The sequence below is a fragment of the Pseudonocardia acidicola genome (genome assembly GCF_012911935.1).
Taxonomy (GTDB): domain Bacteria; phylum Actinomycetota; class Actinomycetes; order Mycobacteriales; family Pseudonocardiaceae; genus Pseudonocardia; species Pseudonocardia acidicola.
This window is the reverse complement of sequence record NZ_JAAXLA010000033.1, coordinates 1-55,127: the sequence shown is the minus strand read 5'-3', so window position 1 is coordinate 55,127 and position 55,127 is coordinate 1. Positions and strand designations below refer to the sequence as shown.

At 72.4% G+C, this 55,127-nt stretch carries 58 protein-coding genes and 1 tRNA gene (1 of these 59 running past the window's edge); 39 read left to right on the top strand and 20 right to left on the bottom strand.

The window, feature by feature from the left end:
• Positions 1-36: the end of a MarR family transcriptional regulator gene (locus HF526_RS35485; protein WP_169382714.1), read on the top strand. 516 nt of this gene lie to the left of the window's left edge; only the last 36 of its 552 coding nucleotides appear in the window; its start codon lies beyond the left edge, outside the window; it ends in the stop codon at positions 34-36.
• Between the two features lie 47 nt (positions 37-83).
• Here the strand turns inward: HF526_RS35485 and HF526_RS18300 are convergent, their stop codons facing one another.
• A complete protein-coding gene (locus HF526_RS18300) occupies positions 84-587 on the bottom strand; it encodes an inorganic diphosphatase (RefSeq protein ID WP_169382712.1) in 504 nt (167 codons plus the stop codon).
• Positions 588-758: 171 nt separating this feature from the next.
• Between HF526_RS18300 and dacB the strand changes: the two genes are divergently transcribed.
• From dacB to hpt, 4 genes are all read left to right on the top strand, one after another.
• On the top strand, positions 759-2,186 hold the full coding sequence (gene dacB, locus HF526_RS18295; RefSeq protein ID WP_169382710.1) for a D-alanyl-D-alanine carboxypeptidase/D-alanyl-D-alanine endopeptidase: 1,428 nt from the start codon (positions 759-761) through the stop codon (positions 2,184-2,186).
• A gap of 91 nt (positions 2,187-2,277) precedes the next feature.
• Positions 2,278-3,336, top strand: a complete 1,059-nt coding sequence (locus HF526_RS18290) for a zinc-dependent metalloprotease (RefSeq protein ID WP_169382753.1) — start codon at positions 2,278-2,280, stop codon at positions 3,334-3,336.
• A gap of 30 nt (positions 3,337-3,366) precedes the next feature.
• Positions 3,367-4,374: a tRNA lysidine(34) synthetase TilS gene (gene tilS, locus HF526_RS18285; protein WP_338051561.1), complete on the top strand. Its 1,008-nt coding sequence runs from the start codon at positions 3,367-3,369 to the stop codon at positions 4,372-4,374.
• A gap of 73 nt (positions 4,375-4,447) precedes the next feature.
• The gene (hpt, locus tag HF526_RS18280) at positions 4,448-5,011 is read left to right on the top strand and encodes a hypoxanthine phosphoribosyltransferase (protein WP_169382708.1); all 564 of its coding nucleotides are present in this window, start codon (positions 4,448-4,450) and stop codon (positions 5,009-5,011) included.
• 72 nt (positions 5,012-5,083) lie between these two features.
• Here hpt and HF526_RS18275 read toward each other — a convergent pair whose 3' ends face one another.
• The gene (locus tag HF526_RS18275; protein ID WP_169382707.1) at positions 5,084-6,022 is read right to left on the bottom strand and encodes a serine protease; all 939 of its coding nucleotides are present in this window, start codon (positions 6,020-6,022) and stop codon (positions 5,084-5,086) included.
• 342 nt (positions 6,023-6,364) lie between these two features.
• Here HF526_RS18275 and ftsH point away from each other — a divergent pair, with 342 nt between their 5' ends.
• The 11 genes from ftsH to HF526_RS18220 all read left to right on the top strand — a co-directional run bounded on the left by ftsH (position 6,365) and on the right by HF526_RS18220 (position 16,527).
• The gene (gene ftsH / locus HF526_RS18270) at positions 6,365-8,779 is read left to right on the top strand and encodes an ATP-dependent zinc metalloprotease FtsH (protein WP_169382705.1); all 2,415 of its coding nucleotides are present in this window, start codon (positions 6,365-6,367) and stop codon (positions 8,777-8,779) included.
• A 20-nt stretch (positions 8,780-8,799) separates the two neighbouring features.
• Positions 8,800-9,402, top strand: a complete 603-nt coding sequence (folE, locus tag HF526_RS18265; RefSeq protein WP_211177439.1) for a GTP cyclohydrolase I FolE — start codon at positions 8,800-8,802, stop codon at positions 9,400-9,402.
• A 1-nt stretch (position 9,403) separates the two neighbouring features.
• The gene (gene folP / locus HF526_RS18260; RefSeq protein ID WP_169382703.1) at positions 9,404-10,291 is read left to right on the top strand and encodes a dihydropteroate synthase; all 888 of its coding nucleotides are present in this window, start codon (positions 9,404-9,406) and stop codon (positions 10,289-10,291) included.
• Positions 10,288-10,695, top strand: a complete 408-nt coding sequence (gene folB / locus HF526_RS18255; protein WP_169382701.1) for a dihydroneopterin aldolase — start codon at positions 10,288-10,290, stop codon at positions 10,693-10,695. Before folP ends, folB begins: the two co-directional genes overlap by 4 nt.
• A gap of 79 nt (positions 10,696-10,774) precedes the next feature.
• Positions 10,775-11,290, top strand: a complete 516-nt coding sequence (gene folK / locus HF526_RS18250) for a 2-amino-4-hydroxy-6-hydroxymethyldihydropteridine diphosphokinase (RefSeq protein WP_169382700.1) — start codon at positions 10,775-10,777, stop codon at positions 11,288-11,290.
• Entirely contained in the window at positions 11,287-11,760 is a 474-nt protein-coding gene (locus HF526_RS18245; protein ID WP_169382698.1) for a DUF3180 domain-containing protein, read from the top strand. The genes folK and HF526_RS18245 overlap by 4 nt, the downstream gene beginning before the upstream one ends.
• A gap of 56 nt (positions 11,761-11,816) precedes the next feature.
• Positions 11,817-13,271 (top strand): PrsW family intramembrane metalloprotease, encoded by a 1,455-nt coding sequence (locus HF526_RS36445; protein WP_169382697.1) that lies wholly within the window; start codon positions 11,817-11,819, stop codon positions 13,269-13,271.
• Between the two features lie 143 nt (positions 13,272-13,414).
• Positions 13,415-14,308, top strand: a complete 894-nt coding sequence (locus HF526_RS18235; RefSeq protein WP_169382695.1) for a Rossmann-like and DUF2520 domain-containing protein — start codon at positions 13,415-13,417, stop codon at positions 14,306-14,308.
• The gene (panC, locus tag HF526_RS18230; protein WP_169382694.1) at positions 14,305-15,183 is read left to right on the top strand and encodes a pantoate--beta-alanine ligase; all 879 of its coding nucleotides are present in this window, start codon (positions 14,305-14,307) and stop codon (positions 15,181-15,183) included. The genes HF526_RS18235 and panC overlap by 4 nt, the downstream gene beginning before the upstream one ends.
• Before the next feature lie 15 nt (positions 15,184-15,198).
• Positions 15,199-15,648, top strand: a complete 450-nt coding sequence (panD, locus tag HF526_RS18225) for an aspartate 1-decarboxylase (RefSeq protein WP_169382692.1) — start codon at positions 15,199-15,201, stop codon at positions 15,646-15,648.
• Positions 15,649-15,663: 15 nt separating this feature from the next.
• Complete coding sequence (locus tag HF526_RS18220; protein WP_169382690.1) at positions 15,664-16,527, top strand: type III pantothenate kinase; 864 nt, start codon at positions 15,664-15,666, stop codon at positions 16,525-16,527.
• Here HF526_RS18220 and HF526_RS35470 read toward each other — a convergent pair.
• Together HF526_RS35470 and HF526_RS18215 are read right to left on the bottom strand one after the other, a co-directional pair.
• Positions 16,434-16,631, bottom strand: a complete 198-nt coding sequence (locus tag HF526_RS35470; RefSeq protein WP_239028831.1) for a hypothetical protein — start codon at positions 16,629-16,631, stop codon at positions 16,434-16,436. The two genes, HF526_RS18220 and HF526_RS35470, sit on opposite strands and share 94 nt — an antisense overlap.
• Positions 16,607-17,212 (bottom strand): class I SAM-dependent methyltransferase, encoded by a 606-nt coding sequence (locus HF526_RS18215; protein ID WP_239028830.1) that lies wholly within the window; start codon positions 17,210-17,212, stop codon positions 16,607-16,609. Before HF526_RS18215 ends, HF526_RS35470 begins: the two co-directional genes overlap by 25 nt.
• Positions 17,213-17,303: 91 nt before the next feature.
• Between HF526_RS18215 and lysS the strand changes: the two genes are divergently transcribed.
• The 5 genes from lysS to HF526_RS18190 all read left to right on the top strand — a co-directional run bounded on the left by lysS (position 17,304) and on the right by HF526_RS18190 (position 24,169).
• Positions 17,304-18,803, top strand: a complete 1,500-nt coding sequence (gene lysS / locus HF526_RS18210) for a lysine--tRNA ligase (RefSeq protein ID WP_338051559.1) — start codon at positions 17,304-17,306, stop codon at positions 18,801-18,803.
• A 148-nt stretch (positions 18,804-18,951) separates the two neighbouring features.
• Positions 18,952-19,299 (top strand): Lsr2 dimerization domain-containing protein, encoded by a 348-nt coding sequence (locus HF526_RS18205; protein ID WP_169382688.1) that lies wholly within the window; start codon positions 18,952-18,954, stop codon positions 19,297-19,299.
• A 180-nt stretch (positions 19,300-19,479) separates the two neighbouring features.
• Positions 19,480-20,292, top strand: a complete 813-nt coding sequence (locus HF526_RS18200; RefSeq protein ID WP_169382687.1) for a siderophore-interacting protein — start codon at positions 19,480-19,482, stop codon at positions 20,290-20,292.
• A gap of 225 nt (positions 20,293-20,517) precedes the next feature.
• On the top strand, positions 20,518-23,064 hold the full coding sequence (locus HF526_RS18195) for an ATP-dependent Clp protease ATP-binding subunit (RefSeq protein WP_169382686.1): 2,547 nt from the start codon (positions 20,518-20,520) through the stop codon (positions 23,062-23,064).
• A gap of 103 nt (positions 23,065-23,167) precedes the next feature.
• Positions 23,168-24,169 (top strand): YihY/virulence factor BrkB family protein, encoded by a 1,002-nt coding sequence (locus tag HF526_RS18190; protein ID WP_211177426.1) that lies wholly within the window; start codon positions 23,168-23,170, stop codon positions 24,167-24,169.
• A 78-nt stretch (positions 24,170-24,247) separates the two neighbouring features.
• Here HF526_RS18190 and HF526_RS18185 read toward each other — a convergent pair whose 3' ends face one another.
• A complete protein-coding gene (locus HF526_RS18185) occupies positions 24,248-25,723 on the bottom strand; it encodes a GAF domain-containing protein (protein ID WP_211177425.1) in 1,476 nt (491 codons plus the stop codon).
• 161 nt (positions 25,724-25,884) lie between these two features.
• Here HF526_RS18185 and exaC point away from each other — a divergent pair, with 161 nt between their 5' ends.
• Together exaC and HF526_RS18175 are read left to right on the top strand one after the other, a co-directional pair.
• Entirely contained in the window at positions 25,885-27,408 is a 1,524-nt protein-coding gene (exaC, locus tag HF526_RS18180) for an acetaldehyde dehydrogenase ExaC (RefSeq protein ID WP_169382683.1), read from the top strand.
• Positions 27,408-27,791 carry a DUF779 domain-containing protein gene (locus HF526_RS18175; RefSeq protein WP_169382682.1) on the top strand — a complete coding sequence of 128 codons (384 nt, stop codon included), beginning with the start codon at positions 27,408-27,410 and terminating at the stop codon, positions 27,789-27,791. Before exaC ends, HF526_RS18175 begins: the two co-directional genes overlap by 1 nt.
• Positions 27,792-27,815: 24 nt before the next feature.
• On the opposite strand, the gene HF526_RS18170 is transcribed toward HF526_RS18175, so the two are convergent.
• Both HF526_RS18170 and HF526_RS18165 read right to left on the bottom strand, forming a co-directional pair.
• A complete protein-coding gene (locus HF526_RS18170) occupies positions 27,816-28,598 on the bottom strand; it encodes an SIR2 family NAD-dependent protein deacylase (RefSeq protein WP_169382681.1) in 783 nt (260 codons plus the stop codon).
• A gap of 74 nt (positions 28,599-28,672) precedes the next feature.
• Entirely contained in the window at positions 28,673-28,984 is a 312-nt protein-coding gene (locus HF526_RS18165) for an antibiotic biosynthesis monooxygenase family protein (protein WP_169382680.1), read from the bottom strand.
• 28 nt (positions 28,985-29,012) lie between these two features.
• On the opposite strand from HF526_RS18165, the gene HF526_RS18160 reads away from it, so the two are divergent.
• On the top strand, positions 29,013-29,807 hold the full coding sequence (locus tag HF526_RS18160; RefSeq protein WP_338051558.1) for an alpha/beta fold hydrolase: 795 nt from the start codon (positions 29,013-29,015) through the stop codon (positions 29,805-29,807).
• 28 nt (positions 29,808-29,835) lie between these two features.
• Here the strand turns inward: HF526_RS18160 and HF526_RS18155 are convergent, their stop codons facing one another.
• Positions 29,836-30,330 (bottom strand): 2'-5' RNA ligase family protein, encoded by a 495-nt coding sequence (locus HF526_RS18155; protein WP_169382679.1) that lies wholly within the window; start codon positions 30,328-30,330, stop codon positions 29,836-29,838.
• A gap of 3 nt (positions 30,331-30,333) precedes the next feature.
• Positions 30,334-31,191, bottom strand: a complete 858-nt coding sequence (locus HF526_RS18150; protein WP_169382678.1) for an HhH-GPD family protein — start codon at positions 31,189-31,191, stop codon at positions 30,334-30,336.
• A gap of 344 nt (positions 31,192-31,535) precedes the next feature.
• Here HF526_RS18150 and HF526_RS18145 point away from each other — a divergent pair, with 344 nt between their 5' ends.
• Both HF526_RS18145 and HF526_RS18140 read left to right on the top strand, forming a co-directional pair.
• Positions 31,536-32,954, top strand: coding sequence for an ammonium transporter (locus HF526_RS18145; protein WP_169382677.1), 1,419 nt, complete (start codon positions 31,536-31,538; stop codon positions 32,952-32,954).
• 19 nt (positions 32,955-32,973) lie between these two features.
• Positions 32,974-33,309 (top strand): P-II family nitrogen regulator, encoded by a 336-nt coding sequence (locus HF526_RS18140; protein ID WP_169382676.1) that lies wholly within the window; start codon positions 32,974-32,976, stop codon positions 33,307-33,309.
• A gap of 80 nt (positions 33,310-33,389) precedes the next feature.
• Here the strand turns inward: HF526_RS18140 and HF526_RS18135 are convergent, their stop codons facing one another.
• On the bottom strand, positions 33,390-33,878 hold the full coding sequence (locus HF526_RS18135; RefSeq protein WP_169382675.1) for a beta-class carbonic anhydrase: 489 nt from the start codon (positions 33,876-33,878) through the stop codon (positions 33,390-33,392).
• Between the two features lie 325 nt (positions 33,879-34,203).
• On the opposite strand from HF526_RS18135, the gene HF526_RS18130 reads away from it, so the two are divergent.
• The gene (locus tag HF526_RS18130; protein WP_169382674.1) at positions 34,204-34,998 is read left to right on the top strand and encodes a MucR family transcriptional regulator; all 795 of its coding nucleotides are present in this window, start codon (positions 34,204-34,206) and stop codon (positions 34,996-34,998) included.
• 9 nt (positions 34,999-35,007) lie between these two features.
• Here HF526_RS18130 and radA read toward each other — a convergent pair whose 3' ends face one another.
• Both radA and HF526_RS18120 read right to left on the bottom strand, forming a co-directional pair.
• Positions 35,008-36,384 (bottom strand): DNA repair protein RadA, encoded by a 1,377-nt coding sequence (gene radA / locus HF526_RS18125; RefSeq protein ID WP_169382748.1) that lies wholly within the window; start codon positions 36,382-36,384, stop codon positions 35,008-35,010.
• A complete protein-coding gene (locus tag HF526_RS18120) occupies positions 36,381-36,953 on the bottom strand; it encodes a copper chaperone PCu(A)C domain-containing protein (protein WP_169382672.1) in 573 nt (190 codons plus the stop codon). The genes radA and HF526_RS18120 overlap by 4 nt, the downstream gene beginning before the upstream one ends.
• 280 nt (positions 36,954-37,233) lie before the next feature.
• On the opposite strand from HF526_RS18120, the gene HF526_RS18115 reads away from it, so the two are divergent.
• Genes HF526_RS18115 through rlmB form a run of 5 tightly spaced genes read left to right on the top strand, consistent with a single transcriptional unit; the run spans position 37,234 to position 41,420 of the window.
• Positions 37,234-37,725, top strand: a complete 492-nt coding sequence (locus tag HF526_RS18115) for a CarD family transcriptional regulator (RefSeq protein ID WP_075953662.1) — start codon at positions 37,234-37,236, stop codon at positions 37,723-37,725.
• 47 nt (positions 37,726-37,772) lie between these two features.
• Positions 37,773-38,507, top strand: a complete 735-nt coding sequence (ispD, locus tag HF526_RS18110; protein ID WP_169382670.1) for a 2-C-methyl-D-erythritol 4-phosphate cytidylyltransferase — start codon at positions 37,773-37,775, stop codon at positions 38,505-38,507.
• Positions 38,504-38,989, top strand: coding sequence for a 2-C-methyl-D-erythritol 2,4-cyclodiphosphate synthase (ispF, locus tag HF526_RS18105; RefSeq protein ID WP_169382668.1), 486 nt, complete (start codon positions 38,504-38,506; stop codon positions 38,987-38,989). Before ispD ends, ispF begins: the two co-directional genes overlap by 4 nt.
• Before the next feature lie 25 nt (positions 38,990-39,014).
• Complete coding sequence (cysS, locus tag HF526_RS18100; protein ID WP_169382666.1) at positions 39,015-40,409, top strand: cysteine--tRNA ligase; 1,395 nt, start codon at positions 39,015-39,017, stop codon at positions 40,407-40,409.
• Between the two features lie 24 nt (positions 40,410-40,433).
• Positions 40,434-41,420 carry a 23S rRNA (guanosine(2251)-2'-O)-methyltransferase RlmB gene (gene rlmB, locus HF526_RS18095; protein ID WP_169382664.1) on the top strand — a complete coding sequence of 329 codons (987 nt, stop codon included), beginning with the start codon at positions 40,434-40,436 and terminating at the stop codon, positions 41,418-41,420.
• A 25-nt stretch (positions 41,421-41,445) separates the two neighbouring features.
• On the opposite strand, the gene HF526_RS18090 is transcribed toward rlmB, so the two are convergent.
• From HF526_RS18090 to HF526_RS18080, 3 genes are read right to left on the bottom strand one after another with little or no spacing between them, the layout of a single operon-like run.
• Positions 41,446-42,303, bottom strand: a complete 858-nt coding sequence (locus HF526_RS18090; protein WP_338051556.1) for a metal ABC transporter permease — start codon at positions 42,301-42,303, stop codon at positions 41,446-41,448.
• Positions 42,300-43,193 carry a metal ABC transporter ATP-binding protein gene (locus HF526_RS18085; protein ID WP_169382663.1) on the bottom strand — a complete coding sequence of 298 codons (894 nt, stop codon included), beginning with the start codon at positions 43,191-43,193 and terminating at the stop codon, positions 42,300-42,302. The genes HF526_RS18090 and HF526_RS18085 overlap by 4 nt, the downstream gene beginning before the upstream one ends.
• Before the next feature lie 30 nt (positions 43,194-43,223).
• Positions 43,224-44,204 carry a metal ABC transporter solute-binding protein, Zn/Mn family gene (locus HF526_RS18080; RefSeq protein ID WP_169382661.1) on the bottom strand — a complete coding sequence of 327 codons (981 nt, stop codon included), beginning with the start codon at positions 44,202-44,204 and terminating at the stop codon, positions 43,224-43,226.
• Between the two features lie 143 nt (positions 44,205-44,347).
• Between HF526_RS18080 and HF526_RS18075 the strand changes: the two genes are divergently transcribed.
• A complete protein-coding gene (locus HF526_RS18075) occupies positions 44,348-45,451 on the top strand; it encodes a LacI family DNA-binding transcriptional regulator (protein WP_169382660.1) in 1,104 nt (367 codons plus the stop codon).
• A 22-nt stretch (positions 45,452-45,473) separates the two neighbouring features.
• On the opposite strand, the gene otsB is transcribed toward HF526_RS18075, so the two are convergent.
• The 3 genes from otsB to HF526_RS18060 are packed head-to-tail and all read right to left on the bottom strand — an operon-like array spanning position 45,474 to position 49,138.
• The gene (gene otsB, locus HF526_RS18070) at positions 45,474-46,244 is read right to left on the bottom strand and encodes a trehalose-phosphatase (protein WP_169382659.1); all 771 of its coding nucleotides are present in this window, start codon (positions 46,242-46,244) and stop codon (positions 45,474-45,476) included.
• Positions 46,237-47,673: an alpha,alpha-trehalose-phosphate synthase (UDP-forming) gene (locus tag HF526_RS18065; protein ID WP_338051555.1), complete on the bottom strand. Its 1,437-nt coding sequence runs from the start codon at positions 47,671-47,673 to the stop codon at positions 46,237-46,239. The genes otsB and HF526_RS18065 overlap by 8 nt, the downstream gene beginning before the upstream one ends.
• 52 nt (positions 47,674-47,725) lie before the next feature.
• Positions 47,726-49,138 carry a threonine/serine exporter family protein gene (locus tag HF526_RS18060; protein ID WP_169382655.1) on the bottom strand — a complete coding sequence of 471 codons (1,413 nt, stop codon included), beginning with the start codon at positions 49,136-49,138 and terminating at the stop codon, positions 47,726-47,728.
• A 131-nt stretch (positions 49,139-49,269) separates the two neighbouring features.
• Between HF526_RS18060 and HF526_RS18055 the strand changes: the two genes are divergently transcribed.
• Positions 49,270-49,342: transfer RNA gene (locus HF526_RS18055), tRNA-Thr, on the top strand.
• A gap of 75 nt (positions 49,343-49,417) precedes the next feature.
• Here the strand turns inward: HF526_RS18055 and HF526_RS18050 are convergent.
• Positions 49,418-49,897, bottom strand: a complete 480-nt coding sequence (locus HF526_RS18050) for a hypothetical protein (RefSeq protein WP_169382647.1) — start codon at positions 49,895-49,897, stop codon at positions 49,418-49,420.
• A gap of 191 nt (positions 49,898-50,088) precedes the next feature.
• Here HF526_RS18050 and ectA point away from each other — a divergent pair, with 191 nt between their 5' ends.
• The 4 genes from ectA to thpD are packed head-to-tail and all read left to right on the top strand — an operon-like array spanning position 50,089 to position 53,243.
• Positions 50,089-50,613 carry a diaminobutyrate acetyltransferase gene (gene ectA, locus HF526_RS18045; protein ID WP_169382654.1) on the top strand — a complete coding sequence of 175 codons (525 nt, stop codon included), beginning with the start codon at positions 50,089-50,091 and terminating at the stop codon, positions 50,611-50,613.
• A gap of 8 nt (positions 50,614-50,621) precedes the next feature.
• Complete coding sequence (gene ectB / locus HF526_RS18040) at positions 50,622-51,875, top strand: diaminobutyrate--2-oxoglutarate transaminase (RefSeq protein WP_169382653.1); 1,254 nt, start codon at positions 50,622-50,624, stop codon at positions 51,873-51,875.
• Between the two features lie 8 nt (positions 51,876-51,883).
• Positions 51,884-52,327, top strand: a complete 444-nt coding sequence (locus HF526_RS18035) for an ectoine synthase (protein ID WP_169382652.1) — start codon at positions 51,884-51,886, stop codon at positions 52,325-52,327.
• A gap of 1 nt (position 52,328) precedes the next feature.
• On the top strand, positions 52,329-53,243 hold the full coding sequence (thpD, locus tag HF526_RS18030; RefSeq protein ID WP_169382651.1) for an ectoine hydroxylase: 915 nt from the start codon (positions 52,329-52,331) through the stop codon (positions 53,241-53,243).
• A gap of 59 nt (positions 53,244-53,302) precedes the next feature.
• Here thpD and HF526_RS18025 read toward each other — a convergent pair whose 3' ends face one another.
• Positions 53,303-54,094: a GDSL-type esterase/lipase family protein gene (locus tag HF526_RS18025; RefSeq protein ID WP_169382650.1), complete on the bottom strand. Its 792-nt coding sequence runs from the start codon at positions 54,092-54,094 to the stop codon at positions 53,303-53,305.
• Between the two features lie 130 nt (positions 54,095-54,224).
• Here HF526_RS18025 and HF526_RS18020 point away from each other — a divergent pair, with 130 nt between their 5' ends.
• A complete protein-coding gene (locus HF526_RS18020; RefSeq protein ID WP_169382649.1) occupies positions 54,225-54,926 on the top strand; it encodes a DUF3159 domain-containing protein in 702 nt (233 codons plus the stop codon).
• Positions 54,927-55,127 lie beyond the last annotated feature (201 nt).

Here is a 55,127-nt window from a genome sequence, read left to right as displayed (position 1 = left end):
GTCATGGCTGATCGACCCGCGGGCCGGCAACCGTGACGTCGGGCCGTGCGTCGCAACACCGGACGAGGTAAGCGGCTGCGGGCTCAGTGCTCCGCGCCGGACTCCTCAGCCTCCTTGGCGCGCGCCCACGACGCATTGATCTCGCGCTCGGCGTCGGCCCGGCCGACCCAGGTCGCGCCCTCGACGCTCTTGCCGGGCTCGAGGGTCTTGTAGATCTCGAAGAAGTGCTGGATCTCCGCGCGGTCGAACTCCGGAAGGTGGTGGATGTCGCGCAGGTGCTCCTGTCGGGGGTCGTCCGACGGAACGCAGAGCACCTTGTCGTCACCGCCCTTCTCGTCCTTCATCCGGAACATGCCGATCGCCCGGCACCGGATCACGCAACCCGGGAAGGTCGGCTCCTGGACGAGGACCAGCGCGTCGAGCGGGTCACCGTCCTCACCGAGGGTTTCCTCGACGAAGCCGTAGTCGGCGGGGTACTGGGTGGCCGTGAAGAGCGTCCGGTCCAACCGGATGCGCCCGGTCTTGTGGTCCACCTCGTACTTGTTCCGGCCGCCCTTGGGGATCTCGATGGTGACGTCGAAGTCCACTGACGATGCTCCTGCTGTTCGGAAACGGGCTGAATGAGAGCCGATGCCGGTCGGGCGACCGGCTCCGGCGCCGACCTCTAGTGTGGGGGACCGCATCCGGGCGGGCGTGACCGGCCGACCCTGCCGGGGCCTCGGCACCGGTGACGCGGCGTGGAACGAGCGGGAGGCACGGTGGGATTCGGGCGGCGGATCGGGGACACGCTGCGCGTTCCCGGGCGGGGAGTCCGGCGCGGGATCGCGGTGCTCGTGATCCTGATGCTGGCTGCGGCGACCGGCAGCGTGATCGCGTTGACCGCGCCGTCCATGGCCTCCAAGCTGGGGTTGGGCGCGTCCACCGCGGCCGCGGACGTCCCGGCGGCGCCGGTCCCGGCGCTGCGTGCGCTGAACGCCAACGCTCCGCTGCCGACCGCGAGCGGGCTGGCGGAGGCGCTGACCCCGCTGGCCGGATCCGCGGGGCTCGGCAACTTCGCCGGCGTGGTGGTCGACCCCGCCGGCGGGACCACGCTGTGGCAACGATCACCGGATCAGGCACTCGCCCCGGGGTCGACAGCCAAGCTGCTCACCACGGCGGCCGCGCTGCTCACACTCGACAGCACGCAGCGGCTGTACACGAAGGTGGTGGCCGGGCCCACCCCCGACTCCGTGATCCTGGTCGGCGGCGGTGACCCGACGCTGACGGCGCTGCCCGCCGGGAAGAACTCGGTCTATCCGCAGCCGGCCCGCCTCGACGACCTCGTCGCCGACCTGCGCAAGACACACCCCGGCCCGATCACGCGGGTGCTCATCGACACCAGCCGCTACACCGGGCCGACGCTCGCTCAGGGCTGGGATCCCGCCGACATCCCGGCCGGCAACATCACGCCGATCGTGCCGCTGATGCTCGACGGCGGCCGCGTGGACCCGACGCTGCAGGACGGCCCGCGGGTCAGCCAGCCCGCGCTCGCCGCGGGCCGGGCGCTGGCCGAGAAGCTGGGTGCCGATCAGAACTCCGTCACCACGGCGGTCGCGGCGCCGAACGCCGCCGTGCTCGGCACCGTCGCGTCGGCGCCGATCTCGGACCTGGTCGAGAACATGCTGCAGAACTCGGACAACGTCACGGCGGAGCTGCTGGCCCGCGAGGTCGCGATCGCACGCAACGGCGACCCGTCGTTCACCGGTGCCGCCGCCCAGGTGCTGGCCGCGCTCTCCCAGGCCGGATTCGCCACCACCGGTGCGGTGATGGTCGACGGCAGCGGGCTCTCGACCAGCGACCGCGTGCCGCCCCGGCTGCTCGGTACGCTGCTCGGCGCCGCGGCGGCGCCGGCCCAGGGCGCCGACGACCCCGAGTTGCTGCGGCCGATGCTGTCCGGGCTGCCCGTGGCCGGCGGCGACGGCACGCTGGAGGACCGCTTCGACACCGCGAACTCCGCCGACGGGCGCGGCGTGGTGCGGGCCAAGACGGGCACCCTGAGCGGGGTGAGCAGCCTGGCCGGCGTGGTGACCGACGCCGACGGCAGGCTGCTGGTCTTCGCGTTGATCTCCAACGGGCAGTCGCCGGCCACCGTGCGCCCGCAGCTGGACACGATCGCGGCCACGCTGAGCCAGTGCGGCTGCCGCTGAGCCGACCCGGCCGGGAGATCCACCTCTGCTCACCGGTTTGCGTAGCGTGGGCCGCGTGCAGCCGGTACCGAGCAACGCAGCAGGGTCCGTGATGGTGAACGGCAGCGGGCCGTCTTCCGAGGTGGAACACGGTCTGCCGGTCAACTGGGAGCTGGCCCGGCGCACGGCCGCGCGGCTGGTGCCTGCCGGTCCCGCGGTGAGCCGGGCCGAGGCCGAGGAACTCGTCGACCGGCTGCGCTCCGATGCCGCCGTCGCCGAGGGACACGTCCGCGAGGTGACCGGTCTCGGCGCCGGCCTGCCGTTGCTCCCCGCCGACGTCGTGGACCGCCCGGCGTGGGCCGCCGCCGCCGTCGACGGCATGGCGGCACTGACCGCGGGCGCCCGGCTGCCACGGACGCCCAGGCTGGCCCGCAGCCTCACCGGCACCACCGCGGGCCTGCAGGTCGGTACCGTGCTCGCCTACCTCGGGGGCCGGGTGCTCGGCCAGTACGACCCGTTCGGTGGCGCGTCCGGTGGCGGCCGGCTGCTGCTGGTCGCGCCCAACGTGCACGCCGCGCAACGTGTCCTCAACGTCTCGGCCACCGACTTCGGGCTGTGGGTCTGCCTGCACGAGGCGACGCACCGGCTGCAGTTCACCGCGGTGCCCTGGCTGCGGGACTACTTCGCCGGCGAGATCGGGCGGTTCCTCTCGGTGGCCGACTCGGCGGGCGGCGGCCTGCTGCAACGGCTGCCCGAGGCGCTGCGCGGGCTGCGCGAGGCCCGCGGCGACTCCCTCGCACTCGTCGAGCTGCTGCAGGGCCCCGAGCAGCGGGCGGTGCTCGACCGCCTGCTGGCCGTGACCACGCTGCTCGAGGGCCACGCCGACCACGTCATGGACGCCGCGGGGCCCGAGGTGGTGCCCAGCGTCGCGACCATCCGCGCCCGGTTCACCGCGCGCCGCCGCGGCGGCGGACTGGCCGACCGGATCCTGCGGGCGCTGCTCGGGGTCGAAGCCAAGGTCCGGCAGTACGCGGTCGGGTCCGCGTTCACGAAGGCCGTCGTCGACGAGGTCGGGATGCACGGGTTGAACCGCGTCTGGACGAGCCCGGAGACGTTGCCCAGCCGCGCCGAACTCGCCGACCCGCAGGCCTGGCTGCGCCGGGTGGGGTGATCCGGGGCCGGCCGTGGCACGGTGTGCACCGTGACCGAGCTGGCCCGTGAGCCGACCCGTCCGGCCCGGCCCGACCCGGCCGTGGCGGACATCCGCCGGGCGGTCCGCGCCGCGCTGGCCGGGTTGCCGCCGGCCCCCCGTACCGCCCCGCTGCTCGTCGCGTGCTCGGGTGGTGCCGACTCGCTCGCGCTGGCCGTCGCGGCGCAGGCCGAGTTCCCGGGCCGGGTGCATGCGGCCGTCGTCGACCACGGCCTGCAGGACGGGTCGGCGCCCCGCTCGGCCGAGGTCGCCGCGCTGCTGGCCGGGCGCGGGATCGCCGCCACCGTGCACCCGGTGACCGTGGAGGGGCCCGGCGGCCTGGAGGCGGCCGCCCGGCGGGCCCGCTATGCGGTGCTGGCCGCGGCCCGTCCGCACCCCGACTCGCCGGTGCTGCTCGGGCACACCCTCGACGACCAGGCCGAGACCGTGCTGCTCGGGCTCGGCCGGGGTTCCGGGCCGCGGTCGATCGCCGGCATGCGGTCCTGGGACGCGCCCTGGCTGCGCCCGCTGCTCGGGGTGCGCCGCGCCGTCACCCGGGCGGTCTGCCGGGCCTGCGCCCTTCCGGTGTGGGACGACCCGCACAACGCCGACCCCCGGTTCACCCGGGTCCGGCTGCGCCGCGAGGTGCTGCCGCTGCTGGAGGACGTCCTGGCGGGCGGGGTCGCCGAGGCACTGGCCCGGACCGCGGCCCAGCTCCGCGAGGACGGCGACGCGCTCGACGGCTGGGCGGAGGAGATCCTCGCGGCCGCCCGGGACGGGGACGGGCTGCGCGTCGCCCCGCTCGCGGCCGCCCCCGCCGCGGTGCGCCGCCGGGCGCTGCGCGGCTGGCTGCTCGCAACAGGTGTGAACGGGCTCACCGATGGGCACCTTCGTTCCGCCGACGACCTGGTCGGTCGCTGGCGCGGGCAGGGTGGGGTCGCCCTCCCCGGCGGGTTGGACCTCGTTCGTCAGCGTGGCAGGCTGGTATTGCGCCGGACGGGGGAGCCCCCGGCCGGATGAGGCCCTCTTCGGGGCCCTGCCAGCAACGCCGTTCTGCCCGGAACCGCCGGGCTGTGTCGAGGAGGCCATCCGCTTGTACGACGGTGACATCGCGTCCGTGCTGGTCACCGAGCAGCAGATCAGTGAGAAGACCGCGGAGTTGGCCCAACTCGTCGGACGCGACTACGCGTCGGACCACTTCGGGCTGAGCGGTGAGTCGGATCTGCTCCTGGTCGGGGTGCTCAAGGGCGCTGTGATGTTCATGACCGATCTGGCCCGCGCGCTGCCCATGCCGGTGCAGCTCGAGTTCATGGCGGTCAGCTCCTACGGCTCGTCCACGTCGTCGTCGGGGGTGGTGCGCATCCTCAAGGACCTGGATCGCGACATCGCCGGCAAGCACGTGTTGATCGTCGAGGACATCATCGACTCCGGGCTGACGCTGTCCTGGCTGTTGAAGAACCTCGAGTCGCGCCGGCCCGCCTCGCTGGAGGTGTGCACGCTGTTGCGCAAGCCCGATGCGGTGAAGGTCGACGTCCCGGTGAAGTACGTGGGCTTCGACATCCCCAACGAGTTCGTCGTGGGCTACGGCCTGGACTACGCCGAGCGGTACCGGGATCTGCCGTTCATCGGGACGCTCGACCCTGCCGTCTACGCCTGACCGGCGCTCTGCACGGACGTGCCCGGTGCCGCGGGAGGCGGCACCGGGCACGGTGGGCGGGACGGAGCGCGGTCAGGCTCCGAGCGGCGGCCCCGCGGGCGGCGCCACCTGAGCGGGCGGCACTCCCGGGGGAAGCTTGGTGAACGGCTCGGTGCCGAGCGCGAGCTCGATGTAGCCGATGCCGCCGTGGGCGTTGGCGTAGGCCAGCACGCGGCTCATGTCGGCCAGGCCGTTGCTGACCGGCAGCGGCGCCAGGTTCAGCGTGGACAGCAGCCCCACGGCCCGGCCGCTGCCGTCCATGTAGGCGCTGCCGGAGTCGCCGGGGACACCGGGGCTGACGGTGTAGACCTCGTGACCCCAGCCGCCGGCGACATCGCCGGCGCTCACGCCCGCCTTGGGGCTGAGCGCGCTGATGCCCTGGCGCAGTGGTGAGTTGCCGTAGGAGTAGACCTCGGCGCCGGCCGGCAGGCCGTCGACGTTGATGCCGGTCGGGCCGCCGAAGAACGGCACCGACGGGTTGACCTTCGCCGTGTCCGCCGCGTCGAGCTCGACCAGCGCGAAGTCGTTGTGGGCGCAGGTGTCCGGGTCGGTCTCGCCGTCGTGCTGCATCGTGACCCACGAGCTGTAGACCATCGTCGCGGGGCGGCTCGCGCCCTCGACCTTCACCGTGGTGCCCAGCGGCATGGTGCCGGAGTCGCAGCCGTTGGTCTCGGTCGCCTGACCGGTTCCCGCGCAGTGCGCGGCCTGGCCGAGGAAGACCCGGCCCCCGCTGGTGAAGACGAAGTTGCTGGTGCAGGAGCCGCCGCCGTCGGTGACGGTCTGCACACCGGGGTGGATCGCCGCGCTCGAAGCCGGTGCCCAGGCCTTGCCCGCCGGTGCCTGCGCCGGTGCGGCGTGCCCGGGCTGTGCGGTCGCGGTGGCCGGTAGCGCGAAGCCTGCGACGGTCACCGCGCCGAGGGTGGCGGCGGCGACGGCGATTGCGCGCAACCGGATCCCGGACCTGACTCTCATCTGCTCTCCCCGCCGCCACGGACGGGTCGAACCCGCCCCGAGTGCTCGCTCGTCGACGGTTAACGACGACCGGGGGCAGTGGGATACGCCACCTTTTCGGTGATGTCGGCGCTCGCGGCGGCGCCGTGCCGGTGCCGGGTATCGGTGCCGGGGAACACCATCGGGTGCCGGCTCGTTGGCCTTACACGTATCCACCTCGGTGTTCGCCGGTCAGCGTGGTGGCGCGCGATGGCGCCAGGCCCGCTATCCTGGCGAACTCGGGGCCGGCAGTGTGCGCACCTGCGGTGGACCGCTGCCGGAGATTATCGCCAGGGAGGGTGAAGGCCGCCAGGCCGAAGCTGCATGGACCGCAAGCGCCTGCTCCGCAACCCGTTGATCTGGATCCTCGCAGCGATCCTGATCTACTTCACGTTCAGCGTGCTGTTCGACGACACGCGTGGCTACACCCAGGTCCCGACCTCCACCGCACTGACTCAGATCGCGAACGGCAACGTCAAGGACGCGCTGGTCGAGGACAAGGAGCAGCGGCTCCGCCTCACGCTGAACAGTCCGGTCGAGGGCGCGACCCAGATCATCACGCAGTACCCCGCGCAGAGCGCGGGTCAGATCTTCACCTCGCTGCAGAACGCGAGCAACAAACCGACCTTCAACACCGTCGTGCGCCAGGACTCGTTCCTGGTCACGATGCTGATCTACCTGATTCCGCTGGGCCTGGTGCTGCTCATCCTGTTCTGGATGATGAACAACGCCCAGGGCGGCGGGAACCGGGTGATGTCCTTCGGCAAGTCGAAGGCCAAGCAGCTCTCCAAGGACATGCCGAAGACGACCTTCGGTGACGTCGCGGGGGCCGACGAGGCCGTCGAGGAGCTGCACGAGATCAAGGACTTCCTGCAGAACCCGGGCCGCTACCAGGCGCTGGGCGCCAAGATCCCGAAGGGCGTGCTGCTCTACGGGCCGCCCGGCACCGGTAAGACCCTGCTGGCTCGCGCGGTCGCCGGCGAGGCGGGCGTGCCGTTCTACACGATCTCCGGTTCCGACTTCGTCGAGATGTTCGTCGGTGTCGGCGCGAGCCGGGTCCGCGACCTTTTCGAACAGGCCAAGCAGAACTCGCCGTGCATCATCTTCGTCGACGAGATCGACGCGGTCGGCCGTCAGCGCGGCGCCGGCCTCGGCGGCGGGCACGACGAGCGCGAGCAGACCCTCAACCAGCTGCTGGTCGAGATGGACGGCTTCGATGCGCGCGGCGGCATCATCCTGATCGCGGCCACCAACCGGCCGGACATCCTCGACCCGGCGCTGCTGCGCCCGGGCCGGTTCGACCGGCAGATCCCGGTCGGGGCTCCCGACCTGGCCGGCCGCAAGGCGATCCTCGCCGTGCACTCGAAGGGCAAGCCTTTCGCAGGCGACGTGGACTTCGACGGCCTGGCCAAGCGCACGGTCGGGATGTCCGGTGCCGACCTGGCCAACGTCATCAACGAGGCCGCGCTGCTCACCGCCCGGGAGAACGGGACGCTGATCACCGCGGCGGCGCTGGAGGAGTCGGTCGACCGGGTCGTCGGCGGGCCCCGGCGCAAGACCAAGATCATCTCTGAGCAGGAGAAGAAGATCACCGCCTACCACGAGGGCGGGCACGCGCTGGCCGCGTGGGCGATGCCGGACCTCGAGCCGGTGTACAAGCTGACGATCCTGCCTCGTGGCCGCACCGGCGGGCACGCGCTCGTGGTCCCCGAGGACGACAAGGGCCTGATGACCCGCTCGGAGATGATCGGCCGGCTCGTGTTCGCGATGGGTGGCCGGTCCGCCGAGGAGCTCGTCTTCCACGAGCCCACCACCGGTGCCTCCTCGGACATCGACCAGGCCACCAAGATCGCCAAGGCGATGGTCACCGAGTACGGCATGAGCGCCCGCCTCGGTGCCGTGCGGTACGGCCGCGACCAGGGCGACCCGTTCCTCGGCCGCTCCATGGGTCACCAGGCCGACTACTCCCTCGAGGTCGCGCACGAGATCGACGAGGAGGTGCGCGCGCTGATCGAGGCCGCGCACACCGAGGCGTGGGACATCCTCAACACCTACCGCGACGTCCTGGACGACCTGGTCTACGAGCTCCTGCAGAAGGAGACGCTGAACCGGACCGACCTCGAGCGCATCTTCGACCGGGTGGAGAAGCGGCCCCGGATCACCGCGTTCAACGACTTCGGCGGGCGCACCCCGTCGGACAAGCCGCCGATCCTCACCCCGGCCGAGCAGGCCCGCGAGCGCGGCGAGCCGTGGCCGCCGCACACCGAGCCGGTCCGCGAGCCCGCCCCGGTGGGCTCCTACCCCGGCGGCGCCAACGGGGTGCCCGCCCCCGGGCCCAACGGCGGGCCGATCCCGCAGCCGGGTCCCAACGGTGGCTTCCCGGGCAGCCAGCCCCCGTTCCCGACCGCGGCGTTCCCCGCCCCGTACGGGCGGGGTGAGCAGGGCCGGCCGAACGGGCCGGCCCAGGGGCAGACCCCGCCGTCCGGCCAGGTGCCGCCGAACTCGGTGCCGCCGAACTCGGTGCCGCCGAACTACGGCGCGCCGCCGGACTGGCGGCCCGCGACCACACCGGCCGGGCAGGCCTGGCCGCCGGATCAGTGGCAGCCGGGCACGCCCGGCCAGTACCCGGGAGGCGGCGAGAACGGCCGGCACGGCGTCCCCAGCGGGGAGAACCCGAGCGGTGCCGACGGGCGCGAGCCCGGCGGCCCGACGGGCCCGACCACCGGCGGCGGGAACTGAGCGGCAACGTCCCCGGCGGCCTGACCGCGGCTTCGGCCGCGGTCGACGGCCGCCGGGGTGTCGATCGGGTGCGCGCCGAGGCGGCCATTCGGGAGCTGCTGATCGCGTGCGGAGAGGATCCGGACCGGGAGGGCCTGCGGGACACCCCGGCCCGGGTCGCGCGGGCGTACGAGGAGATGTTCGCGGGCCTCTACACCGATCCGGACCACGTGCTGGACAAGACGTTCGACGAGGACCACCAGGAGCTCATCCTGGTCAAGGACATTCCGATGTACTCGACGTGCGAGCACCACCTGGTGCCGTTCCACGGCGTCGCGCACGTCGGCTACATCCCGTCGTGCACCGGCCGGGTCACCGGGCTGTCCAAGCTCGCGCGCCTGGTCGACCTCTACGCGAAGCGTCCGCAGGTGCAGGAGCGGCTGACGGGCCAGGTGGCCGACGCGCTGGTCCGCAAGCTGGATCCGCGCGGGGTCATCGTCGTCATCGAGGCCGAGCACCTGTGCATGGCGATGCGGGGCATCCGCAAGCCGGGCTCGCGTACCACCACGTCGGCGGTCCGGGGGCTCTTCCAGAGCTCGCCGACGTCCCGGGCCGAGGCGTTGTCGCTGATCCGGGGTAGCTGACATGAGTGCCGAGGGTTACGGCCTGCCGAACCTCGGGCGCTGCGCGGTGATGGGGATCCTCAACGTGACGCCCGATTCGTTCTCCGACGGCGGGCGCTATCTGGACCGCGAGCACGCCGTGGCGCACGGCGTCGCGATGCGTGACTCGGGGGCCGACCTGATCGACGTGGGCGGCGAGTCCACCCGGCCGGGCGCCGGCCGCGTGGATGCCGCGACGGAGACGGCGCGGGTCGCCCCGGTGATCCGGGACCTGGTCGCCGAAGGCGTCACGGTCAGCGTCGACACCACGCGGGCGGCGGTGGCCGAGGCCGCCGTGGAGGCGGGCGCGACCGTCGTCAACGACGTGTCCGGTGGCCTCGCCGATCCGGCGATGGCCGCCGTCGTGGCCGACGCCCGGGTGCCGTGGATCCTCATGCACTGGCGTGGGCACAGCGACCGGATGCAGAACCTGGCCACCTACGAGGACGTGATCGGCGAGGTGCGCGCCGAGCTGGTCGCCCGCGCCGACCACGCGGTGATGGCCGGGGTGGATCCGTCCCGGATCGTGCTCGACCCGGGGCTCGGGTTCGCCAAGACCGCCGGGCACAACTGGGCGCTGCTGCGCCGGCTGGACGTCCTCGTCGCGCTGGGCTTCCCGGTGCTGGTCGGGGCGTCGCGCAAGCGCTTCCTCGGCCAGTTGCTGGCCGACGCCGACGGCACCGTCCGCCCGCCGGACGGCCGCGAGGTGGCCACCGCCGCGATCAGCGCGCTCGCCGCGAACGCCGGGGCCTGGGGGGTGCGGGTGCACGACGTGGGCGCATCGATGGATGCGATCGCGGTGACCGCGGCCTGGCGGCTGGGGGCTTCGCGGGCCCGCACCGGTCCCTGGCTGGGCGGGTCCGGCCCGTGACCGACCGGATCGAGCTGCGCGGACTCAGGGTCCGCGGCCACCACGGCGTGTTCGACCACGAGCGCCGCGACGGGCAGGACTTCGTCGTCGACGTGACGGTCTGGATCGACCTGGACGCCGCCGCGAAGTCCGACGACCTCGCCGACACCCTCGACTACGGCGCGCTCGCCCAGCGGGCCGCCGCGGTGGTCGGCGGCGAGCCGTGCAACCTCATCGAGACCGTCTCCGCGCGGATCGCCGAGGAGGTCATGACCGACGAACGGGTGCACGCCGTCGAGGTGACGCTGCACAAGCCGCAGGCCCCGATCCCCCTGGAGTTCGCCGACGTGGCGGTGGTCGCGCGCCGCTCCCGCCGCAACGGCCGCTCCGGCCCCGACCCCCGCGGACGGATCGTCCCCGCATGACCCCGCGAGTCGGCAGTTTCGGGAGCGCGAGTCGGCATTTTCGGGCGGCCGAGTCGACCTCTTCGGGCGGGCCGTCCCGATGAGCCGCGCGGTGCTGTCCCTGGGGTCGAACCTCGGCGACCGGTTCGCGTACCTGCGCACCGTCGTCGTCGATCTCGCCGATGTGCTCGTCGCCGCCTCCCCGGTCTACGAGACCGCGCCGTGGGGCGGCGTCGAGCAGGACGACTTCCTCAACGCCGTGATCATCGTCGACGACCCGGCCACCGACGCGCGGGGCTGGCTGTGCCGCGGCCGGCGTCTGGAGAACGCCGCGGGCCGGGTCCGTGAGGTCCGCTGGGGGCCGCGCACCCTCGACGTCGACGTGGTCACCGTGGACGGCGCCGACGGAGCCGTCCACAGCGACGACCCGGAACTGCTGCTGCCGCACCCGGGCACGCCTTCCCGGGCGACGGTGCTGCGGCCCTGGCTGGACGTGGACCCGGACGCGGTGCTGCCCGGGCACGGGCCGGTCCGCGCGCTGCTCGACGCGCTGCCGCCCGCCGACGCCGCAGGCATGCGACGCCGCGACGATCTGAGGTGGGAGCTCCCGCGATGACCCCCACCCGGGTGCGCGACCTGCTCGTCACCGGGCTGGTGACGGCGGTGATCGCGTACTTGCTGGTCCGGCTCACCTACGGCTCGCTGCCGTCGTTCCCGGGCCCGGCCGGGGTGACCCTGGGCGTGCTGGGGCTGGCCGAGACGATCGCCGGCAACGCGCTGCGGGCGCGCATCGAGCGCCGCCCGGGCGCCCGGCCGGTGCAGCCCCTGGTGGCCGCGCGAGCGGTGCTGCTGGCCCAGGCCTCGGCGCGGGCCGGGGCCCTCGTCGCCGGCCTGTGGGCCGGACTGCTGGCCTACGTGCTGCCGCTGCGTGGGGCCGTCGCGGCGGCGGCCGACGACACGGTGGCGGCCGGGGTCGGCCTGCTGTGCGCGATCGGCCTGGTCGCGGGCGCGCTGTGGCTGGAGCGCTGCTGCCGCACCCCCGACGACAAGGGATCCGGCCCGGAGGACGATCCCACCGGATCCTGACGGGGCCGGTCCCGGTCCCGCGCGGCCGACGGTGATCGCCCGTAGGCTCCCCGGGCATGGCGCAGTCGCTCCCGATGCCCACTCGGCAACATCGTGGTGTCCTGGCGCCGGTGGTCGGCCTGGTCGCGCTCGGCGTCTGCGGGCTGGTGGTCCTGGGGCTGGTCGGCCGGTCGGTCGGCGCGGGCGCGGTCGTCGTCGGGGCGTTGTGCGCGCTGCTGCCGGTCGGGCCCGTGGTCGCGGCGTTCCTGTGGATCGACCGCTGGGAACCCGAGCCGCCGCGGATGCTGCTCGTCGCCTTCCTGTGGGGCGCCTGTTTCGCGGCGCTGTCCGCGCTGCTGATCAACAGCAGCGCCGCGCTGGCCGCCGATCAGCTTCTCGGCCGCGGCCGCGGGGACCTGCTCGGGGCCACCATCATCGCCCCGTTCGTCGAGGAGGCGTTGAAGGGCCTGTTCCTGGTCGGCCTGCTCGTCTTCCGGCGCCGCGAGTTCGACGGGATCGTCGACGGGATCGTCTACGCCGGGCTGGTGGCCGCCGGGTTCGCGTTCACCGAGAACATCCTCTACATCGGGCGGGCCTTCGCCGAGCACGCGGCGGCGAGCCAGAACGGCGGGGTGCTGGCCGTGCTGCTGCTGCGCGGGGTGTTCTCCCCGTTCGCGCACCCGCTGTTCACCGCGATGACCGGTATCGGCGCCGGTATCGCCGCGACCACCCGCAGCCCCGTCAGGCGGGTGCTGGCCGTGCTCGGCGGCTATCTGCTGGCCGTCGTGCTGCACGCGCTGTGGAACAGCTCGGCGACGCTGTACGGCGGCGGCGTGTTCATCGGGGTCTACGGCTTCGTGATGGTGCCGATCTTCCTCGGGATGGTCACGCTGGTGGTGTGGCAGCGCCGCCGGGAACAGCGGATCGTCGCCGATCAGCTGCCCGGTTTCGCGCAGGCGGGGTGGATCGCGCCGAGCGAGGTGCAGTTGCTGGCCAGCCTCGCGGGCCGGCGGGGGTGGCGGGCCGCGGTGAAGCAGCGCTCCGGCAAGCACGCCGCGCGGGCCGTCGCCGACTACCAGGCCGCCGTGACGGAGCTGGCGTTCCTGCGGTCCCGCATCTCCCGCGGTTCGGTCCAGGACAACGCCCAGCAGCGCCACGAGGAGCGGCTCGTCGCGCTGACGAGGGCGCGCGCCCGGGCGGTCGGGATGCCCGACGCGCTCACCGCGGCCTGGCGCCGGCAGCCGCCCCCGGGATGGCGGCCACCGCCGCCGACGCACCCGCCGATGCCCGTGCCTGGCCACGGCGGGCCGCCCGGCCCCCGGACACCGGGCCCGCCCTGGGGCGGCGCGCCCGGTGGCCGGCCCCGGCCGGGGCCCGCGACCTACCCGCCGCACCAGGGGCGGCCGCCGTATCCGGCCGGTCCGCCGCCGACCGGCCGTCCGCCCGCCGGCCGTCCGCCCGCCGGGCCGCACCCGGGAGCGTCGCCGTATCCCGGCGCGGCCGGACCCCCACCGGACGGTCCCGCGCGGTAGCCGCCGGCCGTTGCGCCTGGTGAACCCGGTCACGCGGCGTCGCCGCGGACCCCGGCCGCGTCTAGCCTGTGGTCGCGTCGCCACCAGTAGCCGACACCTCGTCTGGTACCCGCCACGGGACTGGAACGAGCAAGGAGCGCGTGATGAGTGCAGGCCGGCCTGCCCGGCTGGCCGTCGGAGTGGTCTCCGCCGGCCGTGTGGGATCCGTTCTGGGTGCGTCCCTGGCCGCCGCCGGTCACCACGTCGTCGCCACGTCCGGGGTTTCCCGGGCCTCGGTGCACCGCGCCGGGACGCTCCTGCCGGGCGTGCCGCTGCTGCCCCCCGACGAGGTCGTGCAGCATGCCGACCTCGCCCTGCTCGCCGTCCCCGACGACGTGCTGGCCGGCCTGGTCCGCGGGCTCGCGAGCGCCGGCTGCTTCCGGCCCGGGCAGATCGTCGTGCACACCTCCGGGGCGCACGGCGTCGCGGTGCTCGACCCGGCCCTCGAACACGGAGTGCTGCCGCTCGCGCTGCACCCGGCAATGACCTTCACCGGCCGCCCGGAGGACGTCGACCGGCTGGCGGCCTGCTGTGTCGGGGTCACCGCGGCGGCGGACGACGAAGCGGGCTGGAGCGTCGGGGAGGCGCTCGTCGTCGAGATGGGCGCCGAGCCGGTGCGCATCGCCGAGGCGGTCCGCCCGCTGTATCACTCGGCCCTGGCCCACGGCGCCAACCATCTGGTCACGCTGGTCCGGGACTGCGCCGACATCCTCGAGCGCGCCGGCGTCCGGCCCGCCGAGCGGCTCATCGCGCCGCTGCTGTCCGCGGCGCTGGACAACGCGCTGCGCCACGGCGACAAGGCGCTGACCGGCCCGGTGGCCCGCGGTGACGCCGGCACCGTACGGACCCACCTGCGCGAGCTCGCCGCGGTGGACCCCGACCTGGCCGACACCTACCGGGTGCTGGCCCGCCGTACCGCCCGCCGGGCCGAGGCGGCCGGGCTGCTGCCCAGCCACGCCGTCGACGAGGTCCGCGACAGTTTGAAGGAGCAACGGTGACCACCGTACGAACGCAGGGCGGTTACGCCCCCGGCCGGCTCACCGTGCACCGCACGCCCGCCGAGCTGAACGTCGTCACCCGGGCGTTGCGCGGCGCCGGCCGCAAGGTTGCGCTGGTGCCGACGATGGGCGCGCTGCACGAGGGGCACCGCGAGCTGATCCGGCACGCCCGCCGGCTCCCGGGATCCACCGTGACCGCCGTGTCGATCTTCGTGAACCCGCTGCAGTTCGGCTCGGGCGAGGACCTGGAGCGCTACCCGCGCCCGCTGGAGGCCGACCTGGAGGTCTGCCGCGAGGAGGGCGTCGAGCTGGTCCTCACCCCCGGCGTCGAGCACATGTACCCGCCGGGCTCGGACACCCGGCTCGCCCCGGGGCCCGTCGCCGACCAGCTCGAGGGCGCCGTCCGCCCCGGTCACTTCGCCGGGATGCTGACCGTCGTCGCGAAGCTGTTCCACATCGTCGGCCCGGATGTGGCGCTGTTCGGCGAGAAGGACTACCAGCAGCTGGTGCTGATCCAGAAGATGGTCCGCGATCTGGACTTCCCGCTGCACGTGGTCGGGGTACCGACCGTCCGCGAGTCCGACGGCCTGGCACTGTCCTCGCGCAACATCTACCTGTCCGCCGAGGACCGGCACCGTGCGGCGACGCTGTACCGCGCGCTGCGCGAGGGTGCCGCGGTGTCCGCCCGAGGCGCGGACGCCGTGCTGGAGACCGCCCGCGCGGTGCTGGCCGAGGAGCCGGCGCTGCAGGTGGAGTACCTCGAGCTCCGCGACCCGGAACTCGGACCGGCGCCCGCCACCGGCCGGGCCCGGCTACTGGTGGCCGCCCGCCTGGGCACGACCAGATTGATCGACAACGTCCCGGTCCAGCTGTAGCGGGGGAGAACGCCGATGTTCCGCACCATGATGAAGTCCAAGATCCACCGCGCCACGGTGACCCAGGCCGATCTGCACTATGTCGGCTCGGTCACCATCGACCAGGACCTGATGGACGCCGCCGACCTGCTCGAGGGCGAGCAGGTCGCGATCGTCGACATCACCAACGGGTCCCGCCTGGAGACCTACGTGATCCCCGGTGAGCGGGGCAGCGGGGTGATCGGCATCAACGGCGCCGCGGCGCACCTGGTGCACCCCGGTGACCTGGTCATCCTGATCTCCTATGCGCAGCTGGACGAGGCCGAGGTCAAGGCCTACGACCCGCGCGTGGTGTTCGTCGACGAGCTGAACCGGATCGTCGAGCAGGGCAACGACCCCGGGCACGCACCGGAGGGGTCGGGTCTGCTCTCCGGTTCGGTGACCCGGTCCGGCGATTCCGCCGGGCTGCTGCTGGCCGAGCGATAGGAACGGGGCCCGACCGTGCTGCTCTGCATCGACGTCGGGAACACCCAGATCGCCCTGGGGCTCTACCCCGAAGCCCCCGAGGAGCTGGTGCGTCCCGAACTGGTCCGGGACTGGCGGATGCGCACCGACCCGCGGATGACCGCCGACGAGCTGGAGGTGGCGATCCGCGGCCTGCTCGGCGAGTACGCGGCGCACGTCACCGGCATCGCCGCGTTGTCCACGGTGCCGTCGCTGCTGCGCGAGCTGCGGCTGATGCTCGACCGGCGCAACGCCCGGATGACCACGGTGGTGGTCGGGCCGGGCGTGCGGACCGGCGTGCCGCTGCTCGTCGACAACCCCCGCGAGGTGGGTGCCGACCGGGTGGTCAACACCCTCGCCGCGCACCGGCTGTACGGCACCGCGTGCATCGTCGTCGACTTCGGCACCTCGACGAACATCGACGTGGTCTCCGCGCGCGGTGAGTTCATCGGCGGCGCACTGGCCCCGGGCATCGAGATCTCCCTCGACGCGCTGGCCACCCGGGCCGCGGCGCTGCGCACGGTGGAGCTGGTGCGGCCGCGCTCGGTGATCGGCAAGAACACCGTCGAGTGCCTGCAGTCCGGCGTCCTCTACGGCTTCGCCGGGCAGGTCGACGGCCTGGTGCACCGGATCCTCGACGAGCTGGGCCCCAAGGCGGGGCCGGTCACCGTGCTCGCGACCGGCGGGCTCGCCCCGTTGATGGAGGGCGAGTCGGAGACCATCACCGAGTTCGTGCCCGACCTGACGCTGCTCGGGCTGCGACTGGCCTACCTGCGCAACGCGCGCAGCACCGTCGTCACCAGCGGCAGCTCGAACATCCCGTCCGGTGAGTCCCAGGTCTCCGGCCGGGTGGCCAGGTAGGCCCGGATCCGGGCGTAGGCCGCGTCCCGCTCGGCGGGCTCGCTGACCAGCGCCCACGAGTGCGTGCCCAGCATGTCGATCAGCCGGTCGACGGTGAGCCGCATCCCGTGACCGAACGCGGCGCGCTCGCCGGGGCCGAAGGCCGGGTGTGCGGGCAGCTCCGGGCGGTCCCCGCCGCGCGGCACCCCGGGCACCGGAGGTCCCGGGACGCGACCTCGTGATAGCCGGCCACCCAGTCGACGTCGCTGTCGTCGGCGTTCCACAGCGCGGCGAGCACGCCGCCGGGGCGCAGCACGCGGGCGATCTCAGGCATCGCGCGAGCCTCGTCGAACCAGTGGAAGGACTGCCCGCACAGCACCGCGTCGACGGAGGCGTTCGGCAGCGGGATCGTCTCCGCGCTGCCTTCCAGCACGGTGGCGCCGGGCACCTCGATCCGCAGCCGGGCGAGCATCTCCGCGTCCGGCTCCACGGCGACGACCGTGGTGCCGGGCCGGGCCACCAGCGACGCGGTCAGCTTCCCGGTGCCGGCACCCAGGTCGAGCAGCTGCGGCGCGGCCCGGCCGGCCAGCGGGTCGAGAGCCCAGTCGATCGCCGCGTCGGGGTAGCCGGGGCGATGCGCGGCGTACGCCGCGGCGACGGCGCCGAAGGACCGGGCCCGCCGATCCGGGTCGGGAATGTCGGACATGGGCAGACCGTACGTCCGCGGGCCGGAATGCGCCTGCATCAACGCGTCCCGCCGGTCGGCGGCCGCAGCGGCCTCGCTAATCTTGCTCAGCGTGACTACACCGCCGCGCCCGCTCGACGACGACCTGCCTGAGCAGATCCGGGTGCGTCGCGCGAAGCGTGAGGAAATGCTGGCCGCCGGGACGGATCCGTACCCGGTCGAGGTCCCGCGCACGCACACCCTGCGCCAGGTCCGGGAGGCGCACCCCGATCTCCCGCCGGACACCGCCACCGGCGACCAGGTCGCCGTCACGGGCCGGGTGATCTTCCAGCGGAACACCGGCAAGCTCTGCTTCGCCACCCTGCGTGAGGGTGACGGAACCGAGCTGCAGGCGATGCTGAGCCTGGCCAACGTGGGCGAGGAGGAGCTGGCCCGCTGGAAGTCGATGGTCGACCTCGGTGACCACGTGCTCGTGAAGGGCGAGGTGATCACCTCCCGGCGCGGCGAGCTGTCCGTGTCGGCCGGCAGCTGGTCGATGGTGTCGAAGGCGGTGCGGCCGCTGCCGGTGGCCCACCGCGAGCTGTCCGAGGAGACCCGCGTCCGGCAGCGCTACGTCGACCTGATCATGCGCCCGCAGGCCCGCGAGATGGTGCGCGCCCGATCGACCGTCCTGCGCACCCTGCGCTCGGCTTTCGAGCGGCGCGGATTCATCGAGGTCGAGACGCCGATGCTCCAGCTGCTGCACGGCGGCGCGACCGCCCGACCGTTCGTGACCCACGCAAATGCACTCGATACCGACCTCTACCTGCGGATCGCGCCGGAACTGTTCCTGAAGCGGTCCGTCGTGGGCGGCATCGACCGCGTCTTCGAACTCAACCGGGTGTTCCGGAACGAGGGCATTGATTCGACCCATTCGCCTGAGTTCGCGATGCTGGAGGCCTACCAGGCCTACGCGACCTACGACGACATGGCTGAGCTCACCCGGGAGTTGGTGCTCGAAAGCGCGCGGGCCGTCTTCGGTTCCACGGTCGTTCGTCACGCGGACGGGTCCGAACACGACCTGGGCGGGACTTGGCGTTCCGTCACCCTGCACCAGGCTGTGTCGGAAGCGGTCGAACAGGATGTGACCGTGGACACTTCGGTCGAAACGCTCCGAAAGTTGGCGGCGAAGCACGAGGTCGAGCTGAAGGATTCCTGGTCGGCCGGCGAGATCGTGCTCGAACTGTTCGAGAAGCTGGTCGAGCATACGTTGATCGAGCCGACGTTCGTTCGGGACTACCCGGTCGAGGTGCGTCCGCTGACCCGCCAGCACAGGGACGACCCGCGGCTGGCCGAGGCGTGGGATCTCATCGTCTTCGGTACGGAGCTGGCCACCGCCTACTCCGAGCTGGTCGACCCCGTCGAGCAGCGCGAGCGGCTGCACGCGCAATCGCTGCTCGCCGCGGCCGGTGACATCGAGGCGATGCAGCTCGACGAGGACTTCCTGCGGGCGATGGAGTACGGAATGCCGCCGACCGGTGGCATGGGAATGGGTATCGACCGGCTGCTCATGACCCTGACCGGGTCGGGGATCCGCGAGACCATTCTGTTCCCGCTGGTCCGGCCGGAGTGAGACCCGCCGCACTTCCCTGCTGATTTCGCCGTTCTGAGGGCGCTTCGGGCGGGGCCGACTCGACAGTGCCGCTGTAATGCAGATAGGCTGCATTTAGCGGCATCGCCGCATGACATTACCCAACGATTATGCATGGAGGGCTGCGGCGGTGGCGCAGATCCGTGAGATCAGACTCATCGACGACCTGAGCGGCGAGGCGGCTGACGAGACCGTCGAGTTCGGGATCGACGGCAAGAACTACGAGATCGACCTGTCGACGGACAATGCCGGAAGGCTTCGTGACGCGTTGGCCGCCTATGTGGCCGCCGCGCGTCGTTCCGCCGGCCGGCGCCGGGGTTCGGGCGGCGGTGCTTCCGGCGGCGGGAGCCGTCGCCCGTCGATCGACCGTGAGCAGAACCAGGCCATTCGTGACTGGGCCCGCAAGCGCGGGATGAAGGTTTCCGACCGCGGCCGGATCCCGGCCGACGTGCTCGAGGCCTACCACCAGGAGAACTGACGCCTGCGTGGCAGTGCCGAGGTGCCGGTGACATCGGCGCTGACATCGGCACTCCAGTGGTGCCGACGGGGCCGACCGGATATCCGGTCGGCCCCGTCGTCCTTTTCGCAACGGGGATAGCCTGGCCGCGACAGCCGGGCCGGCTCCGCGGCGCCGCCCGTCGCCGATGGGGGAGGATCGATGGCCCGCACACTCACGAGCCTCGAGGTGCTGCGCACCGAGCGTGTGAGCCCGCACATGATCCGGGTCGTGGCCGGGGGCGCGGATCTCGCCGAATTCCCGGACACGCCTTACACGGATCGGTACGTCAAACTCGTCTTCCCGCAGCCCGGTGTGGACTATCCGGAGCCGCTCGATCTCGACGCGGTCCGGCGCGATCTGCCTCGTGACCAGTGGCCGGCTACCCGCACCTATACCGTGCGTGCCTTCGACCCGGCCGCCGGCGAACTGACGATCGACTTCGTCCATCACGGCGACTCCGGGCTGGCGGGCCCGTGGGCGGCGGCCGCCCGTCCCGGTGACCGGCTGCGCCTGCTCGGCCCCGGCGGGGCCTACGCGCCGCGCCGCGACGCCGACTGGCACCTGCTGATCGGCGACGAGGCCGCGCTTCCGGCGATCGGCGCCGCACTCGAGCGGCTCCCCGCCGGCGTCCCGGCGTACGCGCTGATCGAGGTCGAGGACGCCGCCGAGCGGCAGGACCTGTCGTCCCCGGCCGGCGCGCGGATCACCTGGCTGTACCGCGCCGACGGCGGCCCGGGTCTGGTCGATGCCGTGCGGGCCCTGGAGTTCCCGGCGGGCCGGGTGCATGCGTTCGTGCACGGCGAGGCCGGGGAGGTCAGAGACCTGCGCCGGCACCTGCTCGACGAGCGCGGTGTGCCGCGGGAGCAGTTGTCGATCTCCGGGTACTGGCGGCGCGGCCGCGACGAGGATGGCTTCCGGGTCGACAAGGCGGCCGAACGCGACGCCGAGCAGCGGGCGGCCGCGGCCCGCTGAGGCCCGGCGGCGGGGGCGGGCACTGGATCTGAGATCGTCCTCACAGCTCGATGACGCCGCCCGTTCACCTGCCGGGAATCCCACAGGATGGGACCGCGTTGTGCTCGAGCGGGTGCGCCAGGCGCGCGCTGGAGGCGGTAGGAGCCGTCCGCCCGATACAGTGGTATGGGGCGTCCGCGGTGCAGCGCGCGCCGCATGTGTGGGCGCAGCAGGCAAGGAGTGCGAATGTTCGAGAGGTTCACTGACCGAGCAAGGCGGGTTGTCGTCCTGGCGCAAGAAGAGGCCCGGATGCTCAACCACAACTACATCGGCACCGAGCACATCCTCCTTGGCCTGATCCACGAGGGCGAGGGTGTGGCCGCCAAGGCGCTCGAGTCGCTCGGGATCGCCCTGGAGGGCGTCCGTCAGCAGGTCGAGGAGATCATCGGCCAGGGCCAGCAGGCGCCGTCGGGGCACATCCCCTTCACGCCGCGGGCCAAGAAGGTCCTCGAGCTGTCCCTGCGCGAGGCGCTGCAGCTCGGGCACAACTACATCGGCACCGAGCACATCCTGCTCGGCCTGATCCGCGAGGGTGAGGGCGTCGCGGCGCAGGTGCTGGTCAAGCTGGGCGCCGACCTGAACCGGGTCCGCCAGCAGGTCCTGCAGCTGCTGTCCGGCTACCAGGGCAAGGAGCCCGCCGAGGCCTCCGCGGGCCGTGGCGAGGGCACCCCGTCGTCGTCGCTGGTCCTTGACCAGTTCGGTCGCAACCTCACCCAGCAGGCCCGTGAGGGCAAGCTGGACCCGGTCATCGGCCGGGAGAAGGAGATCGAGCGGGTCATGCAGGTCCTCTCCCGGAGGACCAAGAACAACCCCGTCCTGATCGGCGAGCCCGGTGTCGGCAAGACCGCCGTCGTCGAGGGGCTGGCCCAGGGCATCGTCAAGGGCGAGGTGCCCGAGACGCTCAAGGACAAGCAGCTCTACACGCTCGACCTGGGCTCCCTGGTCGCCGGTTCCCGCTACCGCGGTGACTTCGAGGAGCGCCTGAAGAAGGTGCTCAAGGAGATCCGCACGCGCGGCGACATCATCCTGTTCATCGACGAGATCCACACCCTGGTGGGTGCGGGTGCCGCCGAGGGCGCGATCGACGCCGCCAGCATCCTCAAGCCGATGCTGGCCCGCGGTGAGCTGCAGACGATCGGTGCGACGACGCTCGACGAGTACCGCAAGTACGTCGAGAAGGACCCGGCCCTGGAGCGCCGCTTCCAGCCGATCCAGGTCGGCGAGCCGAGCGTCACGCACACCATCGAGATCCTGAAGGGTCTGCGAGACCGGTACGAGGCGCACCACCGGGTCACCATCACCGACCCGGCCCTGGTCGCCGCGGCCACCCTGGCCGACCGGTACATCAGCGACCGCTACCTGCCCGACAAGGCGATCGACCTGATCGACGAGGCCGGTGCCCGGATGCGGATCCGCCGGATGACCGCGCCGCCGGACCTGCGCGAGTTCGACGAGCGGATCGCCGCTGTCCGCCGCGACAAGGAGTCCGCGATCGACGCGCAGGACTTCGAGCGGGCCGCGCACCTGCGCGACCAGGAGAAGCAGCTGCTCGGCCAGAAGTCCGAGCGGGAGAAGCAGTGGAAGTCCGGTGACCTGGACGTCGTCGCCGAGGTCGACGACGAGCAGATCGCCGAGGTGCTCGCCAACTGGACCGGCATCCCGGTGTTCAAGCTCACCGAGGAGGAGACCACGCGTCTGCTCCGCATGGAGGACGAGCTGCACAAGCGGATCATCGGCCAGGAGGACGCCGTCAAGGCGGTCTCGCAGGCGATCCGCCGCACCCGCGCCGGCCTGAAGGACCCGAAGCGCCCGTCCGGCTCGTTCATCTTCGCCGGCCCGTCCGGTGTCGGTAAGACCGAGCTGTCCAAGGCGCTGGCGAACTTCCTGTTCGGCGAGGACGACGCGCTCATCCAGATCGACATGGGTGAGTTCCACGACCGCTACACCGCCTCGCGGCTCTTCGGTGCCCCTCCCGGCTACGTGGGCTACGAGGAGGGCGGCCAGCTCACCGAGAAGGTGCGCCGCAAGCCGTTCTCGGTCGTGCTGTTCGACGAGATCGAGAAGGCCCACCAGGAGGTCTACAACACCCTCCTGCAGGTCCTCGAGGACGGCCGCCTGACCGACGGTCAGGGCCGGACGGTGGACTTCAAGAACACCGTCATCATCTTCACCTCGAACCTCGGCACCCAGGACATCTCGAAGGCCGTCGGGCTCGGCTTCGCGTCCGGCAACGACGAGGCGTCGAACTACGAGCGGATGAAGTCGAAGGTCAACGACGAGCTGAAGAAGCACTTCCGCCCGGAGTTCCTGAACCGCATCGACGACATCATCGTGTTCCACCAGCTCACCGAAGAGCAGATCATCACGATGGTGGACCTCATGATCACCCGCGTCGAGGCCCAGCTGGCCAACAAGGACATGGGCATCGAGCTCACGCCTGCGGCCAAGGGGCTGCTCGCGCGGCGGGGCTTCGACCCCGTGCTGGGCGCCCGGCCGCTGCGCCGGACCATCCAGCGGGAGATCGAGGACCAGCTGTCCGAGAAGATCCTGTTCGGCGAGGTCGAGCCGGGCCAGATCGTGGTCGTCGACGTCGAGGGCATCGACCCGGACGCCCCCGAGGGCTCCCGGGCCGCGGACGACAAGGCGCGCTTCACCTTCCGGGGTGAGCCGAAGCCGGCCGTGAACGTCCCCGACGCCCCGCCGGTCGACCTGGCCGGTGCCGGCGACGAGTGAGTGAGCACGTCCAGCTAGACCGCAGTACCGAAGGCCGGTCCGGACCATGTGTCCGGGCCGGCCTTCCGGCGTCTGGCGGCTCTCCCGGCCTACCGTTGCCGCCATGAGTTCGGTCCGCGCCGTCCCGGAGACCCGGCGCATGACCGGCGCCGAGCTGTCCGCCGACGACGCCTGGCACACCGTGTGCCGCTTCGGCCTGTGGCACCTGCTGGCCACGGGATTCGTGCGGTTGCGCTACGGCGACGGGTTCAGCCACGCCCGGGCGTTCGCCCTGCAGCTCGCGCTCGCCGCGGTACCGCTCGTCATCGCGGGGGCCGGACTCGCGACGGCGGTCGGCGTGGAGTCGTTCGCCGAGGTCATCGCACGTACGGTGGTGGCGATCTCGCCGGGGAGCAGCGATGCCCTGGTCCAGCAGGCGATCGGTAACACCGGTGACGAGGGCAGCGAGCGGGCCGAGGTCGTCGTCGTGCTGGGGCTGGTCACCGCATTCGCCGCGGCCACGTCGGCGTTCGCTCAGCTGGAGCGCGGTGCCAACCGGATCTACGGCACGGAGCGCGACCGGCCCGCGCTGCGCAAGTACGGCCGCGCCGCCCTGCTGACGGCCACCGCAGGCGTGTCGATGACGATCGGCCTGCTCCTGATCGTCGCCGGGGAGCCCTTCGGCGAGGCGATGGAGCAGGTCTACCGCTGGGGTGACACGGCGGAGGAGCTCTGGGACGTGCTGCGCTGGCCCTGCGGCCTGGTGGCGCTGGTCGTTGCCGTGACGGCGCTGCTGCGGTTCGCGCCGCGCCGCCGCCAGCCCGGGTCGAGCTGGCTGGCCGTCGGCGGTGTCGTGACCGTCCTGGCGTGGCTCGCCGGGTCCGGCCTGCTGGCGCTGTACGTCGCCCTGGCGGCCGGATTCGGCGAGACGTACGGTCCGCTGACGGCCGTCATGGCGCTGCTGCTGTGGGCCAATGTCACCGGCATCGCGCTGCTGGCCGGGTTCGCGCTGGCGGCCCAGCTGGAGGCGGTACGGGGGGGGCTCTCCGACCCCCGGCTGCCCGACAGCGACGACGACGGCATCCCCGACCGGCTCGACGAACACCCCGCCTCGCCGGCGCGCTGACCGCGACGCGCGCGGCGGTACCGCGATTCGCGCAACGAAAGGTGCCGACTCGCGGTACCGAAAGTGCCGACTCGCGGGTCAGGGGGTTCGGGCGGTGAGCACGGCGTGGCGGGGGTCGGTGCGTGGGAGCAGCCGGAGCAGGCGTTCGACGAGCTCCTGGTCGTCGGCGCCGCCGGGGGTGCCGGCGAGGGCCCACATCGCCGCGACGTCGCCCTGGCCCAATACGGCACGGCGGACCGCGGCGGCGAGGTGCTCGCGTTCGTCGCGGACGCCGGGGGCCTCGGACGTGGCCAGCAGCGGCCCCCGGTAGAGCTCTGCGGCCTCGCGCACACGGCCCGCGGTCAGCGCGTCGCGGACGTGCAGGAAGTCGGCGTCGACGCTCGCCTGCAGCCGGTAGGGCTGGGTGCGGATCATCCCGGCGTCGAGCGCGACGCGCAGTCGATGCATCTCCGCGCGCACCGTGACGGGGTTCCCGTGGTCGCCGTACAGGTCGGTGGCCAGTTGGTCGGCGGAGCGGCCCTCGGGGTGCAGCGCGAGCAGGGCGAGCAGTTCGGCGTGCCGCAGGCTCAGCCGCACCGTGCGGCCGTCGAGGCGCGCGGTCGGCCGTTCGGTGCCCAGGAACGGCAGTGCGAGCGTCGGGCGGCGCCGTACCCCCGGCCGGTGCAGCCGCAGCAGGTAGCCTTCCGCGAGCGGCTCGAGCACGCCCTCACCGTGCTCGCCCAGGGAGATGCGGTCACCGGCCTGCGGCAGGAGAACCCGGTCGGGCAGCCAGCCCTGTGGCTGCACGGCCAGCACACGTCCCCGGGGGCTGAGCAGCGCGCCGGGCCGGCCGCGCAGGCCCGCGAGGTGCGGCAGGTTACGGGCCCGCAGCAGTTCGTCGCGGACGGCCAGCCGCGTGGCGAGGTGGTTCTCGGCGAGCCGGGCGGCGGCCACGACCAGGGCCAGCGTCGCCGGGTGGAAGGTGCGCAGCGGGCCGGTGACGTCGACGGCGCCGACCACCTCACCGGTGTCGGGATCGTGGATCGGGGCGGCCGCACAGGTCCAGGTGTGGTATGCGCGGACGAGGTGCTCGGCGGAGTGGATCTGGACGGCACGGTCCGCGGCCAGCGCGGTACCCATCGCGTTCGTGCCGATCGAGTCCTCGGTCCAGCGGGTGCCCTCGACGAGGTCGACGCGCTCGGCGCGGCGCAGCACGTCGTGCTGGCCCTCGCGCCACAGGATGTGCCCCTGGGCGTCGGTCACGATCATCATGTGCATGGCCTCGTCGGCGATGCCCACGAGGGTGTCGCGGAGCACCGGTACGACCGGCGCCAACGGGTGGGCCTCCCGGATGCCGCCGATCTCGCCGGGCTCGTACACGTGGGCCGGGCCGCCGTGGTCGGGGTCGACCCGTGCGGCGAGCGAGCGCTGCCAGGAGTCGGACACGATCGGCCGTGGGGCGGCCGGTGCCTCGGTCCCGTTCAGTACCGCCTCACGCACCTGGGCGAGCAGTCGGGCGCGCGCCACCGGATCGGTGATCCCGGCGGTCGCGCTGGGGGGCTGAGCCCTCGTCATGGTTCCTCGAGACACGCTGCGGCTTCGTCGGCGATGGCGTGATGGATCCGCAAATTCGGTTCTACATATCGAATCATGGTGCATCTGCGTGCAACCCGGTTGCAACCCCCGTCTTCCTAGTGTCCGGGATCACCTCATCCCAATGACGTGGAAGGACCGACATGGCGAAGTACGCGGCTCCCGGCGAGGCCGGCAGCGTCGTGCAGTTCAAGCCCCGCTACGAGCACTTCATCGGCGGTGACTACGTGGCCCCGGTGAAGGGCCAGTACTTCGAGAACCCCACCCCGGTCACCGGGCAGCCCTTCACCGAGGTCGCCCGTGGTACGGCCGAGGACGTCGAGGCCGCCCTCGACGCCGCGCACGCCGCCGCGCCGGCGTGGGGCAAGACGTCGGTGACCGAGCGCGCGAACATCCTCAACAAGATGGCCGATCGGATCGAGGCGAACCTCGAGAAGATCGCCATCGCCGAGAGCTGGGAGAACGGCAAGGCCTGCCGGGAGACCCTCGCCGCCGACATCCCGCTCGCGATCGACCACCTGCGCTACTTCGCCGGTGCGATCCGCGCGCAGGAGGGCGGCATCTCGGAGATCGACAAGGACACGATCGCCTACCACTTCCACGAGCCGCTCGGCGTGGTCGGGCAGATCATCCCGTGGAACTTCCCGATCCTGATGGCGATCTGGAAGCTCGCTCCGGCACTGGCCGCGGGCAACGCGGTCGTGCTCAAGCCCGCCGAGCAGACCCCGGCGTCGATCCACGTGCTGCTGGAGACGGTCGCCGACCTGCTGCCGCCGGGCGTGGTCAACATCGTCAACGGCTTCGGGGTCGAGGCCGGCAAGCCACTCGCCTCGAACAAGCGCATCCGCAAGATCGCCTTCACCGGTGAGACCACCACCGGCCGGCTGATCATGCAGTACGCGAGCGAGAACCTGATCCCGGTGACGCTGGAGCTGGGTGGCAAGAGCCCCAACGTCTTCTTCGACGACGTCGCCGACCGGCAGGACGCGTTCCACGACAAGGCGCTCGAGGGCTTCGCGATGTTCGCGCTCAACCAGGGCGAGGTCTGCACCTGCCCGTCGCGCGCGCTCATCCAGGGCGGGATCTACGACGACTTCCTGGGTCAGTGCGTCAAGCGCGTCGAGCAGATCAAGCAGGGCCACCCGCTCGACACCGAGACCATGATCGGCGCTCAGGCCTCGAACGATCAGCTCGAGAAGATCCTGTCCTACATCGACATCGGCCGGCAGGAGGGCGCCAAGATCCTCACCGGTGGCGGGCGCGCCGACCTCGGCGGTGAGCTCTCCGGCGGCTACTACGTGCAGCCGACGATCTTCGAGGGCAACAACGCGATGCGGATCTTCCAGGAGGAGATCTTCGGCCCGGTCGTCTCGGTGACCCGGTTCTCCGACTACGACGACGCCATCACGATCGCCAATGACACCCTGTACGGGCTCGGCGCGGCGGTCTGGTCCCGTGACGGCAACACCGCCTACCGGGCGGGCCGTGACATCCAGGCCGGCCGGGTGTGGGTGAACAACTACCACGCGTACCCCGCGCACGCGGCGTTCGGTGGTTACAAGCAGTCCGGCGTCGGGCGCGAGAACCACAAGATGATGCTGGACCACTACCAGAACACGAAGAACATGCTGGTCAGCTACTCGCAGAACGCCCAGGGCTTCTTCTGATGGGTCAGCGGCCCGCCCGGGTGGCGCTGACACCGGCGGCCGCGGATCTTCTCGTCAGGCTGACGGAGATCCACGGTCCGCTGATGTTCCACCAGTCCGGCGGCTGCTGCGACGGCAGTGCGCCGATGTGCTACCCGGAAGGGGACTTCCGGACCGGCGGCTCGGACGTCCACCTGGGCGACCTGCACGTCGAGGGGCTCGCGCCCATCGGCTTCTGGATGTCGGGGTCACAGTTCGAGTACTGGAGGCACACCCACCTCACCGTCGACGTGGTGGCCGGCCGGGGCAGCGGGTTCTCGGTGGAGGCGCCGGAAAACGTCCGCTTCCTGATCCGCTCCCGCCTGTTCACCGACGAGGAATCGGCCGCCCTCGACGGGGTGTGACGCGCGGCCCGGGTCCGGCCCCGGTCACCTGCGGGTGGCCGGGGCCGGGTCCGCTCCGCGGACGAGGGGGTCGAGGGCCAGCAGGGTCTGCGCCGCGGCAGCGGCCAGGCCGACGCCGCGGCCGTGCCGGACCTCCGGCTCCCGGACGTTGATCCGGACCAGCGCCCCGGACGCCGCGGAGGCCAGCTCGGCCTGCCGGCGCACGGTCGGCACCGCGGTGCCCGCGCCGAGTTCCACGACGGCCGGCCGGACGCCCTCGGCGCGGAGGCTGCGCAGCCACGCCTGGTGCGCTTCCAGCGCGACCTGCGAGCGGCCGGGCTCCCACGACCGGTCGCCGAACATCAGGATGTTGGGCCGGGCCACCGCACCGCACCGCGGACACGCCGGCAGCGGCGGGTCCGCCCGCATCGTCGCGGTGTCGACCTGCACGGCGACGCCGTCGGCGGACCACACCGGCTGCCCGCACCCGGCCAGGCACTGCAGGTGGTGGATCGAGCCGTGGCACTCCGCGACGACGTCGTCGGCGAACCCGGCCCGCTGGAACTGCCCGTCGACGTTCGAGGTGAACACCCGGGCCTGCCGGCGTCGCGACCACTCCAGCAGCACCCCGAACCCGGCGTGCGGCACCGTCGTCCGGTAGAGCTCGAGCCGATGGCCGTAGAAGCCCCAGGCGAGCCCGGGGTCGTCGGCGAAATGCACCGGGTCGGCGAGCTCCTCGAAGGCCAGCCCGAGGGCCCGATAGGGCGGGTAGGCCCGCCAGAAGCCCTCGGTGCCGCGGAAGTCCGGCAGCCCTGAGTCGACCCCCATGCCGGCACCGGCGCAGATGAGAAGCGCGTCGGCGCCGCGCAGGAGCGCTGCGGCCCGCTCGAGCTCGACGGGGCTCAGGACCGGTCGGGAGTGGAGGACTGGACGACCTCGAACTCCAGCAGCGACGAGCCGGTGCCGACCGGACGGGCCCGCTCGCCCGCGTGCGCCTCCATGGCGGGGCCCTTCATCCACGCCTGGAAGTCCTCGTCGCTCTCCCAGTGCGTCACCACGAAGTACCGGTTGTCGCCGGACACGGGACGCAGCAGCTCGAAGGAGATGAATCCCTTCTGGCCGTCCACGGCGTGCAGTCGGTGGGCGAACCGCTGCTCCAGCTCAGGGCCTGCGCCCTCGGGGACCTCGATTGCGTTGATCTTCACGACTGCCATGACACAAGGCTAGTAGCAGAATGCGGGCGTGCGACGTTCGGTGCGGACCTCTGACGGCGTGTACCTGGCCGTCGTCGAGTTCGGCGGCGACGGGCCGCCGATCCTGCTGCTGCACGGCCTGATGGGGCGGGCGACCACGTGGTGGCCGGTCACCGGCTGGCTCACCGGGCACGGCCGGGTACTGGCCTTCGACGCCCGCGGGCACGGCCGCTCGCAGGCCGCCGGCCCGTGGACGGCCGAGCGGATGGCCGCCGACGCCGCCGAGATCCTCGAGCAGGCGGGGGCCGGCCCGGCCGTGGTGATCGGCCACTCGATGGGTGGGCTGCACGCGCTGGTGCTGGCCGCCCGGCGCCCGGACCTGGTCCGCGCGGCCGTGGTGGAGGACATGGCGGTGGACTTCCGCGGCCGCAGCGTCGACGACGCCCGGGCCTGGTTCGGGGCGTTGCCCCAGCCGTTCCCCTCGCTGGCCGCGGTCCGCCGGGCGTTCGGTCACCCGCGCCCGGAGTTCGGTGACTACATGGCGGAGTGCGTCGAGGAGCGCGCCGACGGCTACCACCTGCTCAGCCGCACCGAGCACGTCGTCGAGATCGCGTCGGAGTGGGCGCGGCGCGCCTACTGGGACGTGCTCCCCGCCGTGCGCTGCCCGACCCTGCTGCTGCAGGCCGAGGAGAGCGTGGTCCCGGACGGGCAGGCCGAGCGGATTGCCGCCGCGATCCCCGGTGCCCGGCACGTGCGGATCCCGGGCAGCGGGCACCTCGTGCACGCGGGCGCTCCCGGCGCCTACCGGGAGGCGGTGGAGAAGTTCCTCGCCGGGGCCGGCTGAGCCGGCGCCCACCCGGCGGAGCTCCCGGTCAGGAGAACAGCGGCTCGGCGGTGCCGGTGCGGCTGTCGGCGATCTCGACGCCCACCACCCGCGCCCGTACCGGGTGCACCGGGTAGAGCGCCGCGAACGCCTCGGCGGGCCGGTCCGATGCGAGGACGCAGTGCGGAAGCCAGGAACCGGGCAGGTAGGCGGCGAAGGGGGAGCGGACCCGGCCGGCGAGCGCGTCGTGCACGGCGGCGTGCACCGCGAGCAGCTCGGCGTCGACGATCGCGGCGAGCACCAGCTCGTCGTCGCGCCCGGCGACCGTGCCGAGGGTGGCCAGCCACAACGCCGGCAGCGTGAGCACCCGCAGCTCGTCGGCCAGCGCGGCGCGGGCGGCGGCCGGGATGGTGGCCGCGGCGGCGAAGGTGACGGTGGGCCGGTCCGCGGGCACGGGCAGGCCGCGGCCGGCGGCGCGGGCCCGCAGCCCGGTCAGCTCGGTCTCGGCGGTCTCGTCGAGGCGGACCCGCACGGTCTGCGCCACAGCTCAGGCCGGGAGGGCGAAGCGGCCGTCGTCGAGCTGCTCGGCCAGCCCGTCGACGAGCAGCGAGTCGAGGCAGCGGTCGCGCTGCGCGGCGTCGGACCAGGCTGCGTCGAGCGCGGCCTTCTCCACCGGGGCCGCCGCGCCGCGCAGCACGTCGAGCAGCCGGCCGCGGACCTGCCGATCGGTCCCGGCGAACGCCTGCGGCGCCTTGCGCGGCCCGGTGTACTCCGGGCGTCCCGCGTTCTGCCAGGCGCAGCCGGCCCGCAGCGGGCAGACCTCGCAGCGCGGCGACCGGGCCGTGCACACCACGGCGCCGAGCTCCATGAGCGCGGCCGACAGCGTCGCCGCGGTGGGCTCGTCGGGTGGTAGCAGGGCCTCGACGTCGGCCAGGTCGGCGCGTGCCCGGGCCGGCCCGGCGTCGCCGCGGCCGTGCACCGCGCGGGCGACCACTCGCCGCACGTTCGTGTCGACGACGGGGCAGCGCTTGCCGTAGCCGAACGCCGCGACGGCCCGCGCGGTGTAGGAGCCCACCCCGGGCAGCGACTCCAGCACGTCCACATCGGACGGGACGACGTCCGTGTGCTCGGTGGCGATCACCGCGGCGGCCTGGTGCAGGCGCAACGCGCGCCGCGGATAGCCGAGCTTGCCCCAGGCGCGCAGCACGTCGGCCCGGGACGCCGCGGCCAGCGCCGACGGCACCGGCCAGTCGGCCATCCACCGCAGCCAGACCGGTTCGACCCGGGCCACCGGCGTCTGCTGCAGCATGAACTCGCTGACCAGTACCCCCCACGGCGTGGTCTCCGGTCGCCGCCACGGCAGGTCCCGTGCGGTCGCTGCGAACCATGGCACCAGGGGATGCATCGGCGTCACGATCGGGCAGTATCCCTCATGGCCGGACACGTCCGATCCCGCCCGGTCTCGGGGCATTCTCGGTCCGGCTGCCGGATAGGGGTTATCTCACGTTGTCCCGAAATGTTACCGGAGTTTTCACGCATAGCGTGACCAATCGTTTCCCGGTGCCACCGCGTGTGGCCTGGGAAAGCCTCACCTGAGTGCGGCAGAGTTAACCCCACGGTCACCCGCGATAACGCTCGTGCAACAGCAGGCGCGCACGCTTTTTACCTGCTCCCCTGGTCAGGCAGGAGATGATCGCGACGGGCCCCTCCGGGTACCGCCGTGATCGCACGGCAGGAGGGTTGCCGGAAATGGTTCCGTACCCCGATTGGCTCAACGCCGGAGACAACGCCTGGCAACTCGTCGCGGCCACCCTGGTCGGGCTGATGAGCATTCCGGGTATCGCCGTTCTGTACGGCGGGATCGTCCAGCGGAAGTGGGCGGTGAACACCATGATCATGGCGTTCACCGGCTTCTCCCTGGTGCTGCTGGTCTGGGTTCTCTGGGTGTTCAAGATGGGGTTCGGTGAGCCGCTGAAGCTGGGCCCGGGCATCCTGGCCGGTGTGGTCGGCAAACCCGGCCCCATCCTCGGTTCCGGCACCCAGCAGCAGGCGGTGATCCCGCTGCTCGACGGCCAGATGCCGGCCTTCCGCTTCCCGCAGTCCACGCTGGCCTACTTCCAGTTCGTCTTCGCGGGTATCACGCCGCTGCTGTTCCTCGGCAGCGTCGTCGGACGGATCAACTTCAAGGTATGGCTGATCTTCGTTCCGCTGTGGTCCACGCTGGCCTACTCGGTCAACGCGTTCCTGCTCTGGGGCGGCGGCTGGTGGGCGCAGCAGGGTTCCCTCGACTACAGCGGCGGCTACGTCATCCACCTCGCGGCGGGGACCTCGGGGTTCGTCGCCGCCGCGGTGATCGGCCCGCGGCTGGCCCGGGACCGGGCCCGCGCGGTGCCCAACAACCTGCCGATGGCCGCCGCCGGCGCCGGCCTGCTGTGGCTCGGCTGGAACGGCTTCAACGGTGGGGACCCCTACTTCGCCGGCGCCGACGCCGCCACGGCAGTGCTCAACACGAACCTCGCCACCGCGACGGCCGTGCTGGCCTGGGTCGTCCTGGACATGCTGTTCGGGGTCGACCACAAGCCGACGTTCCTCGGCGGGATCAACGGCATGATCACCGGCCTGGTCGCGATCACCCCGGCCGCCGGGTACGTGAACGGGCTCGGTGCCCTGCTCATCGGCCTGATCGCGTCGTCGCTGGTCTGGTTGTCCTGGAACAAGCTGTCCACGGTGCGCCCGTTCAGCAAGGTCGACGACGCGCTTGGCGTCGTGTACACCCACGGCGTCGCGGGTCTCTGCGGCGGCCTGCTCGTCGGGTTCCTGGCCGACCCGCACATCATCGTCTACCTCGGCCGGAACGGGACGCCGGACGTCTCCTACACCGGCCTGCTCTACGGCAATCCGAAACAGTTGCTCGTGCAGGCCGGCGCGGCGCTGACGATCATCGTCTGGGACGCGTTGATCACATTCCTGATCCTGAGGTTCCTCGGGCTGTTCATGAAGCTGCGGCTGCCCGACCCGGTCCTGGAGGTCGGCGACGTCGGTGTGCACGACGAGGAGGCCTACCCGCAGGACACGCTCATCGGTGCGTCCGTCGGGTCCGGTTCGGGGATCCAACCGGCGCCCCCGGTGGCGGCTGCGGTGGCCGAACCCCGGAAGACGCCGACCTGACCGGTGCGGGGCGACGATCGTGAAGCTGGTCTCGGCGGTGATCGCGCCGGAGCGGTTCGCCGCGGTCCGGGAGGCGCTGCGCACCTTCGCCGATCTGGGGCTGACGGTCACCGAGGTGTTCGAGCGCGACCGGTCCGGCCGACACGAGGAGGTCTACCGCGGCCGGCACGTCCAGGTCGACGTGTCGCCGGGCGTGCGGATGGAGATCGTGGCCCCGGACGGCGACGCGGCGGATCTCGTGCACATCATCGCCAGGGTGGCCGCCGGGCAGCCCGGCGACGGCCGGGTGTGGGTCTGCCCGGTCGAGGCGATGGTCCGTGTCCGCACCGGCGAACGCGGCGTGGACGCTCTCTGACCCCGGCCCCCGGTGCCATCAGGGTGGCTTTGCCGGCGTTGAGTACCGGCAAAGCCATCCCGATGCGGGCGGGGGAGGGGTTAAGGGACTTCGTTGAGTTTGCCGGTTGCGACGTCGAACACGAATCCGCGGATCGAGTCCTTGTGCGGGACGAACGGGTTGGCCTTGATCCGCGCGATGGACTGGCGGACGTCGTCGTCGAGGTCGGAGAACGCCTCGACGGCCCACTCCGGCTTGATGCCGGTCTCGGCCTGGACCGATTGCTTGAAGCCGTCGTCGGTGAAGGTCAGCATGCCGCAGTCGGTGTGGTGGATCAGGATGATCTCGCGGGTTCCGAGCAGCCGCTGGCTGATGGCCAGCGAGCGGATCTCGTCGTCGGTGACCACGCCGCCGGCGTTGCGGATGACGTGGGCCTCGCCCTCGTCGAGGCCCAGGATGCGGTAGACGTCGAGGCGGGCGTCCATGCACGCCACGACGGCGACGTGCTTGGCGGGCGGCAGCGGCAGCGGGCCGGAGAAGGTCTCGGCGTACCGGGCGTTGTTGGCGAGCAGTTCGTCCGTGACGGACATGGGTGGCTCCCGATCGAAAGGGGAATGCCGCGAGCGGGCGCCCACGACATGTGGAACGCGCAGGCCGTCGGCCGGGATCTGAGGAAGGCCTTCGGCGCGCTACGGGGCCGAGCGACAGAACTCGTCGAACTGCATGATGCGGCGGCTGGGCCAGAAGGGTTCGGGCCGCATGCGCATCACGGCATGAGTGAACCGCGGCGGGAACGAAGGGGGCAAGGGCCCGCTTCCGGCTGCTCCACCACACGGGTGGTTCGGGTCGCATCCGCCGCGGCGCGCCGGGCGAGCTTCCGCAACTTGTAGTAATCAAGAATCTACGCTGCGTGACATGTGGGAGCCGGTCGGACCGCTGCCCGCGTCCGTGTACTGGCGACGGCGCTGGGTCGCCCTCGCGGTCGTCATCGTGGTGTTCATGGTGTTCGGCTGGTCCTTCGCCGCGCTGACCGCACCCTCGAGCGACGACGCGGCCGAGGCTGCCACCACCCGGCCGGCCAGCCGCGCAGCCATGACCGAGGCCGCACCCGACCCGGCCACCTCCGCGACGGCGGCGCCGTCGGCATCCGGCACACCGGTCGTCTCGACGAGCCCCGGCACCCAGAGCCCGGACCCCTCGCAGACGGGGCAGCCGGACACGACACCGCCGACCGACGAACAGGTCCGGCCCGACGACACCCCCCGTCCGCCCGTGGCGGTCCCGCCGTCGCTGCCGGTGCCCGCCACCGGGCCGGTGCCCTGCGCCGACGACATGCTCACCGTCGCCGCCGAGATCGACCGGCCCGACCACAAGGTCGGCGACCGGCCGGTGCTGCGGCTGGTCGTCACCAACGTCAGCGACCAGCCGTGCGTGCGCGACCTCGACGGTTCGCAGCAGGAGATCGTGGTGTGGAGCGGCGACGGGGCGACCCGGCTGTGGTCGAGCAACGACTGTGTCAACCCGGCCAGCACCGACCTGCGCACCCTCGTGCCTGGCCAGCCGGTGGCGTTTGCGGTGACCTGGTCGGGCAAGACCTCGAATCCCGGCTGCACCGCGCCCCGCAGGCAGCTGCCGGCGGGCGCCTACCGGGTGGTGACCCGGCTGGCCCAGATGGTCAGTTCGCCGACCCCGTTCCTGCTGATGAACTGACCGCGGCGTTCAGCGGGCGCGGATGCTGTCGAGCACCAGCGCCACGTCCCCGACCTCCTGGATCCGCATACCGTTGGGCTTGACCCCGCAGTCCGGCGGCACCAGGGCCCGGGTGAAGCCCAGCCGGGCGGCCTCCGCGAGGCGACGCTGCACCCCGGACACCCGGCGCACCTCGCCGGCCAGCCCGATCTCGCCGAGCACGACCAGGTCGGGCGGCAGGGCGAGGTCGCGCTTGGCGGAGGTGATCGCCAGCGCGAGCGCGAGGTCCGCGGCCGGTTCCAGCACCCTCATCCCGCCGACCGTCGCGGTGAACACCTCGGCGTCGTGCAGCCGGATCCCGGCCCGACGCTCCAGCACGGCGAGCAGCATCGCGACCCGGGCGCTGTCCAGCCCGCTGACCGCGCGCCGCGGGCTGGCGATGTCCTTGCCGGCGACGAGCGCCTGTACCTCGGCCAGCAGCGGCCTGCGGCCGTCCATCACGACCGTCACCGCGGTCCCCGGCACGACGGCCTCCCGGGAGGCGCCGAAGCGGGCCAGGAACAGCCCGGACGGATCGGGAAGGCCGACGATGCCTTCGTCGCGCAACTCGAAACAGCCGACCTCGTCGGCCGGGCCGAACCGGTTCTTCACCCCGCGGACCATGCGCAGCGTGGAGTGCTTGTCGCCCTCGAACGAGAGCACGACGTCGACGAGGTGCTCGAGGACCCGCGGCCCGGCGATGGACCCGTCCTTGGTCACATGACCGACGAGGATCACCGGCAGGCCGCGCTCCTTGGCGAGCGCGGTCAGCGCGACGGTGACGGCACGGACCTGGGTGACGCCGCCGGTGGTTCCCTCGGCGTCCGCGGTCGTCATGGTCTGCACCGAGTCGACGACCAGCAGGTCGGGTTTCACCGTGTCCAGGTGCCCGAGGATGGCCCCGAGGTCGGATTCCGCGGCCAGGTAGAGCTCGTCGTGCACGGCCCTGGTGCGCTCGGCGCGCAGCCGGACCTGTCCCGCGGACTCCTCGCCCGTGACGTACAGCACACGGCCGCGGGCGGCCGTCTTCGCGGCGACCTCGAGCAGCAGCGTGGACTTCCCGACGCCGGGCTCGCCCGCCAGCAGCACCACCGCACCGGGCACCAGCCCGCCGCCGAGCACCCGGTCGAGCTCCTCGACGCCGGTGGGGCGGGCCCGCGCGGTGTCGAGCTCGACCTCGCCGATGCGCCGCGCGGGCGTGCTCGGGGCCCCCGCGGCCACCCGTTTCGTGCCGCGGGCAGGGGCGGCGTGCTGTTCGAGGCTGCCCCAGGCCTGGCAGGCCGGGCAGCGCCCGACCCACTGTGCGGCCTGGTGTCCGCACTCCGCGCAGCGGTACCCGACGCGCGGAGTTCGGCTACGACCGGTCAGTGGCCCGCGCCCGTGCTCTCGGCCGCCGGCTGGTCGCGGCGGGCCTCCTCCTCGGTGCCGACTGGCAGATCGACGGTGACGTCACCGGCCCGCTGGAAGGTCAGCGTCACCGGGTAGGTCAGGCCGGGCCGGATGTCGTCGCGCAGCCCCGAGATCGTGAACTGCACCTGGTTCGAGTTCGGGAGCGGGACCTTGATCTGGTTGCCGGACACGAGCAGGTGCTGGCCGGGCAGCTCGGTGTCGCCCTGCACCTGGACCGTGCCCACGCTGCTCGTGGCCGCGATCAGCCGGTCGGCCTGGTCGGACTCGTTGACGATGGTCAGCGCGACCGGAGCGGTGCCGCCGCGCGGGTACACCGCGGCCGACGGCGCTGTGCCGATCGGGAACTCGATCTGCGCATTGCGCACCGAGATGTGGCCGACCGCGACGTTCGCGCCGGCGACGGCGGGGACCTGGTCGGCGGTCTGGGAGATCTGCCCGGCGCCGCAGCCGGCGAGCCCCACCGTCCCGATCATGGCGCCGATCAGGACGGCGGCTCGGATCGGGCGGAAGCGCGAGGTGCGGCTCACGGGTCTGGCGTCCTTCCTGCCGGTCGGTTCCGCGCGGAGCGCGGCCCGGTGCGGTGGGGGCGGTGCAGTGCTCGGATGGTCGTGGTGGTGACCTGCAGTAAGCGTAGTCGCGCCGCTCGCGGGGGCGGCAACGTGGCTCCCGGTGCGGGAGCGGGATACGCCCGCCCTGCACGTTTCCTGTCGGTTGTCAACCCCCTGACCTGCGACGACGGTCCCGGCCACCGCGCGGTCAGTGGCCCTGACGTGTTAACCTGGGTGCAGCGAAAGGGGCAGAGGACACATGGTTTTCAAGGTCGGAGAGACCGTCGTCTACCCGCACCACGGTGCCGCTCTCATCGAGGCCATCGAGACTCGGACGATCAAGGGTGAGGAGCGCAAGTACCTCGTCCTCAAGGTCGCCCAGGGTGATCTCACGGTGCGTGTTCCCGCAGAGAACGCCGAGGTCGTCGGCGTCCGTGATGTCGTGGGCCAGGAGGGTCTGGACCGGGTCTTCGAGGTGCTGCGTGCGCCGCACACCGAGGAGCCGACCAACTGGTCCCGGCGGTACAAGGCGAACCTGGAGAAGCTCGCTTCCGGCGATGTGAACAAGGTCGCCGAAGTGGTGCGTGATCTGTGGCGCCGCGAGAAGGACCGCGGGTTGTCCGCGGGCGAGAAGCGCATGCTGGCGAAGGCGCGGCAGATACTGGTCAGTGAGCTCGCGCTGGCCGAGGGCACCGACGAGGAGCGCGCCGAGGTCCTCCTCGACGAGGTGCTCGCCACCGCGACGGCCTGACGATCGGCTGATCGCCCGACCCGGATCCGAAGTCCCGGGCTTCCCGTATGAGTGTCGTGGCGGTCGTCCCTGCCGCGGGTTCCGGAGTACGCCTCGGGGCCGCTGTCCCGAAGGCCTTCGTGTCCCTCGGTGGGGTACCCATGCTGGTACGTACCGTCGACGGGCTGCTGGACTCCCGCGTGGTGGACCGGGTGATCGTGGCGGCCCCGGCGGACCAGGTCGGCACGGCCCGGTCGTTGCTGGCCGGGCGCCCGGTCGTCGTGCTCGCGGGCGGGGCCGACCGGACCGAGTCGGTGCGCTGCGCGCTGCGCGCGATCGGCCGGGTGACCGAGGACGCCCACGGTGGTGAACGAGCCGCCGGCTCCCCGGGTGGCGGCCGGGAGTCGCAGGTCGACACGGTGCTCGTGCACGATGCCGCGCGCCCGCTCACTCCGCCGGAGCTGACCGCGGCCGTGGTCGCGGCCGTCCGGTCCGGACACCCCGCCGTCGTGCCGGCGCTCCCGCTCGCCGACACCGTCAAGCAGGTCGACGGTGACGGCAGGGTGCACGGCACGATCGACCGCTCGGTGCTGCGTGCGGTGCAGACCCCGCAGGGCTTCAGCTACGACGTGCTGCGCCGGGCCTACGCCGCGGCGACGTCCGCGGCGACCGACGACGCCGGGTTGGTCGAAGCCCTCGGCGAGCCGGTGCACACGGTCCCGGGGCACGCGTCGGCGTTCAAGGTGACGACGCCGTGGGACCTCGAACTGGCCGAGCTGCTGCTCAGGCGGAGGACATCGTGAGGGTCGGTGTCGGTACCGACGTGCATCCGGTCGAGGCCGGCCGGCCGTGCTGGATCGCCGGGCTGCGCTGGGACGGTGCCGACGGCTGCGCAGGCCACTCCGACGGCGACGTCGCCGCGCACGCGCTGTGCGACGCGTTGCTGTCGGCCGCCGGCCTGGGCGACCTGGGCGCGGTGTTCGGCACCGGCCGCCCGGAGTGGTCGGGAGCGAGCGGCGTGACGTTGCTGACCGAGGTCCGCAGGCTGCTCGCCGAGGCCGGCTGGACGGTGGGCAACGCCGCCGTGCAGGTCATCGGCAACGCTCCGAAGATCGGCACCCGGCGAGCGGAGGCCCAGCGGGTGCTCTCCGATGCCGTCGGCGGACCGGTCGCGGTCTCGGGAACCACCACGGACGGGCTCGGGCTCACCGGCCGCGGCGAGGGCATCGCCGCGGTGGCGACGGCGCTGCTGATGCCGACTGTGACGGCCGACGATTCTGCCTGACCAGGGAGTCCGTAGTCTAGGAAGAGTGAGCTTGCGCCTTTTCGATACCGCTACCAGGGAGCAGCGTGACTTCGTCCCGCTGCGGGCCGGGGCCGTGTCGATCTACGTCTGTGGCGCCACGGTGCAGGGCCTTCCGCACATCGGCCACGTCCGCAGCGGGCTCAACTACGACGTGCTGCGCCGTTGGCTCGCCTACAGCGGCTTCGACGTGACGCTCGTGCGCAACATCACCGACATCGACGACAAGATCCTCCGCAAGGCCGCCGAGGCGGGCCGGCCGTGGTGGGAGTGGGCGGCCACCCACGAGCGTGCGTTCGCGGCCGCCTACGACGCGCTGGGCTGCCTGCCGCCGTCGATCGAGCCGCGGGCCACCGGGCACGTGCCGCAGATGGTCGAGCTGATGCAGCGGCTGATCGACGCCGGGCACGCCTACGCCGCCGGCGGCGACGTCTACTTCTCGGTGCGCTCCTTCCCGGAGTACGGCGCGCTGTCGCGGCAGAAGGTCGACGACGTCGCGCAGGGTGAGAGCGAGGCCGGCGCCAAGCGCGACCCGCTCGACTTCACGCTGTGGAAGGCCGCCAAGCCCGGCGAGCCGTCCTGGGAGACGCCGTGGGGCCGCGGCCGGCCCGGCTGGCATCTGGAGTGCTCGGCGATGGCCACCACCTACCTGGGCGCGGAGTTCGACATCCACGGCGGCGGCCTCGACCTCGTCTTCCCGCACCACGAGAACGAGCAGGCCCAGTCGCACGCCGCCGGGGACGGGTTCGCCCGCTACTGGCTGCACAACGCCTGGGTGACCATGGGCGGCGAGAAGATGTCCAAGTCGCTGGGCAACACGCTGTCCATCGACGCGCTGCTGCGCCGGGTCCGCGGCGTCGAGCTGCGCTACTACCTGATCGGCCCGCACTACCGTTCGGCCATCGAGTACTCCGACGCGGCGCTGAGCGAGGCCGTTGCGGCCTACCGGCGCATCGAGTCGTTCCTGCACCGCGTCCGCGAGCGGGTCGGTGAGCCGGGCGTCGACGCCGAGGTGCCCGCCGACTTCGCCGCCGCGATGGACGACGACCTGGGCACGCCGGGCGCGCTCGCCGTCATCCACCGCACGGTGCGCGAGGGCAACGCCGCGCTCGACGCGGGCGACCGGGCCGCCGCCTCGGCCGCCGCCTCGGCGGTGCGCGCGATGACCGGTGTGCTGGGGATCGATCCGCTCGACCCGCGCTGGGCCGGCGGCGACCGGGCCGACGACGCCGCCGTGGCCGCGCTGGGCACCCTCGTCGACGAGCTGCTCGCCCAGCGCCAGCAGGCCCGGGCCCGGCGCGACTTCTCCACCGCCGACCAGATCCGCGACCGGCTGCTGGCCGCCGGGATCTCCGTCGAGGACAACCCGGACGGCCCGACGTGGTCGCTCAAGGATGCTTAACAGCGTGAACAGCAGGGACGTGTGATGGCCGGCAATTCCAAGCGCCGCGGTGCGATTCGCAAAGAAGGCACGAAGAAGGGCGCGGTCGCCGGATCCGGTGGGCAGCGCCGTCGTGGGCTGCGGGGCAAGGGCCCCACGCCGCCGGCCGAGATGCGCCCGGGCCACCCGGCCGCGCGCAAGGCGGCCCGGGACGCCAAGGCCGCGGCGAACAAGTCGGGCGGCCGCCCCGCGGTGGCCGGCTCGCGGCGCCGTCCGGGTGACGGCGAGACCGCGGAGACGGTGCTCGGCCGCAACCCCGTCGTCGAATGCCTGCGCGCCGGGGTGCCGGCCACAGCCCTGTACGTCGCGATCGGCACGACGGCCGACGAGCGGATCTCCGAGGCGGTGCACCTGGCCGCCGACGCCGGTATCTCCATCCTGGAGGTCCCGCGCAACGACCTGGACCGGCTCTCCGGCGGCGCGCTGCACCAGGGTGTCGGGCTGCAGGTTCCGGCCTACTCCTACGCGCACCCCGACGAGCTGCTGGAGGCGTCGGCGGACTCCGGGCAGCCCGCGCTGATCGCGGCGCTGGACGGCGTGACCGATCCGCGCAACCTGGGTGCGGTGGTGCGCTCGGTGGGTGCGTTCGGCGGGCACGGTGTGGTCGTCCCCCAGCGCCGCGCCGCCGGCATGACCGCGGTGGCCTGGCGGGCGTCCGCGGGCACCGCGGCCCGCGTGCCGGTGGCGATGGCGACCAACCTGACCCGGACGCTGCGCGAGTACGCCACCGCGGGGCTGATGATCGCGGGCCTGGACGCCGAGGGCGACGTGTCGCTGGACGACTTCGAGCTCGCCACCGATCCGCTGGTGCTCGTCGTCGGCTCGGAGGGCAAGGGGTTGTCCCGGCTGGTCAAGCAGACCTGTGACGTGACCGTATCGATCCCGATGGCGGGCGCGGTGGAATCGCTCAACGCCGCGGTGGCCACCGGTGTGGTGCTGGCCGAGGTGGCGCGGCGGCGCCGGCAGCGCTGAGCCCGGCCTGACGCGGCCGGCGGCCTCAGGCGCGTGCCGGGGCCCGTCGGCGCAGCCGGCCGACGAGCCGGCAGACCAGGTAGCACACGAAGGCGATCGCGGCGACGTAGCCGGACACGGGCAGGCCGGGCGCGAGCGACAGCACGGTGCCGCCGACCAGCGCCAGCTCTGCGAACAGCACGGCCAGCACCGTCGCCAGCACCGGGCTCGCCGTCACCCGGGCCGCCGCGGCCCCGGGCGCGATCATCACGGCGAGCACCAGGATGGCGCCGACGATGGGCACCGCGAGGGCGGTGGTCAGCCCGATGAGCACGGCGAAGACAAGGGACAGGAACCGGACCGGGACGCCCCGGGCGAGCGCGACGTCCGGGTCGGTGCTGGCGAACAGCAGCGGCCGGTACAGCACCGCGAGCACCGCGATGACCAGCACCGCGACCACCCCGAGCACCCACAGGTTCGTCGAGTCGACCGACACGATCGAGCCGGTGAGCAAGCCGAACTTGTTCGAGGCCCGGCCGCTGTAGAGCGCGAGCAGCAGCACCCCGAGCCCGAGCCCGAAGGCCAGCACGACACCGATCACCGAGTCGCGCTCACGCTGGCGCAGCCCGAGCAGCCCGAACACCAGGCCGGCGACCACGGCGCCGGCGACGGCGCCCACCCCGACGCCGATGCCGATCAGCAGCGCCGCGGCGCCGCCGGTGAAGGCGAGCTCGGCGGTGCCGTGCACCGCGAACGCCATGCCTCTGGCCACGATCAGCGGGGCGAGTGCGCCGGCCACCAGTCCGAGCACGGCGCAGGCGATCAACGCGTTCTGCACGAACGGCAGCGCGAGCAGCTGGCCCGTGCCGTCGAAGGTGAAGATCCTGCTGAGGATGCCGGTCACGCCGGTTCCCCTTCCGTGGCGCCGGACTCCGCGTGCTCGGGATGCCGGCACCCGTCCTCCGCGCCCACCACGACCAGCCGGCCGCGCACCCGCAGGACGTCGACCTCGGTGCGGTACAGCTCAGAGAGCACCTCGGAGGTCATGACCTCGTCGGGGCGTCCGATCCGGAACCGGCCGTCGACCAGGTAGAGCACCCGGTCCACCAGCGGCAGCACCGGGTTGATCTCGTGTGTGACGAACACCACAGCGGTGGACGCCGAGCGCCGCCGGGCGTCGATCAGCCGGGTCACCGTGCGCTGGTGGGCGAGATCCAGCGAGAGCAGCGGCTCGTCGCAGAGCAGCACGCTCGGGTCGCCGACCAGGGCCTGGGCCACCCGGAGCCGCTGCTGCTCGCCGCCCGAGAGCCGGCCCACCGGGGCCCCGCCGTAGGCGGTGCCGCCCACCGCGGCCAGTGCCGCGTCCACGCGCGCCCGGCGCTGCTCGCGCCGGCGTAGCCCGATGCCGAGCCGGTGCCCGTCGAGGCCGAGCCCGACCAGGTCGCGGCCGCGCAGCGGCAGGTCGGGGTCGAGGGCCTTCTGCTGCGGGATGTAGCCGATGGCGGGGCTGCCCCGCCGCGGCGGCCGGCCCGAGATCCGGACCTCACCCGCCGACAGCGGGAGCAGCCCGAGCAGCACCCGCATCAGCGTGGTCTTGCCGGAGCCGTTCGGGCCCAGGACCGCGACGAACTCGCCGGGCGCGATCTCGAGGTCCAGGCCGTCCCAGAGAGTGCGGGCCCCGAAGCTGAGGCGGGCGCCGCGCAGCGAGACCGCGCTCGTGCCCGGCGCGTGCTGCGGGACCGGGGCGACCGGTGGGCCGGTCAGGTCGGTGCTGCGCCCGGTGACGGTGCTCATGGGGGCCGTTCCCTCCTGTCGGTCGTCTCGTCAGCTGTGGTTCAGGGCGCCGGCCAGGGCGTCGATCTGGTTGCCCATCCAGGTGGCGTAGTCGTTGACGCCGGCGGGCAGCGTTTCGGTCACCTCGACGACCGGAACGTTGGCCGCCGTGGCTGCCTGCCTGACCTGGTCGGTGGTCGGGGTCTGGGTCTGGGCGTTGAGCACCAGTGCGTGGACCGGGTTCGAGGTGAACAGCGCCAGGGTCTGCTCCAGCACGGCTGCGGGCGGGTCGGTGTCGGTCTCGACGGCGTGCGCGAACTCCTCCGGTGTGGCGTCGGTCAGACCGGCGGCCTCGAGCAGGTAACCGGGCACCGGCTCGGTCACCGCGACCCGGGTGCCGGAGTGCGCGGCCTTGATCGCGTCGACCTTCTGCTGCAGACCGTCGATCTTCGCGGTGAACGCGGCGGCGTTGGCGGTGAACTCGGCCGCGTGCGCGGGGTCGGCCTTGCCCAGGTCGGCGGCGAGCTGGCCGGCGAGCTTCTTCACCGTCGGGAGGCTGTACCAGACGTGCTCGTTGAACTCGCCGTGATCGTGTCCGTCCGCGGGGGAGTGGCCGGTGGCGGTCGCCGCGGCCGGCTGCAGCCCGGACAGCTGCACGACGTCGATCACGGTGCGGTCGCCGCCGGCCGACGAGGTCAGGCGGGACATGAAGTCGTCGTAGCCGCCGCCGTTGAGCACGACGATCCGCGCGTTCGTGACGGTGGCCGCCTCGGCCGGGGTGGCCTCGTGGGAGTGCGGGTCGGCGGTCGGGTCGTTGATGATCGACGACACCTTCACCTTGTCGCCGCCGACCGCCGAGGCGATGGCACCGTAGACGTTCGTCGACGTGGCGACGGTGACGGCAGCTCCGGGCGTGGTGCCAGGGGCGGCGGTGTCCGTCGACGCGCCACAGCCGGTGAGCGCCAGCGCGAGGGCGGCGAACCCGGCCGCGGCGGTGCCGAGCCGGAGGCGTCGCAATGACCCCAGAGACATGGACTTCAGGCTCCTGATATCAGTGAATGCGCATGGTTACATTGATAACCGTTGTCGATTCACTCTAGCGTGTGGTCGAGCCGACGGAGCGCCGAGCGGGGCGAGACTTCCGCCTCGGGAGCCCGGACGGTTAGGTTCTGAGGATGTCCGGGCCCCCGAACATCCGCCGGCCGGCGACCCTGGCCTCGCTCGCCGCCGAACTCGGCGTGTCGCGGACGACGGTCTCCAACGCCTACAACCGGCCCGACCAGTTGTCCGCCCCGCTGCGCGCCCGGGTCCTCGAAGCGGCCCGGCGGCTGGGTTACCCCGGCCCGGACCCGGTCGCCCGCTCGCTGCGCACGCGACGGGCCGGTGCGGTCGGGCTGCTGCTCACCGAGGCGCTGTCCTACGCGTTCCGGGACCCGGTGGCGACCGGGTTCCTCGAAGGTCTGGCGCTGGCCTGCGAGCGGGCCGGCCAGGGCCTGCTTCTGGTGCCGGCGAGCCCGGAGCACGAGGACGTGACGGCCGTGCACCAGGCCGGGGTCGACGGCTTCGTCGTCTACTCCGTGCGCGAGGACGACCCGCACTTCCTGGCCGTGCTGCAGCGGCCCGTGCCCACCGTCGTGTGCGACCAGCCGGTCGGGGTCGAGGGCGTCGACCGGGTCGGCGTGGACGACCGGGCCGCCATGCTGGGGATGGCCCGGCACGTCACCGCGCTCGGCCATCGGCGCGTCGGCGTGCTGTGCATGCGGCTCGGGGCGCAGCGCAGCGACGGCCCGGCGTCCGAGGCCCGGCAGGCCGCGGCGACCTACCCGGTGCAGCGGGACCGGCTCGCCGGGCTTCGCGACGGGCTCGCCGAGGTCGGGGTCAGCTGGTCCGAGGTGCCGGTGCACGAGCGGTTCGAGCACTCCGTCGACGCCGGGGAGGCGGCGGCCGCCGAGCTGCTGACCGCACACCCCGAGATCACCGCGATCGTCTGTACGTCCGACATCCTCGCGCTCGGGGCGCTGCGCTACGCCGTCCAGCGCGGCCTCGCGGTGCCCGACGACCTCACGATCACCGGCTTCGACGGGGTGCCGGAGGGCGGCCGGGCCGGGCTCACCACGGTCCGCCAGCCGGTCCGGGAGAAGGGCCGGGCGGCCGGCGAGCTGCTCCTCGAGCGCGGCGACCGCAACCGGCCGCGGCAGGTCATCCTGCCCACCGAACTGGTCATCGGGACGACGAGCCGCGAGCCGCGCGTCGCGCAGCGGTTCTTCTCCGGGTGGTGAGCGGGCCCACCGATCGACGCCGCTAGCCCGCGCCGCGCAGTGTCAGCAGCCGCTCGAGCACGGCCACCATCTCCTCGGGCCCGGCCACCCGGTGCCCGGCGGCGGTCTCGCCGTCACCGACCTTGATGCCGACGTCGCCGGGGCCCAGCCGGGCGAAACCGGTCTCGTCGGTGACGTCGTCACCGGCGAAGAGCACCACGTCCGCGCCCACCCGCTCGCGCAGCACGTCGATCGCCGCGCCCTTGCTCACCTGCAGCACGGCCAGATCGATGACGGCCTTGCCCTCGGTCGGTTCGATCCCGGGCCAGGAGGCGGGCCCGGAGCGGACCGCGTCGAGCACCCGGGCGCCGGTCGCCGGGTCGGCGTTGCGCACGTGCACCGCCACCCCGGCCGGCTTGTGCTCCAGCGCGACCCCGGCGGCGCCGTCGACCAGCCCGCGCAGCGCCACGGCCAGCTCGTCCTTGAGCGCCTGCTGCTCGTCGTCCAGGAGAGAGCCGCCGTCACCGCCGGAGAACTCGCCGCCGTGGCTGCCCACCATGCGCACCGGGGCGCCGAACCCGGACACGGCCGCCAGGTCCGCGAGCCCGCGCCCGGAGACCAGCGCCACCGTGGTGCCGGGCAGCCCGGTGAGCGCGTTGATCGCGCGGGTCGCCCCGGGCAGCGGCCGGGCCGCAGCCGGGTCGGACACGATCGGCGCGAGCACGCCGTCGAAATCGAGGGTCACGAGCAGCCGGGGTGCGGCCGCCAGTTCGGTGAGCGCGATGTCGAGCCCGGCGTCCAGCGGGTCAGTCACGGTCGGCGCCCACCGGCTCCGGCATGCCCAGCGCGCCGAGGAACGAGCGTGCCCAGCGGTCCACGTCGTTGGTCATCACCTGACGGCGCAGGGCCCGCATCCGCTTGCGCCCCTCCTCGGGGGAGATGGTGAGCGCCTCGTACAGCGTGTTCTTGACGCCGTCGGTGTCGTGCGGGTTGACCAGGAACGCCTGGGTCAGCTCGCCCGCTGCGCCGGCGAACTCCGAGAGCACCAGCGCGCCGCCGAGGTCGTGCCGGCACGCGACGTACTCCTTGGCGACCAGGTTCATCCCGTCGCGCAGCGGGGTCACCAGCATGACGTCGGCGGCCAGGAAGAACGCGGCCAGCTCGTCGCGGGGCAGTGACTGGTGCAGGTAGTGCACGGCGGGGTGCCCGACCCGGGCGAACTCCCCGTTGATCCGGCCGACGCTCTGCTCGATGTCGTTGCGCATCTTCTGGTAGTGCTCGACGCGTTCCCGGCTCGGGGTGGCCAGCTGCACCATGACGGTGTCGTCGGCGCTGACCCGGCCCTCCTCGAGCAGCTCGTGGAACGCCAGCAGCCGGACGTCGATGCCCTTGGTGTAGTCCAGCCGGTCGACGCCCAGGACGATCTTGTCGGGGTTGCCCAGGTCGGCCCGGACCTCGGCGGCGCGCTTGCGCACGGCGTCGCTGCGGGAGAGCTGGTCGAGCGCGGCGGAGTCGATGGAGATCGGGAACGCGCCGATCCGCACCGGCCGCCCGTCGACGGTGATCTCGTTCCGGTTGCTGCCCGCGCCGGCGCCGGCCAGCCGGGTGGCCAACCAGCGGAAGTTGCGCACGCCGCCGGGGGTGTGGAAACCGACGAGGTCGGCGCCGAGCAGCCCCTGGACGATCTCCCGGCGCCAGGGCAGCTGCATGAACAGCTCGGTCGGCGGGAACGGGATGTGCAGGAAGAAGCCGATCCGCAGGTCGGGACGCAGCGCGCGCAGCGCCGCCGGCAGCAGCTGCAGCTGGTAGTCCTGGATCCAGATCGTCGCGCCCTCGGCGGCGACCTCGGCGGTGGCCTCCGCGAAGCGCTGGTTGACCCGCACGTAGGCCTGCCACCAGTGCCGGTGGAACGCCGGTGGCGCGACGACGTCGTGGTAGAGCGGCCAGAGCGTGCCGTTGGAGAAGCCCTCGTAGTACTCCTCGACCTCCTGCGCGGACAGCCGGACCGGATGCAGCTGCAGGCCGTCCTCGACCAGCGGCTGCACGTCGGCGTCGGCGAGCCCGGGCCAGCCCACCCAGGCGCCCTCCCGGCTGCGCAGCATGGGCTCCAGCGCGGTCACCAGGCCGCCCGGGCTGCGCTTCCAGCGCTCGCTTCCGTCGGGCAGTTTCTCCAGGTCGACGGGCAACCGGTTGGCCACCACCACGAACTCGGCCTTGGGGGAATCGGTACTGCCGGCGGTCACTGGTCCTCCTCGCACCGCGGGCCGGAGACGCCCGCGAACCCGACGAATGAGCCTACTGCCGCTCGTCGTCCGGTGCGGGGTCAACGATCGCGGATCTGCGCCGCGGCCGGGTCACGAACTCGCCGAGTGCCACGCCCGCGGCGATCGCCAGGCCGATCGCCAGCGCGATCGTCACGGTCACCAGTCCTTCGGACAGGCCTTCGACCGCGAGCTGGTAGAAGCCGCGGTAGGCGGTCAGACCGGGCAGCAGCGGGGTGATACCGGCCAGCGTCACCACGAGCGAGGGCACCTCGCCGCGGCGACGCAGCAGGCCGGCCGCGAGCCCCACGATGGTGGCCGCCGCGGCCGTGGCGGCCACCGGGCCGACACCGGCGTACTGGGCGAGCGGCGCGTAGGTCCCGTAGCCGGCCGCCCCGGCGAGGCCGGCGACCGCCAGCGAGCGCAGCGGGGCGTACCCGGCGAGGGCGTAGGCGGCCGCGGCCGCCGCGCTGGCGGCGAGCGAGACCCCGAACCGGCCTGCCCCACCGGGCAGGTCGCCGGCCACCTCGAGCGCGACGCCGACCTGGAAGCCCAGCTTCAGGCCCAGGACGACGCCGGTGAGCAGGCCGGCCGACAGCAGGGCGATCTCCACGACCCGGCCGGCCGCGGTGACGTAGTAGCTGGAGATCGCGTCCTGCACCGTGCCGACCACGGACAGCCCGGACAGCAGCACGGTGATCCCGGCTGCGACGACGAGCGACGGCCGGGTGCCCGGCGGGAACAGGCCGGCGGCGAGCAGGGCGACGGTCGCCATGGTGGCCAGCAACCCGCCGACCACCTGCTGGAAGAACGCCGGCAGCCCCCACCGGTTGAGCAATCGCCCGGTCCGGTCGATCAGCGCGGTGACGATGAACGCAACGGTCGCCGTCAGCGGCCCGGCGCCGAGCAGCACGGCGATGGACCCGGCGAGCCCCGCCCAGCCCGCGGTGGCGACCCAGCGTGGGTACGGGTGCGGGGCTTCGGTGGCCGCGGACAGCTCCGTCGAGGCGGCACGCACGTCCAGCCGGCCGGCCTCCAGTTCGGCCACGATGCGGCTGACGGCGGCGAGCCGGGTGAGGTCCAGGGAGCGGTAGCGGATCAGGCGCATCGACGTCACCGGTGCCGCGGCCATGCCCCGGTGGCAGCACATCGTGATCGAGGTGAACGTGATGTCCACGTCGACCGCGGACAGGCCGCACGCCGAGGCCAGCCGCAGCATCGTGGCGGTGACCTCGTCGACGCTCTCCCCGCTGGACAGCAGCACCTCGCCGACCCGCATGCAGAGATCGAGCACCTGCTGTACACGGGCGTCGTCGGGCACCTCCGGCCCGACCATCAGCATCGGCAGCGTCGGCGGGCCGGCGGCGAGCAACCGGCGGGCGTCGCGGCGCAGCGCTCCGCGCAGCCGCCGGGTCATGCGTTCGGCGGGAGTGTCTCCGGTGGCCATGTCTCAGCCCGTTCCCCACGGCCGGTGGCCGGTCCGGGCGATCATGTCGGTGATCCGCGGGGCCATACCGGCCAGGGTAAGGGCGGCCGTTCGCACTACGATGCAGTGGATCGCGTTCGTTCGCGGGGCCCGCCGGTGTAGCTCAGTTGGTAGAGCAACCGCCTTGTAAGCGGTAGGTCGTCGGTTCGAGTCCGACCACCGGCTCCGTCTGAACAGCAGTTTTGGCTGGATGAGCCCGGTCCGTGAGCCGGACGTGGCATCAAACGTGGTGTGAGAGCTCTAGATCATGGCGTGGCACGCCGCTCCGCCGCCGGAGATGTCGCCCTGGACGTCCTCCGGCCAGGCCGGCTGCACGAGATTGACCGACGCGGTAAGCGTGATCTCGATTCCGACGCCCATGAGGAACAGGCCGGGGATGTAGCTCCGTTCGTAGGCGCCGCCCGCCAGCTCTTCGAGGAGGTCGCAGACGTCGCCATCGGCGGTGGTGAGCCGCAGGCCGGTGGTTCGTTGCAGCCGGGCGACCTCGATCAGGCCGAGTGAGCGCTGCGCGTATTCGGGGAAGACCCCGGCCAGGAACAGGGCGCCGTCGCCGATGCGCCGCCGGATGCCCGGCTGTTCCGGGACCGGCACGGTCCCGAGCAGGGCGGCCAGGCGTGGCAGGTCCAGCTCGTCCCACCGCTGCCGTCGCCTCGGCCTGATCGTCGTGGGCCTGGGCCGCCGGCTCGCGCGAGGTAACCTTCGTGCGCGACCGAACGTCACCGCTGCCACCGTTCACCCGACGGATCGTCCGCGCTCGGCGACTCGATGATCACGAAAAATGGGGGCATAGGTTTCCCGCTTTTCGATTCGTTAAACGTGGTCGTGGACCACGTCACAGAATCGGATAGTTTTCGCAGGTCAGCGGCTGCCGTCGATGCAATTCTGCGGGCTGCCTGTTACGTTCAGTCAACATGATCGCACCCGAGGCCGCGACCGCGGACCCGCCGAGTATCCCGCCCGAGGTGTCGGTCGCGCATCCGAGTGTCGACGACGGCGTCGACATGTGGCGCCTCGCCGCCGAGTCCCAGGTACTGGATGTGAACTCCCGGTACGCGTACCTGCTCTGGTGCCGGGACTTCGCCGCGACCTCCGTGATCGCGCGCCTGGACGGCGCCGCGGTCGGCTTCGTGACCGGCTACCGCCGGCCCGACGAGCCCGGCACGCTGGTGGTCTGGCAGGTCGCGGTGGATGCGGCGGCGCGTGGGCACGGGATCGCCGGGCGGATGCTGGACACCCTGTTCGACGGCGTCGACGGCGTCGACCACCTGGAAACCACGATCACTCCGGACAACGAATCGTCCGTGCGGCTGTTCACCTCGTTCGCCGGACGCCGCGAGGCCCACCTCACCCGGTCGGAGCTGTTCAGCGGCGACCAGTTGGGTGGCGGACACGAGCCCGAGTTTCTCTACAGAATCGGCCCGATAAAGCAAGGATGAGGCACGCCATGACCATCTTCGAGGATCTGGAGTCCGAGGTCCGGAGCTACTGCCGAAGCTGGCCGGTGGTGTTCGACACCGCCGTCGGCAGTCGACTGACCGACGTCGACGGCAACAGTTATCTGGACTTCTTCGCCGGCGCCGGCGCGCTCAACTACGGGCACAACCCGCCGGCGCTGAAGAAGCCGCTGATCGAGTACCTGCAGCGGGACGGGATCACCCACGGCCTGGACATGTACACCCGGGCCAAGGGGGAGTTCCTGAAGACCTTCCGCGAGAAGGTCCTGGCGCCGCGCGGGCTGGACTACAAGGTGCAGTTCCCCGGTCCGACCGGGGCGAACGCGGTGGAGTCCGCGTTGAAGCTGGCCCGGAAGATCTCCGGCAAGGAAGCAATGATCAACTTCACCAATGCGTTCCACGGCATGACGCTGGGTGCGCTGTCGGTGACCGGCAACTCGATGAAGCGTGGCGGCGCGGGGGTGCCGCTGGTGCACGCCACGCCGATGCCCTACGACAACTACTTCGACGGCAAGGTGCCGGATTTCCTGTGGTTCGAGCGGGTCCTTCAGGACCAGGGTTCGAGCCTGAACGAGCCGGCCGCGGTCATCGTGGAGACCGTGCAGGGCGAGGGCGGCATCAACCCGGCCCGTATCGAGTGGCTGCAGGGGCTGGCCGAGCTGTGCCGCCGGCACGACATCCTGCTGATCGTCGACGACGTGCAGATGGGCGTCGGGCGCACCGGCCCGTTCTTCTCCTTCGAGATCGCGGGCATCGAGCCGGACATCGTCTGCATCTCCAAGTCGATCTCCGGGTACGGGCTGCCCATGGCGTTGGTGCTGATCAAGCCGGAATACGACCAGTGGGGTCCCGGTGAGCACAACGGCACCTTCCGTGGCAACAACCCGGCGTTCGTGACCGCCACCGCGGCGCTGCGGGAGTACTGGTCCGACGATGCGCTGGAGCGCTCGACGCTGGCCAAGGGGGAGCGGGTCGAGGAGGCGTTCAACAAGATCGCCGCGGACACCCGTACCGCCGAGGTCACGGTGAAGGGTCGTGGGCTGGCTCGCGGCCTGCAGTTCGCCGACGCCGACCTGGCGGGCAAGGTCTGCGCCGCGGCGTTCGAGCGCAGGCTGCTGATGGAGACCTCCGGGCCCTCGAGCGAGGTCATGAAGGTCCTTCCGCCGCTGACCATCACCGACGACGAGCTGGAGGAGGGCCTGGCGGTCATCGCCGAGTCCGTCCGCAGCGTGACAGGGAGCTGAGAGAACCGATGATCGTCAGGACTCTCGACGAGATCACCGACACCGAGCGCGACGTCAAGACCCCGAACTGGCGCAGCAAGCGCATCGTGCTCGCGGGCGACGGCGTGGGCTTCTCGGTCCACGAGACCGTGCTCGAGGCCGGCACGGTGAACGACTTCTGGTACGCCAACCACATCGAGGCCGTCTTCATCACCGAAGGTGAGGGCGAGCTCTACGACAAGGACAACGACGTCACCTACCGGTTGGCGCCCGGCTCGATCTACGTGCTGAGCGGCAACGAGAAGCACCAGGTGCGTCCGAAGACGCAGATGCGTACCGTCTGCGTCTTCAACCCCCCGGTCACCGGGCGGGAGGTGCACGACGAGAACGGCGTGTACCCCTTGATCACCGAACCGACCGTCGCCACCACCACTGCGTCCGGAAAGGCAGAGACACAGAAGGAGGCATCCTGAGATGACAGCCGTCATCGGCAGCGAGACCCAGACGAACGACCGCTACTACACCCGGGTGTCCGACACGCCCGCGCTGATCGAGCGGGCCGAGCCGACGGTGTGGGGCGATCATGCCAGCGCGGGAATGCTCGGTGCGCAGGAGCTCGCCGCGCACGAGCGCGACGGCTTCGTCACGATCCCGCAGCTGCTGACGCCTGACGAGGTGGCCGGCTACGCCGCCGAGCTGGACCGGCTTGCGACCGACCCGACGGTGCGTGCGGACGACCGCACGGTGATCGAGAAGACCTCGAACGAGGTCCGCTCGATCTTCGAGGTGCACCGCATCAGCGAGGCGATCGGGAGGCTGGTCGCCGATGAGCGGGTGGCCGGCCGGGCCCGGCAGATCCTCGGCTCGGACGTCTACGTGCACCAGAGCCGGATCAACTACAAGCCGGGTTTCGGTGGAGGCGGTTTCTACTGGCACTCGGACTTCGAGACCTGGCACGCCGAGGACGGCATGCCGGTCCCGCGGGCGGTGAGCATCTCGATCTCGCTGACCGAGAACTACCCGCACAACGGGTGCCTGATGATCATGCCGGGCTCGCACAAGACGTTCGTCTCGTGCGTGGGGAAGACCCCTGAGGACAACTACAGGGAGTCGCTGAAGGAGCAGGAGATCGGCACGCCGGACCAGGACAGCCTCACGGCGCTGGCCAACCGGCACGGCATCTCCATGCTGACCGGCGCGGCCGGATCGGCGACGTTCTTCGACTCCAACTGCATGCACGGGTCGGGCAGCAACATCACGCCCTACCCGCGGTCGAACATCTTCATCGTGTTCAACAGCGTGGAGAACACGCTCGTCGAGCCGTACTACGCGCCCAAGCGGCGCCCTGAGTACATCGGCGCCCGGGATTTCACCCCGGTGTCCCGATGATCGCTTGACGCACTGACAGCGGCGGCCCCACCCGGATCCGGGTGGGGCCGCCGTCGTCGTCAGAGCGCCGGGTGGGAGCCGTCCAGCGGGAACAGCGGCGCCAGCTCGGGCCGCTTCGGCACGTAGCCGTCGCCGGTCTGCCGGCCCGACAGCCGTCCTCGGACATAGGGCATCACGTAGTCGCGCACCCAGCGCAGGTCCTCCTGCTGGCGGTGCCGCCACGGGGCGGGCTCGGCGGCGGGCCACGGCGTCCGCCAGTCCTCGGCGACGGGCTCGCCCAGCACCTCGAGCACCCGCAGCGCGACGCGCTCGTGCGCATCGGGCGTCAGATGCAGCCGGTCACGTCCCCACGCCCGCGGGTCGGCCAGTACGTCCATCGCCCACAGGTCCACGACCCGGCAGCCGTGCCGCTCCGCGCTGGCCCGCATCATCTCGTTGAAACAGGCCACCCGGCCGCGCAGCCGGCGCAGCAGCAGGTGCATGCGGCCGAGGTCGAACCCGGTGAAGATGAGCACCTCGGCGCCGGTCGCGACCAGCCGGCCCAGCGCCCGGTCGAAGCGGGCCGCCAGCTCGTCGGTGTCGCACTGGAACCGGATGATGTCGTTGCCGCCCGCGCAGAACGTGATGAGGTCGGGATCGAGCTGCTCGGCCACCGGGATCTGGTCCTCGACGACCTGGTCCAGGAGCTTGCCGCGGACCGCCAGGTTCGCATAGGAGAATCCGGGCCTGCCGACGGCGAGCCGCTCGGCCACCCGGTCCGCCCAACCGCGCGGCGACCCGTCGGGATGCCAATCGTCGAGGCCCTCGGTGAAGCTGTCGCCGACGGCGACGTAACTGGTCAAGGCATCCACAGCGACAGCCCCTTTCGTTCACGTCACTGTCACCCGTCGGACGGGCGATCATCGCTCCAGGATCACCTACCGCAGCCGGTATGCGCCAGTGGTGGTGATCTGATTGCAGTGATAGGGCACCCTTGCCTGTGTGACCGGGTCCGAGCCGCGCCCCGCGGGGCCGCCACCGACTGCAGAGCCGACGTTGCGCGAGATCCTGGGTGGACGCGGCGGCGCCGTGGACGCCTCGGTGCCGGTCGCCGCGTTCGTGGCGGCCTGGCTGCTCGCCGACGGGCTCACGGCGGCGCACGCGGTGGCCTGGGGCGCGGCGGCCGCGGTGCTGGCCGGCGTGGTGGTCGCGGGCGTCCGGCTCGCGGCCGGACGGCGGGTGGGGGCGGTGCTGTTCGGCCTGCTCGGGGTGGCGGTCGCGGCGCTGGTCGCGCTCCGCACCGGCCGCGCGGTGGACTTCTTCCTGGTCCAACTCGTGACCAATGCCGCCAGCGCGCTGGCCTGGGCGGTCTCCATCGTGGTGCGCTGGCCGCTGCTCGGGATCATCGTGGGCACCGCGCTGCGGCAGCGCACCCGGTGGCGCCGCGACCCCGACCTGCTCCGCGGCTACCAGCGCGCGAGCTGGGTGTGGGTGGGCCAGTACCTCGTCCGGCTCGCCGTGTTCCTGCCGCTGTACTTCGCCGACGCCGTGGTCGCGCTCGGGGTCGCCCGCCTCGTGCTGACCTGGCCGTTGATCGTCCTGTGTGTCGGGTTGTCCTGGCCGGCGCTGCGTACGGCGCTGCCGCCCGGGCATCCGGGCCTGCTGCACCCGCAAGGGGTTGGGGATACTCCGCAGGGCCGCTAACATCGCGCGTTCGACCACGAACGAGTGAGTGTGCTCACTTTGAGTGATCGATTGGTGCGATTCCTCGATCATCCACGTTCACACGGGTGAGATCTCGCCCCGATGCGACCGTGACCAGGAGACCATGCGGTACCAGCAGACGCCTCGCCAGCAGCCCCAGCGCCCGCAGTCCCCGAGCCCGCAGTCCCCGCGCTCCCAGCC

Coding starts and splice junctions, on each gene's coding strand:
- HF526_RS18085 (WP_169382663.1), bottom strand. CDS start 43,193: ATGAGCACCGTCACCGGGCGCAGCACCGACCTGACCGGCCCACCGGTC.
- HF526_RS18200 (WP_169382687.1), top strand. CDS start 19,480: ATGGCCCGCACACTCACGAGCCTCGAGGTGCTGCGCACCGAGCGTGTG.
- HF526_RS18215 (WP_239028830.1), bottom strand. CDS start 17,212: ATGTCCGACATTCCCGACCCGGATCGGCGGGCCCGGTCCTTCGGCGCC.
- HF526_RS18075 (WP_169382660.1), top strand. CDS start 44,348: ATGTCCGGGCCCCCGAACATCCGCCGGCCGGCGACCCTGGCCTCGCTC.
- ectB (WP_169382653.1), top strand. CDS start 50,622: ATGACCATCTTCGAGGATCTGGAGTCCGAGGTCCGGAGCTACTGCCGA.
- rlmB (WP_169382664.1), top strand. CDS start 40,434: ATGGCCGGCAATTCCAAGCGCCGCGGTGCGATTCGCAAAGAAGGCACG.
- HF526_RS18195 (WP_169382686.1), top strand. CDS start 20,518: ATGTTCGAGAGGTTCACTGACCGAGCAAGGCGGGTTGTCGTCCTGGCG.
- panD (WP_169382692.1), top strand. CDS start 15,199: ATGTTCCGCACCATGATGAAGTCCAAGATCCACCGCGCCACGGTGACC.
- HF526_RS36445 (WP_169382697.1), top strand. CDS start 11,817: ATGGCGCAGTCGCTCCCGATGCCCACTCGGCAACATCGTGGTGTCCTG.
- HF526_RS18175 (WP_169382682.1), top strand. CDS start 27,408: ATGGGTCAGCGGCCCGCCCGGGTGGCGCTGACACCGGCGGCCGCGGAT.
- HF526_RS18275 (WP_169382707.1), bottom strand. CDS start 6,022: ATGAGAGTCAGGTCCGGGATCCGGTTGCGCGCAATCGCCGTCGCCGCC.
- HF526_RS18060 (WP_169382655.1), bottom strand. CDS start 49,138: ATGGCCACCGGAGACACTCCCGCCGAACGCATGACCCGGCGGCTGCGC.
- HF526_RS18035 (WP_169382652.1), top strand. CDS start 51,884: ATGATCGTCAGGACTCTCGACGAGATCACCGACACCGAGCGCGACGTC.
- HF526_RS18170 (WP_169382681.1), bottom strand. CDS start 28,598: ATGGGGGTCGACTCAGGGCTGCCGGACTTCCGCGGCACCGAGGGCTTC.
- exaC (WP_169382683.1), top strand. CDS start 25,885: ATGGCGAAGTACGCGGCTCCCGGCGAGGCCGGCAGCGTCGTGCAGTTC.
- HF526_RS18145 (WP_169382677.1), top strand. CDS start 31,536: ATGGTTCCGTACCCCGATTGGCTCAACGCCGGAGACAACGCCTGGCAA.
- thpD (WP_169382651.1), top strand. CDS start 52,329: ATGACAGCCGTCATCGGCAGCGAGACCCAGACGAACGACCGCTACTAC.
- HF526_RS18245 (WP_169382698.1), top strand. CDS start 11,287: ATGACCCCCACCCGGGTGCGCGACCTGCTCGTCACCGGGCTGGTGACG.
- HF526_RS18165 (WP_169382680.1), bottom strand. CDS start 28,984: ATGGCAGTCGTGAAGATCAACGCAATCGAGGTCCCCGAGGGCGCAGGC.
- HF526_RS18080 (WP_169382661.1), bottom strand. CDS start 44,204: ATGTCTCTGGGGTCATTGCGACGCCTCCGGCTCGGCACCGCCGCGGCC.
- HF526_RS18130 (WP_169382674.1), top strand. CDS start 34,204: ATGTGGGAGCCGGTCGGACCGCTGCCCGCGTCCGTGTACTGGCGACGG.
- HF526_RS18115 (WP_075953662.1), top strand. CDS start 37,234: ATGGTTTTCAAGGTCGGAGAGACCGTCGTCTACCCGCACCACGGTGCC.
- HF526_RS18235 (WP_169382695.1), top strand. CDS start 13,415: ATGAGTGCAGGCCGGCCTGCCCGGCTGGCCGTCGGAGTGGTCTCCGCC.
- HF526_RS18185 (WP_211177425.1), bottom strand. CDS start 25,723: ATGACGAGGGCTCAGCCCCCCAGCGCGACCGCCGGGATCACCGATCCG.
- HF526_RS18135 (WP_169382675.1), bottom strand. CDS start 33,878: ATGTCCGTCACGGACGAACTGCTCGCCAACAACGCCCGGTACGCCGAG.
- ispD (WP_169382670.1), top strand. CDS start 37,773: ATGAGTGTCGTGGCGGTCGTCCCTGCCGCGGGTTCCGGAGTACGCCTC.
- HF526_RS18150 (WP_169382678.1), bottom strand. CDS start 31,191: ATGCATCCCCTGGTGCCATGGTTCGCAGCGACCGCACGGGACCTGCCG.
- ectA (WP_169382654.1), top strand. CDS start 50,089: ATGATCGCACCCGAGGCCGCGACCGCGGACCCGCCGAGTATCCCGCCC.
- folP (WP_169382703.1), top strand. CDS start 9,404: ATGAGTGCCGAGGGTTACGGCCTGCCGAACCTCGGGCGCTGCGCGGTG.
- HF526_RS18290 (WP_169382753.1), top strand. CDS start 2,278: ATGGTGAACGGCAGCGGGCCGTCTTCCGAGGTGGAACACGGTCTGCCG.
- HF526_RS18190 (WP_211177426.1), top strand. CDS start 23,168: ATGAGTTCGGTCCGCGCCGTCCCGGAGACCCGGCGCATGACCGGCGCC.
- ftsH (WP_169382705.1), top strand. CDS start 6,365: ATGGACCGCAAGCGCCTGCTCCGCAACCCGTTGATCTGGATCCTCGCA.
- HF526_RS35470 (WP_239028831.1), bottom strand. CDS start 16,631: ATGCGGCTCACCGTCGACCGGCTGATCGACATGCTGGGCACGCACTCG.
- folK (WP_169382700.1), top strand. CDS start 10,775: ATGAGCCGCGCGGTGCTGTCCCTGGGGTCGAACCTCGGCGACCGGTTC.